At 41.0% G+C, this 57,671-nt stretch carries 50 protein-coding genes and 1 pseudogene (1 of these 51 running past the window's edge); 26 read left to right on the top strand and 25 right to left on the bottom strand.

The window, feature by feature from the left end; translation table 11 throughout:
- The 12 genes and pseudogenes from ICL16_RS16525 to ICL16_RS16470 form a co-directional block, all read right to left on the bottom strand.
- Window positions 1–1,522: the 5' portion of a glycosyltransferase family A protein gene (locus tag ICL16_RS16525; protein ID WP_190829660.1), read on the bottom strand. 155 nt of this gene lie to the left of the window's left edge; the window shows 1,522 of its 1,677 coding nt (coding positions 1–1,522); it begins with the start codon at window positions 1,520–1,522; the stop codon falls past the left edge of the window.
- Between the two features lie 157 nt (window positions 1,523–1,679).
- The gene (locus tag ICL16_RS16520; protein WP_190829658.1) at window positions 1,680–2,042 is read right to left on the bottom strand and encodes a hypothetical protein; all 363 of its coding nucleotides are present in this window, start codon (window positions 2,040–2,042) and stop codon (window positions 1,680–1,682) included.
- Between the two features lie 522 nt (window positions 2,043–2,564).
- Window positions 2,565–3,797 carry a calcium-binding protein gene (locus tag ICL16_RS16515; RefSeq protein WP_190829657.1) on the bottom strand — a complete coding sequence of 411 codons (1,233 nt, stop codon included), beginning with the start codon at window positions 3,795–3,797 and terminating at the stop codon, window positions 2,565–2,567.
- A gap of 73 nt (window positions 3,798–3,870) precedes the next feature.
- Window positions 3,871–4,083, bottom strand: coding sequence for a hypothetical protein (locus ICL16_RS16510; RefSeq protein WP_190829655.1), 213 nt, complete (start codon window positions 4,081–4,083; stop codon window positions 3,871–3,873).
- 286 nt (window positions 4,084–4,369) lie between these two features.
- The gene (locus tag ICL16_RS16505) at window positions 4,370–4,702 is read right to left on the bottom strand and encodes a hypothetical protein (RefSeq protein ID WP_238360804.1); all 333 of its coding nucleotides are present in this window, start codon (window positions 4,700–4,702) and stop codon (window positions 4,370–4,372) included.
- Window positions 4,703–4,937: 235 nt separating this feature from the next.
- Complete coding sequence (locus ICL16_RS16500; protein ID WP_190829653.1) at window positions 4,938–5,720, bottom strand: peptidylprolyl isomerase; 783 nt, start codon at window positions 5,718–5,720, stop codon at window positions 4,938–4,940.
- Window positions 5,721–5,768: 48 nt separating this feature from the next.
- The gene (locus ICL16_RS16495) at window positions 5,769–7,310 is read right to left on the bottom strand and encodes a beta-barrel domain-containing protein (RefSeq protein WP_190829651.1); all 1,542 of its coding nucleotides are present in this window, start codon (window positions 7,308–7,310) and stop codon (window positions 5,769–5,771) included.
- A 63-nt stretch (window positions 7,311–7,373) separates the two neighbouring features.
- The gene (locus ICL16_RS16490; protein WP_190829649.1) at window positions 7,374–10,442 is read right to left on the bottom strand and encodes a peptidase domain-containing ABC transporter; all 3,069 of its coding nucleotides are present in this window, start codon (window positions 10,440–10,442) and stop codon (window positions 7,374–7,376) included.
- Window positions 10,443–11,704: 1,262 nt separating this feature from the next.
- Window positions 11,705–12,436 carry a peptidylprolyl isomerase gene (locus ICL16_RS16485; RefSeq protein ID WP_190829647.1) on the bottom strand — a complete coding sequence of 244 codons (732 nt, stop codon included), beginning with the start codon at window positions 12,434–12,436 and terminating at the stop codon, window positions 11,705–11,707.
- A gap of 698 nt (window positions 12,437–13,134) precedes the next feature.
- Window positions 13,135–13,547: pseudogene (locus ICL16_RS16480) on the bottom strand (HetP family heterocyst commitment protein).
- 1,542 nt (window positions 13,548–15,089) lie between these two features.
- A complete protein-coding gene (locus ICL16_RS16475) occupies window positions 15,090–17,504 on the bottom strand; it encodes a GH116 family glycosyl hydrolase (RefSeq protein WP_190829644.1) in 2,415 nt (804 codons plus the stop codon).
- Between the two features lie 132 nt (window positions 17,505–17,636).
- Window positions 17,637–17,999 carry a CU044_2847 family protein gene (locus ICL16_RS16470; protein WP_238360803.1) on the bottom strand — a complete coding sequence of 121 codons (363 nt, stop codon included), beginning with the start codon at window positions 17,997–17,999 and terminating at the stop codon, window positions 17,637–17,639.
- A 72-nt stretch (window positions 18,000–18,071) separates the two neighbouring features.
- Here ICL16_RS16470 and ICL16_RS16465 point away from each other — a divergent pair, with 72 nt between their 5' ends.
- From ICL16_RS16465 to ICL16_RS16455, 3 genes are all read left to right on the top strand, one after another.
- Window positions 18,072–20,552, top strand: coding sequence for an nSTAND1 domain-containing NTPase (locus ICL16_RS16465; RefSeq protein WP_190829642.1), 2,481 nt, complete (start codon window positions 18,072–18,074; stop codon window positions 20,550–20,552).
- 369 nt (window positions 20,553–20,921) lie between these two features.
- Window positions 20,922–21,155: a hypothetical protein gene (locus ICL16_RS16460; protein ID WP_190829641.1), complete on the top strand. Its 234-nt coding sequence runs from the start codon at window positions 20,922–20,924 to the stop codon at window positions 21,153–21,155.
- Window positions 21,136–21,357, top strand: a complete 222-nt coding sequence (locus tag ICL16_RS16455) for a type II toxin-antitoxin system VapC family toxin (protein ID WP_238360802.1) — start codon at window positions 21,136–21,138, stop codon at window positions 21,355–21,357. The genes ICL16_RS16460 and ICL16_RS16455 overlap by 20 nt, the downstream gene beginning before the upstream one ends.
- Window positions 21,358–21,408: 51 nt before the next feature.
- Here ICL16_RS16455 and ICL16_RS16450 read toward each other — a convergent pair whose 3' ends face one another.
- The 3 genes from ICL16_RS16450 to ICL16_RS16440 all read right to left on the bottom strand — a co-directional run bounded on the left by ICL16_RS16450 (window position 21,409) and on the right by ICL16_RS16440 (window position 25,447).
- The gene (locus ICL16_RS16450; RefSeq protein ID WP_190829637.1) at window positions 21,409–21,951 is read right to left on the bottom strand and encodes a GIY-YIG nuclease family protein; all 543 of its coding nucleotides are present in this window, start codon (window positions 21,949–21,951) and stop codon (window positions 21,409–21,411) included.
- A gap of 139 nt (window positions 21,952–22,090) precedes the next feature.
- Entirely contained in the window at window positions 22,091–24,352 is a 2,262-nt protein-coding gene (locus ICL16_RS16445) for a glycosyltransferase (RefSeq protein WP_190829634.1), read from the bottom strand.
- A gap of 39 nt (window positions 24,353–24,391) precedes the next feature.
- Window positions 24,392–25,447 carry a DMT family transporter gene (locus ICL16_RS16440; RefSeq protein ID WP_190829632.1) on the bottom strand — a complete coding sequence of 352 codons (1,056 nt, stop codon included), beginning with the start codon at window positions 25,445–25,447 and terminating at the stop codon, window positions 24,392–24,394.
- Window positions 25,448–25,735: 288 nt separating this feature from the next.
- Between ICL16_RS16440 and ICL16_RS16435 the strand changes: the two genes are divergently transcribed.
- The 5 genes from ICL16_RS16435 to ICL16_RS16415 all read left to right on the top strand — a co-directional run bounded on the left by ICL16_RS16435 (window position 25,736) and on the right by ICL16_RS16415 (window position 30,290).
- Window positions 25,736–26,200 (top strand): DM13 domain-containing protein, encoded by a 465-nt coding sequence (locus ICL16_RS16435; RefSeq protein WP_190829630.1) that lies wholly within the window; start codon window positions 25,736–25,738, stop codon window positions 26,198–26,200.
- A gap of 121 nt (window positions 26,201–26,321) precedes the next feature.
- On the top strand, window positions 26,322–27,041 hold the full coding sequence (locus tag ICL16_RS16430) for a DUF4079 domain-containing protein (RefSeq protein ID WP_190829628.1): 720 nt from the start codon (window positions 26,322–26,324) through the stop codon (window positions 27,039–27,041).
- Entirely contained in the window at window positions 27,038–28,450 is a 1,413-nt protein-coding gene (locus ICL16_RS16425; RefSeq protein WP_190829803.1) for an ATP-binding protein, read from the top strand. Before ICL16_RS16430 ends, ICL16_RS16425 begins: the two co-directional genes overlap by 4 nt.
- A gap of 134 nt (window positions 28,451–28,584) precedes the next feature.
- The gene (locus ICL16_RS16420) at window positions 28,585–29,940 is read left to right on the top strand and encodes a cytochrome P450 (protein ID WP_190829626.1); all 1,356 of its coding nucleotides are present in this window, start codon (window positions 28,585–28,587) and stop codon (window positions 29,938–29,940) included.
- Between the two features lie 113 nt (window positions 29,941–30,053).
- A complete protein-coding gene (locus ICL16_RS16415; protein WP_190829624.1) occupies window positions 30,054–30,290 on the top strand; it encodes a type II toxin-antitoxin system Phd/YefM family antitoxin in 237 nt (78 codons plus the stop codon).
- A 39-nt stretch (window positions 30,291–30,329) separates the two neighbouring features.
- Here the strand turns inward: ICL16_RS16415 and ICL16_RS16410 are convergent, their stop codons facing one another.
- From ICL16_RS16410 to ICL16_RS16395, 3 genes are all read right to left on the bottom strand, one after another.
- On the bottom strand, window positions 30,330–30,626 hold the full coding sequence (locus ICL16_RS16410; protein ID WP_190829622.1) for a hypothetical protein: 297 nt from the start codon (window positions 30,624–30,626) through the stop codon (window positions 30,330–30,332).
- Between the two features lie 359 nt (window positions 30,627–30,985).
- Window positions 30,986–35,479: an NACHT domain-containing protein gene (locus tag ICL16_RS16400; RefSeq protein ID WP_190829620.1), complete on the bottom strand. Its 4,494-nt coding sequence runs from the start codon at window positions 35,477–35,479 to the stop codon at window positions 30,986–30,988.
- A 206-nt stretch (window positions 35,480–35,685) separates the two neighbouring features.
- Window positions 35,686–36,732: an FG-GAP repeat domain-containing protein gene (locus ICL16_RS16395; protein ID WP_190829618.1), complete on the bottom strand. Its 1,047-nt coding sequence runs from the start codon at window positions 36,730–36,732 to the stop codon at window positions 35,686–35,688.
- Between the two features lie 426 nt (window positions 36,733–37,158).
- Between ICL16_RS16395 and ICL16_RS16390 the strand changes: the two genes are divergently transcribed.
- The 3 genes from ICL16_RS16390 (at window position 37,159) to ICL16_RS16380 (ending at window position 41,058) form a co-directional block, all read left to right on the top strand.
- Window positions 37,159–37,491, top strand: coding sequence for a (2Fe-2S) ferredoxin domain-containing protein (locus tag ICL16_RS16390; protein WP_190829616.1), 333 nt, complete (start codon window positions 37,159–37,161; stop codon window positions 37,489–37,491).
- Window positions 37,492–37,513: 22 nt separating this feature from the next.
- Window positions 37,514–38,764, top strand: a complete 1,251-nt coding sequence (locus tag ICL16_RS16385) for an FAD-dependent hydroxylase (protein ID WP_190829614.1) — start codon at window positions 37,514–37,516, stop codon at window positions 38,762–38,764.
- A gap of 104 nt (window positions 38,765–38,868) precedes the next feature.
- Window positions 38,869–41,058 carry a lytic transglycosylase domain-containing protein gene (locus ICL16_RS16380; RefSeq protein ID WP_190829612.1) on the top strand — a complete coding sequence of 730 codons (2,190 nt, stop codon included), beginning with the start codon at window positions 38,869–38,871 and terminating at the stop codon, window positions 41,056–41,058.
- A 117-nt stretch (window positions 41,059–41,175) separates the two neighbouring features.
- On the opposite strand, the gene ICL16_RS16375 is transcribed toward ICL16_RS16380, so the two are convergent.
- Window positions 41,176–42,408 carry a DUF4336 domain-containing protein gene (locus ICL16_RS16375; protein WP_190829610.1) on the bottom strand — a complete coding sequence of 411 codons (1,233 nt, stop codon included), beginning with the start codon at window positions 42,406–42,408 and terminating at the stop codon, window positions 41,176–41,178.
- A gap of 85 nt (window positions 42,409–42,493) precedes the next feature.
- Here ICL16_RS16375 and ICL16_RS16370 point away from each other — a divergent pair, with 85 nt between their 5' ends.
- Both ICL16_RS16370 and ICL16_RS16365 read left to right on the top strand, forming a co-directional pair.
- Window positions 42,494–42,715, top strand: coding sequence for a hypothetical protein (locus tag ICL16_RS16370; RefSeq protein ID WP_190829607.1), 222 nt, complete (start codon window positions 42,494–42,496; stop codon window positions 42,713–42,715).
- A 73-nt stretch (window positions 42,716–42,788) separates the two neighbouring features.
- Window positions 42,789–43,283 (top strand): DUF6174 domain-containing protein, encoded by a 495-nt coding sequence (locus ICL16_RS16365; RefSeq protein WP_190829605.1) that lies wholly within the window; start codon window positions 42,789–42,791, stop codon window positions 43,281–43,283.
- Here the strand turns inward: ICL16_RS16365 and ICL16_RS16360 are convergent.
- Window positions 43,258–44,154, bottom strand: a complete 897-nt coding sequence (locus ICL16_RS16360; RefSeq protein ID WP_190829603.1) for a class I SAM-dependent methyltransferase — start codon at window positions 44,152–44,154, stop codon at window positions 43,258–43,260. The genes ICL16_RS16365 and ICL16_RS16360 overlap by 26 nt on opposite strands.
- Window positions 44,155–44,404: 250 nt before the next feature.
- Here ICL16_RS16360 and ICL16_RS16355 point away from each other — a divergent pair, with 250 nt between their 5' ends.
- A complete protein-coding gene (locus tag ICL16_RS16355) occupies window positions 44,405–45,295 on the top strand; it encodes an inositol monophosphatase family protein (protein ID WP_190829601.1) in 891 nt (296 codons plus the stop codon).
- Here the strand turns inward: ICL16_RS16355 and ICL16_RS47715 are convergent.
- On the bottom strand, window positions 45,287–45,373 hold the full coding sequence (locus tag ICL16_RS47715; RefSeq protein WP_190829801.1) for a DUF4058 family protein: 87 nt from the start codon (window positions 45,371–45,373) through the stop codon (window positions 45,287–45,289). The genes ICL16_RS16355 and ICL16_RS47715 overlap by 9 nt on opposite strands.
- 157 nt (window positions 45,374–45,530) lie before the next feature.
- Here ICL16_RS47715 and speB point away from each other — a divergent pair, with 157 nt between their 5' ends.
- Window positions 45,531–46,583 carry an agmatinase SpeB gene (speB, locus tag ICL16_RS16345; RefSeq protein ID WP_190829599.1) on the top strand — a complete coding sequence of 351 codons (1,053 nt, stop codon included), beginning with the start codon at window positions 45,531–45,533 and terminating at the stop codon, window positions 46,581–46,583.
- A gap of 70 nt (window positions 46,584–46,653) precedes the next feature.
- Here the strand turns inward: speB and ICL16_RS16340 are convergent, their stop codons facing one another.
- Window positions 46,654–48,075: an NADP-dependent isocitrate dehydrogenase gene (locus ICL16_RS16340; RefSeq protein ID WP_190829597.1), complete on the bottom strand. Its 1,422-nt coding sequence runs from the start codon at window positions 48,073–48,075 to the stop codon at window positions 46,654–46,656.
- Between the two features lie 381 nt (window positions 48,076–48,456).
- Between ICL16_RS16340 and ICL16_RS16335 the strand changes: the two genes are divergently transcribed.
- The 9 genes from ICL16_RS16335 (at window position 48,457) to ICL16_RS47275 (ending at window position 55,064) form a co-directional block, all read left to right on the top strand.
- On the top strand, window positions 48,457–49,170 hold the full coding sequence (locus ICL16_RS16335; protein WP_190829595.1) for a GUN4 domain-containing protein: 714 nt from the start codon (window positions 48,457–48,459) through the stop codon (window positions 49,168–49,170).
- Between the two features lie 6 nt (window positions 49,171–49,176).
- The gene (locus tag ICL16_RS16330) at window positions 49,177–50,289 is read left to right on the top strand and encodes an ABC transporter ATP-binding protein (protein WP_190829593.1); all 1,113 of its coding nucleotides are present in this window, start codon (window positions 49,177–49,179) and stop codon (window positions 50,287–50,289) included.
- Between the two features lie 33 nt (window positions 50,290–50,322).
- Window positions 50,323–50,562 carry a hypothetical protein gene (locus ICL16_RS16325; protein WP_190829591.1) on the top strand — a complete coding sequence of 80 codons (240 nt, stop codon included), beginning with the start codon at window positions 50,323–50,325 and terminating at the stop codon, window positions 50,560–50,562.
- On the top strand, window positions 50,562–50,729 hold the full coding sequence (locus ICL16_RS47280; protein ID WP_337907033.1) for an HNH endonuclease: 168 nt from the start codon (window positions 50,562–50,564) through the stop codon (window positions 50,727–50,729). Before ICL16_RS16325 ends, ICL16_RS47280 begins: the two co-directional genes overlap by 1 nt.
- Before the next feature lie 113 nt (window positions 50,730–50,842).
- A complete protein-coding gene (locus ICL16_RS16315) occupies window positions 50,843–51,127 on the top strand; it encodes a hypothetical protein (RefSeq protein WP_190829589.1) in 285 nt (94 codons plus the stop codon).
- Window positions 51,128–51,148: 21 nt separating this feature from the next.
- Entirely contained in the window at window positions 51,149–52,057 is a 909-nt protein-coding gene (locus tag ICL16_RS16310; RefSeq protein ID WP_190829587.1) for an AAA family ATPase, read from the top strand.
- A 2-nt stretch (window positions 52,058–52,059) separates the two neighbouring features.
- The gene (locus ICL16_RS16305) at window positions 52,060–52,746 is read left to right on the top strand and encodes a hypothetical protein (protein WP_190829585.1); all 687 of its coding nucleotides are present in this window, start codon (window positions 52,060–52,062) and stop codon (window positions 52,744–52,746) included.
- A gap of 33 nt (window positions 52,747–52,779) precedes the next feature.
- Window positions 52,780–53,400, top strand: a complete 621-nt coding sequence (locus ICL16_RS16300) for a hypothetical protein (RefSeq protein ID WP_190829582.1) — start codon at window positions 52,780–52,782, stop codon at window positions 53,398–53,400.
- Window positions 53,401–53,408: 8 nt separating this feature from the next.
- Complete coding sequence (locus ICL16_RS47275; RefSeq protein WP_337907032.1) at window positions 53,409–55,064, top strand: response regulator; 1,656 nt, start codon at window positions 53,409–53,411, stop codon at window positions 55,062–55,064.
- 67 nt (window positions 55,065–55,131) lie between these two features.
- Here ICL16_RS47275 and ICL16_RS16290 read toward each other — a convergent pair whose 3' ends face one another.
- Complete coding sequence (locus ICL16_RS16290; RefSeq protein WP_190829580.1) at window positions 55,132–55,410, bottom strand: DUF5615 family PIN-like protein; 279 nt, start codon at window positions 55,408–55,410, stop codon at window positions 55,132–55,134.
- A gap of 287 nt (window positions 55,411–55,697) precedes the next feature.
- Here ICL16_RS16290 and ICL16_RS16285 point away from each other — a divergent pair, with 287 nt between their 5' ends.
- Together ICL16_RS16285 and ICL16_RS16280 are read left to right on the top strand one after the other, a co-directional pair.
- The gene (locus ICL16_RS16285) at window positions 55,698–56,054 is read left to right on the top strand and encodes a type II toxin-antitoxin system RelE/ParE family toxin (protein ID WP_190829578.1); all 357 of its coding nucleotides are present in this window, start codon (window positions 55,698–55,700) and stop codon (window positions 56,052–56,054) included.
- A gap of 8 nt (window positions 56,055–56,062) precedes the next feature.
- A complete protein-coding gene (locus tag ICL16_RS16280; RefSeq protein ID WP_190829576.1) occupies window positions 56,063–56,413 on the top strand; it encodes a helix-turn-helix domain-containing protein in 351 nt (116 codons plus the stop codon).
- Window positions 56,414–56,576: 163 nt separating this feature from the next.
- Here the strand turns inward: ICL16_RS16280 and ICL16_RS16275 are convergent, their stop codons facing one another.
- The gene (locus ICL16_RS16275) at window positions 56,577–56,936 is read right to left on the bottom strand and encodes a DUF5615 family PIN-like protein (protein WP_190829574.1); all 360 of its coding nucleotides are present in this window, start codon (window positions 56,934–56,936) and stop codon (window positions 56,577–56,579) included.
- Window positions 56,936–57,325, bottom strand: a complete 390-nt coding sequence (locus ICL16_RS16270; RefSeq protein ID WP_238360801.1) for a DUF433 domain-containing protein — start codon at window positions 57,323–57,325, stop codon at window positions 56,936–56,938. The genes ICL16_RS16275 and ICL16_RS16270 overlap by 1 nt, the downstream gene beginning before the upstream one ends.
- Window positions 57,326–57,671 lie beyond the last annotated feature (346 nt).

The raw sequence follows: 57,671 nt of genomic DNA, 5'->3' as shown, positions 1-57,671 counted from the left end.
GGAACGTTTTCACATGTTCCAGATTTATATTAAAGTAATGGCTACGAGCTTTCGATGTAATCTCTGCACAATACTTAGCAGGCAAATAACTTTCAGACATCTCAATCGCACGGCGCAAAGCCATAGCTTGTTTCCAACCAGAAAGCCAATATTCATTAGATAATCCTTGGGAATGCAAGCGGTAACGAGCCAAGATTGCCCCCTCGTACCACCAATCATAAAAAGTGGCAATACGTTTATTCATTTCCCAGTCAGAAATTTCCGGTAACTGTGGGTAATAACCTCCCAGTCGTTCAAAAGTTGCTCGACGAATAACTACCGCAGGCAGCATCACTAAACATACCACTCCAATCTTCACTAACCAATCCTGAGCGATACCCGAATGCTCACCATACCCATATTTTTCGCTGTGCAGAACTTCCCCTATCTCATTGATATATTCAAAACCTGTCATAGCTGCGCCAACAGAATCCGGACACTGCTGTAGACTTTGCTTGAGTTGAGCATAAAAACCAGGCAGGACATAATCATCATCATGAAGTACGTGAATCCACTTACCGCGACTGTTGGCAATACCTGCATTCATATTTTTGATCGGACCAATATTTTCCTGATTGCGGTAGTAGCGCACTATCCCTTTGCCAATACTATTAACTATTTCAAACACAGGTGTTTGACTGGCATTATCCATGACGATAATTTCCATCTCCGCGAATCCTTGCCATTGTGCTAGTACGCTGGTAAGACATTCGAGCAGATACTCTGTACGATTATATACAGTTATCACCACAGTCCAGAAAGGTCGTATCTCACTGTCAGATACAGGTGGAATAGCCGGAAACTGATAAGCTCCGACGGTTACTTCTGATTGAGGAACTGATGGTGTAAGTATCTCCGTTTGAGTAGTTTTCTCATCCACAGCACTGTTGTAGTGAGGATTAATCAGCTTTAACCATTGTCGATAGTAAACAACAGCAGTCTTTAAATCTCCAGCTTTTTCCCTTTGTAAGCCCAATTTGTGATTCAATTGTGCGTAGTATATTTGTTTTTCGTCAAGCTTACCCACTGCATGTAGGGCATTGCCCAAATTTGCCTCGGCTTCGATAAAGTCAGGCTTGATTTCTAGGGCTTTTTGATAGTAGTGAATTGCTTCGTCAAATTCTCCTACTTGTTGCAGAGCATAGCCCAAGTTGTTGTAAATTGGTAGTAATGGTTTCAATTCCAGAGCTTGACGGTAAGCCGTAACTGCTTGAGCATACTGCTGTTGAGCTACATGCAAATTACCTAAACTAAACCAAGTCTTCACATCAGGCTGGGCTTGAATTGCCGCAGTTAGCCACTTCAAGGCAGTTTGAGTTTGTCCTAACTCAGTAGCCAGCATACCTAAATTGTATAAAGCTTCCGGATGGTTTGGTTGGATTTCCAGAACTTGATGATACAGTTGCTGTGCTTGGGCTAAACGATTAGCTTGTTGATGTTGAATTGCGAGTTGGAGGGTTTGGCTTACTTCTTGACTTGGCATGATAGCAGGATTTCGAGAGTATATGTATCAAATGTCATTATTGTACTTATACATTTGTAGGCCATACCAACTCAAATAATATTTGCGACAAATAACCCCACTCGCAGCCCACTTAACCCGCCCCTTTCCAAGGGGAATTGGGGAGGGCATTTGGAGTTTAAACCAAGGGAGTTTCGGATATATTTCCAGCAAAAGAATAAGATCTGACTGATGTTCCCAAAGAGCCAGTATTTCTGCTGGTTAAAGTTATAGACAGAGATTTACCATCGCTACTTGACACTAGATATCCGGATTCGCCTGTGGTTGGATTATTTAGCTTTTCCACTGAGTATTCTACTCCAGAATAGACTTTTTCACGAGTATAGTTTACAGGCGTAAAGGTAAGGGACTTCGGTAGTAACGATATGCTTAAATTCCTCAATGTCAGACTTCTCGACACACTCAATCCACCTTTAACCTCGATATCTTTATCTGTTGCTACTTCACAAAAACTCAGATCTGATATCTTCAATCTACTCATAGTGCACCTCGCTAGTAACAATTGCAAAAAACAGAGGAATACTGTGATTACTCCCTACTCATCACCTGATATTAACTGGACGTTTCGCAGATGTTGTGGAGGAAAATTACTCACTTACTTGTGAGAAATTTTTCTTACTCTTATACTATACCTTTGTTACTAAATAAGAACAGAGATTATTTTTTATTAACAAAAAATTATTAAAATTGAAAAAAATAATTTAAATTAGCTAATAATAGCAAAAACAAAAAGAGCAAACAAATTTTAAAAAAAATTGTTTACTTTTAAAGTATAAAATTAAATATTAACTCATTAAATAAGCTATTACTAATTCTTAATCAAACATAAAAAACCGGATTTATGCATAAACCAGATCATTGGTATAAGGTATGTATTTGCGATGTTCTAGAAAGCTAGTACATCGGGCGCGGAAATAAAACTACCATTCAAAATGGCGCAAAAGCTTAAAATATAAGACTTTTGAATGCGTGAATGCGTGACTTTCGCGCAGCGGTGCTAGCTCTAATCGAACACTATTGATTGAGAGTTAATCTGATTGAATGTCACACCTGCAAGCAGTAATGACCCTTCTTTGCGTCCACCTTCAAAATCGAAGAGAAGACCATCCTTGGTATCTGTTATATTCCCTTGAGAAAACATCTCTTTTAACCATTGATCGGGATTACGATTACCCCAGTACTGAAATACAATCTTATCGATACCAACCTTGAAGTCTTGAATGACATCCAAATCACCATTCAAGTTATCGCTACGTTTGAAAACAAATTGGTCATAACCTTCACCACCAACTAAGATATCACTACCACGTCCACCAATTAGGATATCATTGCCCAAACCACCATAAAGTTTATCATCTCCCTGACCGCCATCAAGGTGATCGTTGCCTTGACCTCCTTCGAGGATATCATTACCGTCTTTTCCATCGAGCCGATCGTCTCCAATAGAGCCATATATTTTGTCAGCACCGTTAGTGCCATTTAGTCTATCGTTGTCAATCGTGCCATAGATAACATCTTGTCCGAGATTGCCGATTAAAGTATCCCCCAAAAAAGTGACGGCACTGGCATTAATTTCTACTAAAGTTATGTTGGTATCACGCTTAAACGTCTCTTGGTAAGTTCCAAAATACTTACCCGTGAGGAAGTCCAAGCCATTGTTACCATCAACATCAGTAGTTTGATCGCGACTGGCAATTTTAACATTGCGACTACCACCAGACTTCAAATCGCCGATTTGCTTAGAGGAGATTAACTTACCGTGAATACCAAAATAATCTAAAACCTTGGCTTTATTTGGATTTGTGGTGTCTAAAACCAGGAAAGCTGTTTTCGACTTAGCCTCGTTATATTCAGTACTGGGATTTTCAATTTCTTTAGCTGTGAGTTCTAAATCTGCGAAAAAATCGAAAGAGAAGGTTTGATGAGCGCCAACAGCAAAATTAGCAATTACTTTAGTTTCACTGTTAGCACTTCCCGCATAAGGACCATCTAAACCAATGCCAGTACTTTCAGTAAAGAGTACAGAGAAAGTTGGCTCATTGTTAAAAATAGCTGTAGCTTCACCAATAGCAGCAGCTACACCACCTCTAACCAATGTCTCCGTTAAGGTAAAAGTCACATTTCCTAGAGCTTGACTATAGTTAGAGAAAATAGCAAATCCTGTAGCATTAGCAAAATTAGGATTGGGGTTAATAATTGTATTAGTTGGTTGTAAAAATAGAGTGTCTGATGACATATTGACTAAATCCACAATCCTTATTCTTTTTACTTTTGATTTGAAATATTAACAGGTATGGGAAAATTAATCTCTACTGATTGTGAGTGGAACTAGATTTTGAAAAACTGCTAGAACTCGATTTCACGGAAGAACTGCTAGAACTACTGTGAGAAGAAACATTTACTGAAACGCTTTGACTAATCTCACGAGTTCCATCGCCATCTATAGCTACACTTTTTGCTTCGGCAATAATCTTGCCATCAGGTGATACTATGCGTTTGATTACTACTTGATAGTCAGCCATGATACTACTTATTTATTAATTTTGTCGGATTACGAAAATAATTTTGATTAGCTTTGACAAATTTTTCCATTGCACTATAGGCACTACTAGATAATAGCTTTGGAAAATTTATGCAATTTATAACTCACCCTGGAACAATATCTATATCGCTGAAAGCTTTTAAGAACTTTCAGCGATATCCGTCTACAATTCAAAAGAATCAGAGGAAGAGTTAGAGTCGGTAAAAGAACCGACATCTAACTTAAATAACCCCAGTTTTTAAACGGGCAATAAAGTCAATTGTTTACTAGCGATTAGCTGCAGCTGTTGAACGAGAAGCAGCGTCAGAAGATTTACCTTCATAAACTTCAGTAAAGGTAATAGTTTCAGCATCTGTGTTTTTACCGTATGCTTGGCTGACTGCCTGAGCATCGGCAAAATTGCCGTCCACATCAACATTAATGTCAACTTTCTTATCGATGTCAACTTTTACTTTGCTGAAGATATATTCCAACTTGTTGTTATAAATAGCAAAACCACCGCCACCAAGAATTTCAGTTCCTTCAACAGCTTCCAAATGGTTAATATCAGAAATAATCATTGGTTTCTCCTGGGAATTAACTTGTTTTTGGTTAGTCATGTAAGCTTGTTTTTTGCTTACATCTTTAATATACAGGATTAAATTTGAAAATCAATAGTTTTTGAAGTAATTTTTGATAACTATTTATGATGGTATTTTCAAATATTGCTTCTTTTATATAATGCTAATTTATAACATTTTTTTGAATAATATAACAGCAGAAAACTTGCCAATTTCCTCCTATAAATTGACAACAAATAAAATACTATTTCAAATTTTTTGTTAATTAAAAAAATTAAGCTTGTTTTACTTTTTCGTTAGTTTTTGTGAAATTATCATCCAAGTCTAGATATGTGATAATTTCCATACACTCAATTTGTTGTTCTAACCATGCATTAAATAAATCTGTAATAATTTTTTGGCGTAATTCATCATCTAATTTAGGTTGAATGATTTCTTCAACCCAAATTAGATGGACTCCTTTTGAAGTCACAATTGGTTTGAGAATCTCAGACTCAGTTGCAGCAAATACAGCTGTCGCAATTTCCGGGCGAAAGTCTTTACGGTGTTTGAGTCCCTGATATCCACGCGAACGACGGAGTTCTGGTTCTTGTATGTATAAACGAGCGATTTCAGGAAAAGTAATTTCACCTTCAACTACGGCGTAAAAGAGTTCTAAAGCTAAGTCTCGATCATCAAAGATGACTTCATAGGTGACGGCAGCAACATAATCTACACGGTGTTCATAGAAAAAGCTTTCGACGTGAGCCGAAAATAAATGATTAGCTAACTTCTTGGTAAGGACTTTGTTGTGGATTGACTCCTCAAATTCATCTAAAGACAGATGATGTTTTTTCAACCATGTCCAAGTGTCTTTAGCTTTGACGAGTTTCTGCGCTAACCGCAAGTCATCTCCTTCTTGCTGTAGTTCTTCGGCAGTCACTGTAATGCCTGCTTCTTGGGCTGCTTCAGTAATAATTTTTTGCGTGGCGATCGCCTCCTGAACACTCTTGATTTGGTACGAAAGTTTCAGACACTGAATTATGTCTGTTTGAGTAATAGTCAGACTTTTAGACATGATGCAATTCCTCCAATGACTAATGTAAAGACGCGAGATCTCGCGTCTCTATTTACCTAAACCGTCTTTTTGCAGTTTCTTAAACGGATCTAAAACAAAATCAATCACGCGCCGTTGACGAATAACTACTTCCGCGTTGGCTGTCTGCCCCGCACTCAATGGAATACGTTTGTCGCCATTTTGGATATATTGTTGCTCCAAGGCAATTTCTAAATCATAAGTTTCGATGTTTCCTTGGGGTGTTTGGCTAACTTTAGTGTCAGGAGAAATTCGAGTAACTTTCCCTTGAACGATGCCATACTCCTGGAAGGGATAGGCATCAAACTTGATTTTGACTGGCATCGCTACCTTCAAAAAGCCACTTTCCTGACTAGGTATTTGAGCCTTGAGGACAAAGCCAGTATTTTTAGGCGCAATTTGGGCAATCCGTTGACCGGGTTGTACTACCGCTGCCTGCTTGGTAATTGGAAACTCATAAATCACTCCATCAATGGGCGATCGCACTACTCTTTGCTGCATCTGAAGTTTGATCGATGTGAGTTGGCTTTGTGTCTGAACGATTTGGGATTGCAAAGCCGTGATTTGTGCTTGTAAGTCTTTAAGTTGTTGCTGATTTTTTAAAATTGCCAGTTGACCTGCTTGCAGTAAAGTTTGATACCCGTTTTCTTCCTGTTGTAGTTGGAGTTTTGCTTGTTTGATATCAGACATCAACTGACTAACTGTAGTCAGATAGCGATTTTGTTCTTCATCTAAACGCAATTTCGCTTGTTTGATATCCGATAGCGCTTTGTTGTAGAGTCTATTGCTTTCTTGTTGTTCTTTTCTAAGTTGATCAATTTGAGTAGCAGAAACAGCACCATCCTTGACAAGGTTCTCAAACCGTTCAACTTGTGTGGAATCTATACTCAAACGACTTTGAGCCGACTTGAGATCATTCTCCGCAGTACTAATTTGCTGCCGCGCTTGATTGACTAACGCCTGTTTTTCTAACTTTTGCAGGTTATGAGTACTTTGTTTTGCATCCAGGTTTTGTTTTGCCTGGTTAACTTGGGACATTTTTTCCAGAGCTTGAGAGCGGTTTTGTTGTTCCTGGGTTGTCAGAGTCAACTGTAGTTGGTTTTTGAGTATATCCATTTGCGCTCGTTGGTTTTGCAATCCAGAGAGCTTTGTTTGACTTGCTTGCAGTTCCGTTTGCAAAATATCAGATTCTAGTTCGAGCAAAACCTGTCCTGCTTGTACGGTGTCGCCTTCTTTAACCTTGACAGCTTTGACGCTCCCACCAGCAGTGGTGTCCAACTTTAGGGTTGCACCTTGAGGTTCAATACGTCCTCTAGCAGTTCCTGTTTCATCTACTTTTGAGATTGTTGCCCAGGGTACGGCGATGACGGCAAAGCCCATCAGTACATAAAGCACACCACGAGTCCAAACTTTAGGTATGGCATCAAGCAGTTCTTCAGTACCGTAATGCCACTCTTGGGAATCACCTGGAGTCTCTATCTGCTCTTCAGTAGATTTCTCTATCTGTGTATAATTCTGATACTCATCAGCATCATCATTGGGAAGTGCTGATGAGGAAGATGCATAGGGCATGGTTTTCCTCCTAAAATGGGGAATAATGGCGGATGTACAGACGTTCTGGCGGAACGTCTATACCTAACCGGCATATGCCAGTTGTTGTTGATTGAGGTAGTAATAATGACCTTTTTTGGCAATCAATTCATCGTGAGTACCACTTTCTACCAATAAACCACGATCTAAAACCAGGATCACGTCAGCGTTACGTACAGTAGAGAGACGGTGGGCAATAATTACACTTGTGCGCCCTTTGAGAATTGTTTTGAGATTGTTTTGAATAATACGTTCTGATTCTGAGTCTAGGTTACTGGTGGCTTCATCAAAAAGCAATAACCGAGGATTTCCAAGTAAAGCACGGGCAATGGCTAGGCGTTGACGTTGCCCACCAGAGAGCATTCCCCCACCTTCACCAATTTGGGATTCATAACCCATTGGCATTTGCCGAATAAATTCATCTGCCCCAGCATATTTGGCGGCGAGAATAATTTCATCTATTGATGCTTCTGGGTGAGCGACACAAATGTTTTCGCGAATAGTGCCACCAAACAGAAAGGTATTTTGATCGACCACACCTACTTGAGAGCGGAGCGATCGCAATGCAACTCCCGATACATCATAACCATCAATTAAAACTCTGCCTTCTGTCGGAGGATATAAACCTAAAATTAATTTACTCAGGGTTGTTTTTCCCGAACCGCTACGCCCGACGATTGCCACCATTTGCTCGGGCTGAATTTCAAAGCTGAGATTTTCCAGCACGTTTGTCTCACTTTCTTTGTGATAGCGGAAAGTGACATTATGAAAGCGAATTCGTCCTTGAAGTTTACCTAGTGACTTGCGGGGTTTATTGTGCAAGTCTTCTTCGGGTTCTGCTTCTAAGACATCATTAATGCGTTCGGTAGAAATCACGATTTCCTGCAATTGATTCCACAGCAGAGCTAGCCGTTGAAAAGGACTCAAAACATTACTCACCAACATGTTGAAGGCAATTAATTGTCCAATGGTAAGTTCTCCTTGAATCACTTGCAATGCGCCAAACCACATTAAGGAAGCATTGACAACGGTTTGGATGACGCTACTGAGGATTTGCAGGCGGATGCCGATAATTTGAGCATTAAAACTTTTTTTGACTAATTTATGTAGCAGTTCTTCCCAACGCCAGCGTACCGTCTGTTCAATTGACAAAGAGCGAACTGTGCGAATTCCCGTGAGGGATTCGATGAGATAGCTGTTTTCTTCAGCTCCGGCATTAAAAATTTCTCTAGAGATGCGGCGTAATATATTTGTACTAGCCAGCGCCAAGATAAAAAATGGTGGCACAGTAATGAGTACAAATAATGCCATCCGCCAGCTATACCAGAACATCATGCCCAGATAGATTACCAAGGTCATCATATCCAGGATGATGGAAAGAGTTTGTCCAGTTAAGAATTGTTGAATTTTCTGGTTTTCTTGGATGCGAGAAACTATATCCCCGACGTAACGCGACTCGAAATAAGACAGGGGCAACCGGAAGGTATGTTTGATAAAACCCACCAGCAAGGAGACACTGACACGGTTGGCTGTGTGAACTAGCAGATATTGCCGCACTCCATTCATGGCAATACTGAACAAACCAAAAACGATCATCCCCACTCCAACGGCGTTTAAGGTAGGAATGCTGCGTTGCACCAGCACTCTGTCTAGCAACAACTGGGTGAATACTGGTGTTATTAGTCCAAATAGCTGCATCAGCACACTTGCGAGTAAGACTTCTATCAGTACCCGGTAGTGAGGTTTGACTAACTCAAAGAATTTCCAGAAGCCGATATCCTCGGCTTTAGCTTCTTTAAGTAAAGCCGTAGGTTGCAGTAATAATGCGTAACCAGTCCATTTATCAAAAAATTCACCTTTTGTCAAGCTACGTTGACCGATCGCCGGATCGCAAATAATTACCCGTGTTTTGGTGATTTCATAGACGACGATGAAGTGCTTGCCTTCCCAGTGAGCGATCGCTGGTAGAGTTTGTTCTGCTAATTTATCGAAAGTGGCTTTAACGGGGCGGGTGGCAAAACCGAGGTTTTCTGCTGCCGTTGCTAAAGCACGTAGAGATGCTCCACTGCGGTTGACGTTAGTCATATCCCGCAAGCGATTGACACTAAAGTGTTTGCCCCAATAGTTACCAATCATGACAAGGCAAGCAACGCCGCAGTCGGTGACGCTTTGTTGGGCATAGAATGGGTAGCTCTTGGTGAGCTTTCCCCACCAATGCCCCACTTTTACCTTGGGGCTGGGAAAGTATGGTTGTGATTTTTTGGGCTTTTGATTGAGTGTGGAATCTCGCTGAGGAAAAGGAATGACATTATGAGATGTCCCTGGTTTAGCTCTGCTGCGTAACTGGTGGCTAGGAGTGGTAGTTGGACGTTCTTGCCCAACTACCGATTTTAATTCCTGCCAATGTAAGATTGCTGTTTGCCAATTTGACTCTTTAAGAATGTAAGCAATTGTTGGTTGCGTCGCTTGCCAACTACCTTGTTTTTTACATTCATATATTTTTCCTGGTGTCAATATCTCCCCAGATTCATTTTCTACTTGACCTCGCTGTAGTACCCAGAGCTTGGCATCTTGTGGTAGGGATATTTCCACACTAGTATCTAGGTTGTGTCGCTCAAATAAAGATAACGCTTTGAGTATGTCTGTAGAATTACGAGTAATTTGTCCAGTTTGATGACATAAACGGAGCAAATCTAAACTAAGTGCGCGTTCACGCAGGCGAGCGCGAATTTTTGGGTATTTATCCATCAAATCGAGGATTACCTCTTGTCTGAGGTAGCAAAGCTTTAAGTTAGTAGATGAGCGTGCAGCGTAATGCCCAAAGCCTTCATCACCAAACAAAGTCGCCTCGCCAAAAGAGGAACCTGCACTCAGAGTCGTAATTAAATTTTCACTACTCTCCTCCAGCAGTCTCACTCTACCTGCAAGAACTAGATAGATTCCTGGTGGTGCATTTGTTGTTTGCCAAAACTGCTTGGCTACGGTAGGTTCGATAATTTCTGCCGCCGCCACGCACGCTTGCACTTCTGTTTGAGCTAGCGTCTCTCCCAACGTCTCAGCTATCAGTTGAGCTAGCTCAAGAAACTCTTGTGCTGGAATGGAATTGTATGACATAATTTTTACCAGTTGCCATCAACTGTAAAATGTGGGCGAACGTGTCTACAACAGCTGTAACCTCCTGTTAACAAAGTCACAGCTGCAAAGCTGAATAGCCTTGAGAAAGCTATTTCAGCACATACACAAGATGGGCAGCTAAACCTGGGATTTCCCCCTAACGTTTCGAGGGTTTAGGGGGTTTCTTCCAGGATCAACTAAACTCTTACTTTTTGGATCCTGCATAATCAGTGATGCACCCACACACAGAAGCACTTCATTTGCCTGTAAGCACCCCGTGTCGCTTTCTTCCGTAACATCAGTAAAACTTGAATTCCTAGTTTGGAGAACAAAGACGGATAATCTCTACTCTCTAAATAATTGTAAAGTACCATAACATTGGATGTATGAAACATGGTAATTGCGCACCCCAATCAGTAAAAAAGCTTTTACTCAAGACTGAACTGAAATGGTAAGTGATTAGATTGATGATCTCAATAATCCGTCTTAGCTTGGGAACACTAGTATAAATTAGAACTTTTTTGAATTTCGCTTTTGATAGAAAAAATGTTTGTATGAATATCACTCACTTTCCAGAAGAGTCATGAATAATCAACTAAACTTAGCCGAAAATTGGGACAAATTTTGTCAAAAGGGTTAAGTACATAAAGTCATGTTAGTATAATTAAACTCAGTGCTATCGCCAACAGAGTTATCACCCTTAGACTGACACAACAGCATTATATACTGCTGAAATCAGGCTAGTAAATGTTTGGTAGCTACAGCAGACCAAACGTTTTATGACAGGTTCCTGATTTAGCCACGATATTATTACAAATTTGAAACAATCTTGTGATAATTTCAAATACACATAATAGTATCTTACGCGGTTACTTCAACAACGTTACTTTTTAAATAGTAAATTTACATACAGTTTGTCAAGCGTTTTTGTGAAAAACCCAAAATTTCACTAAAACTTTATATTAGATTTACTCAAGATTTAAAAAAAAATTTGTTTAGAAAAATAAATAGCTTCTTAATCCAATAAGAATATTCATAAATTGCAAAAATAGTTAACGTAAAGGTAGTTATGGTTAGGCATATAAAATAATTAATGTTTTATTACATCTATCAAAAGTTAGAAATATTATTTAAATAGAAAAAATACTTTTTTTTAATAGTGGTACTTAGAGTAACTAGTATTAAGATTGACAATAAAACACAGAAAGTAACTGACAAGCTACTCAGTAAATCTTAAAGTTGAGTTTTTACTTGTATCTGACTTAAGAAGAATGAAGCAGATGGTCTACCTCCACATTTAACCACTTTTGAAACATATTGTGAAGAATTTCCTGATAATTTTGCTGAGTTAATTCTGCGGGGATTAATTCATCGACAAGAAATAAATGGTAGCCGAGATTCGTTTTGAGTGGACCAATTAGCTGTTTAGGCGGTGTACTAAATATGATCGCCGCTATTTCCGGCTGAATAGCCCCACGATTAACCTTCCCTTCGTAACCACATCTTCGTCTACGCTGGTCATCCATATCATATAAATATGCTGCATGATAAAAACTAATTTCACTTTCTTCAATTTGATAGTAAATTTCTTGAGCTAGTTTTTCATAAGCGACAAGCATTTGATATAGAACAACTTGCTCAAAATCCAGACTATTTTGATGAAAAAACTTTTCTGCTTCTAGTGAAAATAGTCTTTCCGCTAATTTTTGCGCTAGTAAATGATTATATATGCCTACTTCCCAATCTTGAGAAGTGACGAATTGCTCTGATAACCATAAGAGTGTGTCTGAGGCTTTTTCCAAACCCTTTTCACGACGTTGGCGATCGGCTTGAGTTTGAATTTCTTCTTCTGTAACGGTTATTCCTCTTGCTTGAGCGGCTTGATGTATTACTTTTTGACACAAAATTTTGTGATATACATCTTTTAAAGCAATCTCGCTTTTAAGAAATTTAACAATTTCTTCTGGTTCAATAGCTATTTGAAAATCAGACATTACTATTTAAGTTTTTTCGATCATTTTACATAATAGCTAACAAGTTAAGGTAGCATATTTATACAATTTAAGTTAATTCATTGCTACTTTTTATATAGTAGCTTAATTTTCTAGTGAGTAACCAAACTTATTCAATAAGACTAGTTTATTAGACAAAAAAATGGAAGCATTCAATGAAGGCTTCCAATATTGAATAAAAGTTAAAAAGCAGTGATAATCCTAATTGGGAGGACTAGGATTAGGATAGTGATGCATAGAAGCGATTTAGATACAAGTTATACCAGCCAAGGTAATATCACCGTTACATTTCAGTTTCTCATGATGAATTAAGGTTAGTATAAAATTTTTATACTTTAACATCAATAGTAATGAGAAAAAGAACCACCAATAGCAACGGTTTAATTTCAATCTATGCTTCTGTTGTTATATATAATGTATAATAAATCTACTCTAAATGGTTGCCAATTTGGCAGATTTATTTTTGACTATAGGAGACAGGAGACAGGAGCCAGGAGTGAAAGTGTCTTAATATCCTGACTTCTGAATTCTCTACAGACGCAATTAATTGCGTTTCTACGACTTTCTGTACAGACGCGATTAATCGCGTCTCTTGTAACTTTCTAATTAAGCAAATCAATTGTCACCTACTATTTATTGACTTAAGCAAGTTTTTTGGTAAATTCGTAGAATTGTCAGGACTAACTATTCTCTGACTCCAACTCAGACATACCTTGATATTTATGAAGTGTTGCTAACCATTGTTCTGAACAACTACTACGAATTTCTGACCTCAAGATAACTCAGATCTTTAATTTTGCTTAAGCAGCGACAAGGAGGCGTTAGTATTAGACCTTTGGTGAGAAGAGAGCTTGGTAATGTTTAAATTTTCATTTTGCCTCGTGCTGGTTGTGTTAATGTGATTTTCTTTGAGCAACCGGTTGTAAGTGCGGTAGGGAATGTAATGAAGAGGATTGTAACCAGCAAAACGAAGGAGCAAAACACAAGCCCAGGAATATTTTCCAGCAAGAATTGCCTCAACTAATTGATCCAATTGATCGGGATTAATTTTCTTGCCTAAATTATTACTGTTAGCTGCAATATCTTGATTCATAGTGTTAGTGTTCATGATGAAAGTAAACTAGTCTGTCCGTAGGAAAGTGTTGTTGGTGGCTGAATGAGAGCAACTACTAAAACTAATGGCGCATTGTCAGGTGTTATTGAGTTTCGAGATAGATGTTGGACGCAGATACAACCCTAAGATAGGGTGCGAGATGTAAAGATTTTCCCCAGAAAACAACTTCGCCGTGGATGTGACTAACTTCTTCAATCTTGCTTATACACGTCCAGACTATGTGGCTTGAGGTAATTGCATTTAACCTGATGATTCTATTCATGGCTGACCTGTGTTCAGACTCACTTGTTACTCAAGTCTTTGTGCTACTGAATTAGGAGTTATTTAAGTGAAACCGCATACTTTTTAGGATGAGAAAGAAAAGCTGTTCATTCTTAAGCATTAATGACAACATGGGCATTTATACTTTTTGGCTCTTGATGTCATTTACTAATTTTGCCTTTGTTAACTCATAACTAATGAGTAGGTTTCTATGTTTACTATAGCATTTTTTTCCTTTACGTTTTTTTGTCTACTTGTTAGGTATTGGGGGGTGTTACCCCTCATACATCGTCTGATTGAAAATTGTGATTTCTTTAGTATTACTAAGTCATCTTAGCATTAAATACATTGTCGATCCGGATAAAAATTAGCAAGTATCAGTAGCATTTAGATAATCTTCATAAGCCATGTAATTTAATAAATTTTTTTCAAATTACCAATAAGTTACACTTGCATTTACCTGATTATAATCCTCTTCTGGTAAGACTTTTGAGCTATAACAGGTAGTAAATTAGCTTATCTATTGCTTTTATGCTGCATAATAGTTAGCAGTTAACTACCAATAAATAAGTAATTAAATTTACGATTTTTTGGTATGCTATACACACAGATATGACTAAATTAACCCGCAGATCAGAAGATACGTTTGGCGGGAAATTTAACATTAAAAAAGTAGCAAGTGATGTATGTGTCTACTGAAGTAATTAAAGAATAGTTAAAAAGTTGAGTTACATCTGCTTACTCCAAATTTAACATAGACAACATTTGCATCTATCGGAAAATCCACTAGCTGATACAGGTAGTTTTACAGATGCCGTTGCATTTAAGATCAGTGGTAATAAAAACAAGCTTATGATTATCAACACAAGATGAGTACCTTGCTCAATTAGGATACCTTGATTAAAGTCGGCAATGTCAACGGTAGATAGACGGTGAGCAAGGATAAAGGTAGTGTGAGGTGTAATACGACTGTTACCTCTAAAGCTTTGTTCCTTGAGTAAGCGATGTTAATTTTTTTGCTCAAACGCAATTGTCGTAAGAACGGAAAAGAATTATTACTGAGTAAGTTCCGATTTAAAAGCATTCTTAATTAGTTCCTTGATTAAGAGAGAACTTAGGATTCCAAGTAAATAGCCATATGTTCATTAAAATCCATAGAAATCGGAATTATCCAGAGGGATGTAACCCCTCGGAGGGGATAACACCCCATGGTGAGAGTCATCAGGGGTGAGAAATTAAAAAATCAAAAACTATTTTGTTTTAACCTTTTAACTGTAAATAAATTGCCCAAATAGCCATTGCACGTAAATAAGTACTAGCGCGAAAAGTACCTGCTGCAGTGATTGCTTCTGGCGTGCGGAACTGTAAACCATTGTCATAAATTTGTCTGACTACGGACAAAGCAATTTTTAAACCCTCTTCCTTCATACCCATCTGCACACAAAAAGCTGCCAAACCAAAATTAATTCCTGTCCAAACCTCCAATGGATGAGTAGCATGAGGATTTTCTGGTGAGCCATCAGCAAGAACACCATTAGCCGCCCCAAACTCCCCATTGTTAAACCTCACAAAACAAGCATCATACACAGTTTTCAATGCAGAAATAGCACAATCTTGTGGTACAATATCTCCTAACTTCAGCAACCGAGCATAAAACTGCCCACACAACTGGTCAGCCATCACCACATCAGAACCACTCTCACTATCAAGCCGATAATACCGCCCATTCCAAAGCTTCTGTTGATAAACAAGGCGCGATTGTTCTAACCAATTTTGATAAGTAGATTTTTCCAGCAACAAGCCGCCAAGAAAAACCTTGGCGTTCTTGGCGTCTTGGCGGTTAATTAAAACATCACTTATAGCGATCGCCGCCTCCAATGCCGCCAACCACAACCCACCACAATAAGCACTTACCCCCAGCAACCGCCAATCATCAAAAGTTTGATCGGGCGCACCAGAATTTTCCGGAATACCATCTTCATCCTTGTCAAATGTCTTTAGGTAGTTAAGAGTTTCAACAATGCTTTCCCAACACTCTGCCAAAAATTCCACATCAGTTTCCCCTGTAAGGAGAAAGTCTCTGTATAAGAGCAACACAAAATCACAACCTAAATCTTTCCACATGTTACAATCTTGGTAACTTGTGTAGTTTGTCTTTTCCCAAACATGTTCGTTCGGTGCACCCAAGTCGTGGGGAGTTGCACCAGCAACTTTGCGCACAGCAATGGGACTTTCGGCTTTAATTGTGTAATAATACCCTATGACTCGCTGTGTATCGTCACTTTTTGGTATCGCTCTAGCAAAGGCACGAATTACCGACTTCTCCAGTTCGGGAAATAACATTAACAAAGCAAAAGAACCGTAAAGCCGCACGTCTATGCTTTCGTACCAACGGTAATCTAAACACTCTAGAACGGCAAATTGTCCTAGAGCATCGCGCTCAGAAGCTGCTGACCACAGTGTACCACCACTGGTAAGGACGTAAAGCTCATTAAATAACGCCATCTTAAACCAGTCGGGTAAGTCAGAGCGATCTTGAATCGGTTTTTGCCATGCTATGATCTGCTCCTGCCAAGTTTGATATTCTGCTAAAGCAGTTGATGCGATCGCCCAAGCATTCTGACCGTTTCTACCAAAAAAGTCGGTATAGCGGCGGTAATAGTTAATCCCGGCGGCAAATTCTGTGATGGGAAAATCCCAAGCGAGAACAAAGGGAATTTGTAAAGTTTCTCCGGGCTGGAGAGTGAAACGAAGGGCGATCGCTGCACCGACCTGTTCTCCTTCAACTGCTGGCGTTTCATCTGTATAATTAGGCAAAGAACCATGGAGGCTAAAATCCCATACATCAGTACCTGTACCAGTAGGATTCCATCGGGTATGATAGGTTACTTCCACACCAGGATGCTTTCTTGTCGCAATACACCACTCTCCTTCGCCTTCTTGGGGCGGAACGGAGCGTTCAACTCGACTTAACACACAGCCAATATATTCTGTATTTTCAACTAGCTTGTTATAATTATTTTTACTTTCGCCTAAACGCGGTAGGTACTCGTATACAGGACTACCATCATCGCGTACCTGCACTCTAGGAGATTTGACAGCATTAGTAAACCAACCCACCATATTTTGCCAGGTGAGCATAATACCCAAAGTAATAGGTGCATTTGTGGGGTTGTGTGCCGTCCACTCAAACACCGCCACTGGGTAGCTAGTTTCTTGGTAATTATTGGCACATATAGGAGAAAATTGTTCACTAGTTAACTGTGCTTGAAACACTCCTTCGTAAACAAACCAGCTACGGGGGTATAGGGCGTGATAGGTTCCCACTCTTCCACTGGCTGGATACCACTGCCATTCAGCGAGGCTCCCATCATCAGGCGCTTGTGTACATAAGGCGTATGCTTGCGACGATGAGCCATCTGACTCAAATACACTGAATTGACAAGCGGGGATGTTTTTGAAAGTGTGTTCGCCGCCATCTATGTGCCAAAAGTTAAAATCTCCTCGCGAGGAACGTCCGATACAACCTGCGCCAAATCCACCCAAAGGCATTCCATGCCAGGGACCATCATCAATATTACTAGCATAGCGGACGGTGTAGGGTTTGTCCCAACCTAAACCAATGGGACGATTCCAAGTGCAGGAGGGGATTTCTGGGGAGGGCTGATTTGTCATCACCTAATATCACAGCGTGAGAGTCTAATTGGTGAAATATCATCTCACGCAAAGACGCAAAGGCGCAAAAGTGGTAACGGATTTTGTAACGGATATAAGTCCTACAGATAAAATATCCGTTACATCCGTTATCTATCGGTTGCTGCTGCCACCTAAATTTTGATGTTTGTCTGGAAACTTACACTTAACCTCAATCTCAAAGTTACCCTCGGAAGAGCCTTCAACCAATATGGGAATACCAACTTTTCCACCCAGCTTGATACCAAATTTAATTGTTACTTCTTCGGCTTCTGGTAAATTTTTGAACGCTCCTAGAGCTAACCTAGTATAGCCACGTAGCTTGTCGTGAAACTCCTGAATGTTAACTGTGGGAAGAACATCGCGGTATCCAGGTTCCTCTTCTTCTGGCAGATCTGCGGCTGTCTTTGATTCTACATATATTTCGTACTCTTGATCGTCTTGTTTGACGATTAGACGTTGTACCTCTGACATCATTAGCCTCAAGTAATTTACAGATGTTATGTCAGTTAGAATACTATGGAATGCCCTTATGTCTTGTTGCACAGTATGGCTCGATATGCGCTGGTAATTGGCATCGCTAAGTATGACAACTTCAGTCCAAACCTACCAAAGGCTGTCACCGATGCACAGGCGATCTCCCAAGTGCTGTATAAACACGGTCGCTTTGTTGTTGAGCCGTTACCAGCAAAGTTGATCGAGAGTGAGAATCGTTGGGAAGTCACGCAGGACAAAAAGTTAACTGGCAAGAAACTCGGTCAAGCACTAAGGACGTTTTTACTGGATAAGGCAAAAGATAACGACGCACTGATCTATTTTGCCGGACATGGATTTGAAGCACCAACCCTAACTGGTGAACCGAAGGGGTATTTGGCAACTTCAGATTGCAATAAAGATGGACAAAACGCGATCGCCTTTGATGACTTCAACACTTTAATCAGTAAATCCTACCTCAGTAGCTTGGTGGTAGTGCTAGACTGCTGCTATTCTGGCTCTTTGCTAGAAAAAAGCTTTATCAGGTCAAGTTTTCCCGTTTTCCACAGCAAACAGGATTACTGCCTAATTACTGCTTCTCGTGCCTTTGAAAGAGCGCGGGAAGATGCAGAAGGAGGTATTTTTACTCAAGCAGTTCTCAGCGGACTGTCAGAAGATAAGGCTGATGAAGCCGGGGAGGTGAGTGCCAGTGGCTTGTTTGACTTTATTTCGCGCTCCCTTAAGCAGAGCGGGCAAGAACCAATTTACATGGGGGGAGGAAGGGCAATTCCTCTCGTTTGGTATCCGCCAAAGAATCTGGTGGTTGCTACGGTTGTGCATGAGGAGTGTCCCTACCGAGGTTTGGAAGCCTTTGACAAGCTGCACGCGCAGTTCTTTTTCGGTCGTAAGAAGGTAGTTGAGGACATCCTACAAAAACTCGAACAGGCGCAGTTTGTTCCCATAATCGGCGCGTCGGGCAGTGGTAAGTCAAGTGTGGTGCGTGCGGGTTTGATTCCGCAGTTGGAGAATAATGGCTGGCGAGTCTTAGACCCGATTAAACCAGGAATTGAGCCTTTAGCAAAGTTGAGAGGAATATTTGAGCGATTTTTTCTGCGAGCAAGCGAGATTCAGCAGCTTTATGATTTCATCCACAATCACCCAATTGGCTTGCGTTCCCTGATTGAAAGTCTCCCTGCTTCAGAGCGTTTCTTGTTGGTGGTGGATCAATTTGAAGAGGTGTTTACCCTTTGTCTCAAAGAAGAGGAGAGACGCAGATTCATTGATCTGTTAACATCATGCCCCCCGTGCGGGCGGTTGGCAGTTGTCTTGACAATGCGGGCTGATTTTCTCGAACTCTGTTTGCACTATCCCGCGCTCACACAGTTGATTCAGAATCAAGCCGTTTATATGCCGCTATTGGTAGGAGCATATTTGGAACAGGCAATTATTGGACCTGCAAAACTTCAAGGTTATGGCTTTGAAGACGGTTTGCTAGGAGAGATCCTGCAAGATTTGGGATCTGAGCATGAATGTTTACCTTTGTTACAGTTTGCCCTGACAGAACTTTGGGAAAAACGCGATCGCGAAAAGCATCAGCTAAAACTGGAGCAGTATCGCGCTATGGGTAGGGTGATTGGGGCGCTTGATCGTCACACAAAAGCTATTTATGAAAGTTTCTTTACTAAGCAGGAGCAGGAATGGATTAAGCGAATATTTTTAAAGCTAGTGCGAACAGGTGACGGGGTAAAGGATACCAGACAGCGGCAACCCAAAGCCAAACTGTTAGCGATCGCTGGAGGTAACTTACAGGAAAGGCAAGCTGTGGGTGAAGTTTTAGATGTGTTGATTAGAGGACGCTTGTTGGTAACTGGGCAAGAAAATCAGCAAGGCGAAGCCTGGGTTGATTTAGCCCATGAAGCTTTGATGGAAGGTTGGCAGCAGTTTGCCCAGTGGCGACAGGAAAACCGGGAAGTACGAAGACTGATTGACCGAGTGGAAGATGGCTTAAGAGAGTGGCAGAAGAATCCACAGAATGAAAATTTAATGATGGGGGGATTGCTGGCTCAAGTAAGAGAGAAATGGCAAGAATTGGAAGCTGATTTAGATACCATAGTAAAAGATTTTTACCATCGCAGTGATGCTTACGAACAGACACTCATTGCTGCCCTAAGAAAAGTGCAAATTGATTATTACTCGCTCGGAAAGGGGCATACTCACTCAGTAAAAATCGTGCCTCAAAAACTTTATAATAGCCTTTCCCTTTCTACTCGAACCGATAAAAGTCTTCATAGTTGGCTTACGATTAGAAAGAGTATTCAAAGATTCAAAGAAAAACAAAATCAAGCCATAGGTTTGGTTTCTGACCATCTTTTAAATAAAGAACTAGAAAGACTCGAACTCTATCAAGAAGTTTTGGAAGAAGGTAAGGCAAAAGGTAAGCAGGAAACAGTTCATAGGATGCTGAAATATGGTTTTTCTATAGAAAATATTGCTGAAATTCTATGCCTGGATGTCGAGCAAGTGAAGCAAGCAGCCCAAAATTTGCACGACTTATAGACGCAACTAAACAATGGAAAAAGTAGTTAGTGGTAGAGACAATAAAACCGTAGTACTTACTACAATTCTATTTTAGAGTAAGGAATAACAAGGAATAACATGGACAAGGTACGGCAAACGCCATTAAAGGGAAACCCAACTCCCATCATTGTAACTGAGTCAATCACAAGAAAATCCTTAAAACAGTTACCTTTCAATAAGTTTGTTTAAATCTTTCAAGCGGAAAACAAGCTCACTGAGAGGTTATTTGGCTGAATCTCACCTGATGGAAAAGGATAACTTATTTCTGCACAATACCTTGTGTTAGCGCTAATAAAATAGAAGTAACATAACTTATCTAGAACTCTAATTTTACAAAGATAAATCGCCATGACTAGCAATACCTTGAGAGAAGTAATGAAGCAAATCGATACGATGACGCTAGATGAACAATTGGAGTTAATCGCCTATCTTGCCCAGAAAGCGAGACAATCACAACTCACACCATTACTGCAACACAAATGGAGAGAAATTCGGGGATTACTCAAAGAACCTGCTTTGGGTGAAGATGCTCAAACATGGATTTTCCGAACAAGGCGCGAAGATGATGAACACAGAGAATGACAATACTGAATTTATCCAAATCAACAATTACATTACTCAACAAGCAGCCCAGTTGCGATCGCGCTATAATCTGGCATTACTAGACGCTTATCAAGTTGCTGTGGCGCTAACAGGTAACTGTGAAGCATTGTTAACAAATGATATTGCATTTAAGCGTGTCACAGAACTGCGCGTTTTAATAGTAGATGAATTAGAACTGTAGCGACATTACACACTGTTTTCAGTAAATCAACTACAATCAAAATGGTGAGATTCATTTCAAATCAAGTAAACCTTCTTCTTTCAACTTAGGATTAAAGCGAATTTGTGTTTGCAAACCCCGCGCTTCCAGAACAGCTAAAATTTCTGCTTCTACTCGCCGCGCCACATTTTTAACGATTTTGATTTTCCCTATTTCATCATGAGCAGGATTTTTGTAATTCGCTTGCTCTTCAGGTGTCATTACAGCTTTAGCATCAATTGGTTGTGTCCATTTTTCTTTGTCATCTCCATTTCCTGGAGGTACAGTGCCATTCTCAGCAATCCAAGCTTTCTCAATATTTTCTAAAATAGCTCGACTAGGGCGTTCAATAGTTTGAACTTTCACCCAATAACAATGTTGTGGCTGACGTACTAAATGCTGCTTCAGGCTCAGATAAACGTCACGGGAGTAACCTACATATTGTAGCAATTTGTCTTGATTAAAAATTGCGTATACTCCAATTTTACTCTGCAATTGTTCAGGTAATTGACCGTTGTCATCAATGTAAGGAATGGATTCTAAACTTGCTAAGGAAGGAATATCAGTTTCAGTCATATAATTTAAAGTGATTTTATTCTTTGCCAATCCGCCAAGCCTAGAACTTCAGTTCTAGGCTTATAGCTTAAGTCGGTTAAAACCGACGCTTATGGTTGATTTTTACTAAGATTAGTTTACTCTATTGAGAGAACAAATGTTAAATGGCAACTGTTGTGGCTGTGACATCAATGTTACGCCTAAATAAAATTCGTGGTTTGAGGAGAATGCGCAAAATCAGCAATAGACTACGCCACTCTCCTGGTGTGTTGTTGCGCTTCCACTGCCCTGGGCGACAAAATAACATTTCCACCAAACGACGATGTTGACTTAAACTCACTGACTCAAACTTGACATGCACTGTGGGAAACTCATTTTTAAAATCAAGAAGCACAATCTGCCCTTCGAGTTGTAAACTTTCTTCAGCAATTTCTAGTTTTACAGTCATATCTTCTAAATTACGGGCAGGATTTTGAGTCAGAGCAATTTGAGCGCCAACTTCAGAAATGATTGTAGTTACTCCCCAGATACTTTGTTCACCAACATTTAAACGCACTACTCGCCGTAAATCAAACCATTCATACACATCTAACTTGGGTGCATCGAACAAAATTAGCAGGCTAATGCCAATCATGATCAAATTATAGGTACTCCACACCCAACCTAAACCAATACCTTTGATTTGCGGAGCTAGTTCTGTAGAAACTGTGCTAACCCAAGCACCGTTAATGACGCTCATTCCTAGATTTTGCCATAAACCGAAAGCATTAGCTGCAAACAAGATAATTAAAGGTAAAGCTAAGTTCCAGTTAAAGTAAAATCGTTTTCTGATCTTTCCTTTCGGCGTCACTTTAAACCCTTTGGCAAAAGGATTCAGCATCACTTGGATCACAGTCAGCGCTAAAGGAAAACATAGTACTATCGAGTAAATGTCCGATAGCAAAGCTGAGCGCGATTGATGATTCAACCAAGTAAACACTGTTAAGTTTACCAAGTAATAAGGTAAGAAAAAGTATAATAGCTCTGCTGGTGTTGCATGTATGGGAATCACTCCTAAAAATGAATAAGCTAGCGGAATGAGCAAAAAGTAAACACGGGAGATGCTACTAAACCAAGTTAGCAATCCTTCTAAATGAGCTAACCTTTGAATTAAGCTGAGTCCAGGAATTGTTAAAGGATTAGATTTGATAAAAAATGCCTGAAGTGTGCCGCGTGCCCAGCGTAACCGCTGAGTGGCATAGGCGGCAATGCTTTCTGCTGCCAAACCAGCGCTTAATTTTTCATTTAAATAAACCAAGCGGTAGCCTTGAGCAGATATGCGAATTCCGGTAAAGTAATCTTCACTCAAAGACTCCGTGACAAAACCTCCGGCTGCTGCTAATGCACTGCGTCGAACAACAAAAGAAGTACCACAACAAGTCACACTTCCTGCACTATCTCGAATTGGTTGAATTTGCCGATAAAATACTTCTTCGTCTGAGGTGAGAATATTTTCTAAGCCAAGATTTCGGGCAATGGGATCTGCGTTGTAAAAGCTTTGAGGTGTCTGTACTAATGCTACTTGCTCCTGAAGAAAGAAGCCTACTGTACGAGTAAGAAAGTTTTTCGTCGGGATAAAATCAGCATCAAAAACAACAACGAGTTCTCCATTGGTTTTGGTAAGAGCATGATTTAAATTCCCGGCTTTGGCATGACTGTTATCTGCTCTGGTTATATACTCACATCCCAGTTCACAAGCTAATTGTTTCATTTCTGGGCGTCTGGTATCATCAAGGAGATAAATTTTTTTATGGGCATACTCCAGAGCTTGGCAACCTATAAGTGTACGGCGTACAATAAAAACTGGTTCATTGTAAGTTGGAATTAAGATATCAACAGATGGTGTAAAACTGCCATTAGTTACAGCGACTGATTTCCGATCTGCTTGGGAGCGACGATCTTTGACATTCAGCATTAAAAATAGCTGAATAGTGCTACCAAGTAGCATGAGTAGTTCACAAAAAAATAAACCCAGGCTAAATACTCCATTAAGCGGATCGGAAAGATTTAAGGTAGATAGCGATCGCCATACAAAATACCGCAAAGTGAGAATAATTAAAATTCCTACCACTAACTGACGGGACCAAACACGGGGTTTTGGAGAAACTTTCATTACCCCCAACACCATCAAAAATAGTGCTACTGTTGGTGCTAGTAAATATTTATGCGTCACCATTGGTGTTTTTAACCATAGTGGCGGATTTTCTTGCTCAGCATATATCTGAGCGAAAATTACACTAATTGTGTCTTCACCTGCAAACCATCCTACTACGATAATCACAGATAGCAAGACTGTACTTAATAAAATCAGCGTTGCTGTTGGCAATTGAAATCGCCTCCGAAGGTGGCGCTTTAAAGTGCTGCTAAACTGTGTAATCGTCATTGCTAATACACTATTTATTAAAAAATATTGTCTTTTACATTATAAGCCTTGAAAACCACCAGCATTAGTCATTTTCTGCTCAATATTATTTCTAGCTACGCTGGTATTTAAAGAATGTTGCTGACGCTGATTACCAAGATGACTTAAAAATATTCCCAATAAAACTATACTTCCGCCAATATATTGAGCCGCAGTAGGCGCTTCTTTTAAAATGAAATAAGCTGCTAATATCCCTGCTATGGGAGTAAACGAGCTTGCTAACGAAATATCAGATGTAGTAGCTCTCTTTAAACCTGTAAACCAGCATATTTGCCCAAATACGACGATAACCGCACTATAAATTAGCATCCACTGCCATAAAAAAGGAGCAAATACATCGATAAAGTGCTGACTACCATATAGATATAAAACAATGCAAAAAAATACTATTGTTGCTAAACTAATACGAAATACACTAAAGATACCTAAAGGTATTTGCTGAAGACTAGTTTTACTAATAATGGTAGATATAGATAAGGCGATTGCTGCTATACCAACCATAATTTCACCTACGCCTACAGTCATAAAAACGCTTGGACTCATCATGTTTTCCCATAATACTTGTAAAAATACGGTTGTGAAAACACCTAGTAGAGAAATTATCGCGCCGAAAATTGTTAGTATATTAACTCTTTCCTTAATTAGCCAAATAGATAGAGCTAATGTTAAAGGTGTCTCAATCCTACCAATTAAAATAACATTCGTAACCATCGTATGATCAAGGGCGATAAAAATAAGGCTTGGTGCTAACGCTCCAGATAAAATTGCCATGAAACTCAAACTTAGCCAATTCTGCCAAGATATCTGTTTCAGGTTAGCAATATTCCATTGTCGGCGATAAATCAGAATCAGCATCACTAAAGCACAAATATTTCCTACGAACAAAACATTACAAAATGAAATGGGATTTCTACCATCAATTAGATTTTGAGCACCTATTTCGGTAAGTTTACGTGTAATGGCATTAGCCGCACCAAATATGAGGATTGCTAACCATAAATAAGTTTTTCCGGGAATTTTTCTGTTTAAGTTGGATGTGGGAGTAATTACAGTCATTATTTTGGCTTAATAATTGTGAAAACGGTTAAGTAAATTTTAATGATTACAATAATTATTTTATAATTTATTGGCTTCACTAATTTTTTTTACATATTTTTACTGATGGCAAGAGTTTTTATAAATACAATTATTCACTGAACGAGAAACAAGCAAATTAAAATAAGATTAAATATTGGCAGCACATGGCAATTTAAATTTTTAACAACGTCTCAGCTTAGATTAATTTGGTCACTGGTACAAAGTTGTAGATTGTACTCAATAGAGAAATTTGCGGAGCGCAACGCTATGAAGTTCAAGTATTTAGCAGTTCTAAGTATCGCTACCCTGTTAACTGTAGGCTGTGCAACAGAGGTTGTTTCCCAGCAGCCAGTACAAGAGACACAACCTGCAACCAGTGTAACTAAAACCATTGCCATGAGAAGCTCGCAAGCAGGAAGCTTTAGAGGCGCAGAACATCCTACTCAGGGAAAAGCCCGTATTATTACTGAAAATGGTAAACGTTACTTAGAGTTTGACCAGAGTTTCAAATCTAATAATGGTCCAGACTTGTTTGTGATTCTACATCGTTCTGATGCACCACCAACATACGGAGTTAAAAAGCAAGATTACATTAGTATCGCTCGCTTACAGAAAACTAGCGGTACTCAGCGCTATGCCCTTCCTAATAACGTGAATTTGGCAAACTTTAAGTCTGTGGCAATCTGGTGTCGTCGGTTTAACGCTACTTTTGGCTATGCTTCTTGGAGTTAGGAGTCGCAAAGACGCTCCGCCGCGTCTGTAATGAATTCAGGTTCTTGACTTAACACAGAAAGAATTTGATGTTTAATTAGGTTGTTGTCTTTAAAACTAGATTTGTATAAGAAGGTATAGTATGGAACTAGCAGATTTTCTTGCTCTTGTCCATCCGGCGATCGCAGTATTTTTCGTCTTTCCCCTGATTGGGATGGTAGTTAACTTTGCTTGGGCTACACGTCAGCGTCGATTGCAAACCAAAGCTGGAGGCAAGAGTAAGATTCCCCCAGTAGTTGGTACAGAACATAAGCAATTGGGTGACTGGCTAACAGGCGCTGTAGTGGGATTAACATTACTTGGGTTAGCTTACCCTATTGGCAAACATATCATTCAAAATCAACTCTGGAGTAAAGATCTTTTCCAATTTCTTTTCATCTTGTTGATGTTTGCTGTCACCATTGCCTCATTAGTATTTCTTTATCGAGCCAAAAAGCGCCACTGGCGGGGCATTTTTGCAACTTTAACTGGTGCAGGTATAGTGATTCTTGGTTACCAAGATGGAGTATTTCGCCGTGATAATGAGTGGTATTGGTCCCATTACTACTTTGGAATTACAGCCGCTTTGCTGATGATCTTTTCCTTGGCAATTGTGCAAGATATATATAAGGATAAGTCAAATCGTTGGCGCATTATCCACACGGTCTTAAACTGTATTGCCTTGTTATTATTTATTGGGCAAGGGATGACAGGGACACGAGATTTACTAGAAATTCCCCTTAGTTGGCAGGAATCCTATGTTTATCAGTGTGATTTTGTGAATAAAACTTGTCCAACACAAAACCCAAAACCACCAAAGTGAATCAAATTAGCAGTATATTCCGGAAAATTGATCTATTTTCCTTACGTGTACGTTTGACTATTGGTGTTGCTGTGGTTTCCGCTTTAGGTTTAGGTAGTCTTGCTATTTTAACCAGTTGGAGAACGCAGCAACTTCTTATTGATAGTCACAAGCAAAGTATAGAACAAATTGCCGCACGATTACCAAGGGATTTAGAAGTATACAGTGAAATGTCATCACCACAAGTAGCACTGCAAAAGACAATTATTAATTTGACAACTAGCGACACGTTACTATGGGTGAAAAATCCCAACCAAAAAATTATTGCCAAATCTACCAATCTCATACCATCTGACTCTACAGTGGCGCAATTACTTGCCCTTACAGAAATGCCAATTAATTCGCAAGTTTACAAAGTGAATCAACGTTACTTTGTTGTGCGTGGTGGTTCTTTACAAGTGCAGGGTAAGGCGTTGGGAAAGCTATTTGTGGTGCAGGATATTACCCGCGATCAAACTATGTTTTTGGCATTAATGCAAAGTTTGAGTGTTGCTAGTATTGTGGTAATTATTCTCATGGCAGTGGCGATCGCATTATATATCCAGCGTTCTCTCCAACCTCTGCGTCAGTTAAGTCAAATGACAGAACTAATTTCGGCTGAAGATTTAGGGGAAGCGCGGCTGTACTTAAGTAATGCACCTAGCGAAGTTAAAGAATTAGCTCAAACTTTAAATATGATGTTAACTCGCCTCTCCCAATCTTGGGAGAAAGAGCGACAGTTTGTCAGCAATGTTTCCCACGAATTACGCACACCACTGACAATCATACAAGGTTATTTACAAAGCGTTTTGCGTCGGCAACAACACTTAACACAAGTGCAGCGAGAAGCATTGGAAACTGCTGCATTAGAAGCAGAACGGACTATTCACATTTTGCAGGATTTGCTGGATTTAGTCCGGGCAGATAGTGGATATTTGCACTTTAATATTGAATCTTGTATGTTGAATGACTTGGTTGCCGAAGTTGCAGAAATGGCAAGGCAGTATAGCGATCGTACTATTACAATTGAATCATCACAACCAATAGAAGTAAAAGCAGATTACAACCGCACCAAACAAATATTACTCAATTTGATTGACAATGCTATTAAATATTCTGACCCCAATACACCGATAATTTTGAAATTAGAACAGCGGGAAGAGCAGGGAATTATTCAAGTTTGTGACAGAGGTTATGGCATACCGTTACAACATCAATCACGAATTTTTGAGCGATTTTACCGTGTAGATGAAGCACGTAACCGTTCTACTGGAGGTAGTGGTTTAGGTTTATCAATTGTGAAAACTTTCGTGGAAGCAATGGGGGGTAGCGTAACAGTACGTTCCCGAATCGGAGAGGGAAGTGTATTTATAGTCACCTTGCCTGCATAGCTGCTTGATTCATCTCCTCAATAGAAACTGGTTTTCGCTTTGATCAATACTTTGGGTTAAGATACGAATTGCTGATACTCTTTTTGGGCGGGTGCATAGTTTTCAAACACTCTCGTGTGGAAAAGTTAAGTCCTATGATTTCAAAAACCCACCTTCCGGATGGTTCGCAAGCTCCTCAATGGCTGCAAAAAATCCAGTACGTAAGGAACTCGATCGCTTATATGGAAGCTGCGGCACAACGCTACGGGGACATTTTTAACGCTCCTGTGATTGGAAACCATGCGGTTGTTTTATTTATTAGTAATCCCCAAGCGCTACAGCGCATTTTTACGAATGACACAAAGCAATTTATTACTCCACCCAACCAACTGATTCAGCCGATAGTTGGGGATTATTCCATTTTTACGTTGTCAGGTTCTCGTCATCGTCGGGAGCGTCGGTTGTTAATGCCGCCGTTTCATGGAGAACATATGCGAACTTATGGACAATTGATTTGTGAATTAGTGGACAAAGCAATGAGTGCACTGTCAATTGGCACTCAGTTTTCTGCCCGTCACGTGGCACAAGAAATTTCTTTAGCAGTCATTTTGAAGGTTGTTTTTGGGATTGAAAAAGAAGAACGGTTCAACCGTCTCAAGCAGCTGATTGTCAAGCTAACAGATTCACTTCAATCTCCTTTTATTGGCGGGTTGCTATTCTACCCGTCTTTACAAAAGGATTGGGGAGCGCGAAGTCCTTGGGGGTACTTGCGACATCTGCAACGACAAATCGGCGAACTCATATACGCTGAAATTCGCGCTCGCCACAACCAGAATCATGTGCTTGGTTCAGACATCTTGAGTTTACTGATGTCAGCCCAGGATGAAACAGGTAAACCGATGACTGATGCTGAATTGCATGATGAATTAATCACACTCCTAATCGCAGGTTATGAAACAACTGCAACTGCGATCGCTTGGGCGCTGTATTGGATTCATCGTCATCCACAGATTGGCGAAAAGCTGCTTGTGGAACTGAATCACATGGGATCACCCGATCCAACAAAGATTGTGCAGTTACCTTATCTCACAGCTGTTTGTAATGAAACTCTACGCCTTTACCCCGTGGCTACTCTCACCGTTCCGAGAGAAGTTAAAGATCCTGTAGAACTCATGGGGTATCAATTAGAACCTGGAACAAGACTGTACGGTTGTATTTATCTAACTCATCAGCGCCCAGACATCTATCCAGAACCTAAATTGTTTAAGCCAGAGCGCTTTTTAGAACGGCAATTCTCCCCTTACGAATTCTTACCCTTCGGTGGTGGTGCGCGTCGTTGTATTGGAGAAGCATTAGCCCTATTTGAGATGAAATTAGTTTTAGCGACAATGCTTTCTCATTATCGATTAGAGATGGCAGATCAATCTCTTGAATATCCTCAACGCCGAGGGGTTATTTTTACTCCGGCTAGAGGAGTACAGATGGTTCTGAAAGAAAAATTAAGAGCATAGCGCGTGATTGAATTGGTCAGTGCGATCGCGTTTGCCTCTTCCTGTTCACCAATGATAGTTTCAACTTCATCCGGATACATGTAGGATAAAGATAAGTTTTAAAAATTGATAAAATGCTAAGAATTAGTGTTGAAGAAGCAGCTCGTAACCTAAAATCCCTCTTGGAGCAAGTAGCCAAGGGAGAACAGGTAATTCTAGTTGAGCAAGAAAAGGCAGTAGCTCGCCTAGTTCCACTACAACAAAAAGAGCAGTGGTTAGCTAGTAGCAAGGAATTCCGAGATTCTCTTCAAGTTAAAGGTGAACCTTTAAGTACAACTGTGATTAATGCACGCCAACAGGAGCGCTATTGATTTATATAGCAAAAGCGTGTAACTTTCAACAACAATGTTTCATTTACCAGAGTTTCTCGCTAAATCGCCTTTAATTTCCCGAAAAGCAGCTTCTTCTAGTTCAAGGCGCTCTTGAATTACACGAGTAAGCCATGACTCAACATTTGTTTCTCGATGTAAGCCAGCAAAAAAAACTGCTTTTGCTGCAAGCTCTCCAGAAATGGAAACAGAAGTCTGCTTTTGATTAACATGTATAGGAGATTCCCATGCTGAGTCATCATCCACCTGTGCTTCTACTATTTCATCAATTGCTTGTTCAGAAAGCATTTGTTGATTAATTTCATTATTTGGATTCATATTTGCCAACCAGTGATAATACGAACTACATTATTCTGTTTAAGCTGAAAAATAATTTTGAGTCGGCGTCCACTGTAAGATTTACCAATTAGTTGATAGCGGTCTGTATAGGATTTATTCCGTCGTATTTCGTAATTAGAAAAGAAACATTCGACAGCTTCATTGTATGTGACACCGTGTGCTGCTAGCTTGTCTTTTTCAAAGTCATATTCAAATTCATAAGGACTGAAATTTTTTCAATCTACCACTATCTTAAATATAGAGTGATGAACAACTGACATATTTTATCATAAGTTAACTTAGTTTATAAAATGTTTTGAGTTAATGGTGACATCCCTACTACTTAGTACCTTACTTTCCTATTCCCTATTATCCAATGCCCCTAAAGCTTTCAACGTGGCTTTCTCGGTTACGCTTAAACCTTTAACACCCGTGATATTCATGCCTGCATATAGTTTGTTGCTTAAGGTTTTGAGACACTCCCCTGTTTTCAAATCCCAAAGCTTAATTGTTTCATCCGAGCTTCCACTAGCTATGATTGTACCATCAGGACTAAAGACTACTGAGCGTACTGAGTAGGTATGCCCGTGTATAGTTTTCAAACACTCTCCTGTGGAGGTATCCCATTGTTTTACAGTTTGGTCGTAACTGCAACTGACTAAGGTTGTACCAGTGGGACTAAAAACTACTGAATGTATTTCACTGGTATGTCCCTGTAAGGTTTTCAAGCACTTTCCCGTGCTGATATCCCATAGCTTTATACTCCTGTCATAACTGCCACTAGCTAGCATTTTCCCATCAGGACTGATTGCTACTGAATGTATTCTACGAGTGTGTCCCTGCAAAGTTGTGAGACACTTTCCTGTATTCATATCCCATAGCTTTATACTCCTGTCATAACTGCCACTAGCAAGAGTTTTCTTATCAGGACTGATTGCGACTGATCCTATCCAGTCAGTATGCTCTTGCAAAGTTTTCAGACATTCTCCTGTGCGGATATCCCAAAGCTTAATGGTTTTGTCACCACTGCCACTGGCTAAGGTTCTATTATCAGAACTAATTGCCACTGAATTTACCCCTCCATTATGTCCTTGCAGGGTTTTCAGACATTCTCCTGTATGGGCATCCCATAACTTTACTGTACGGTCATAACTGCTACTGATTATAGTTGTACCATCAGGACTGATTGCTACTGAGTTTACCCTACTACTATGACCATATAAGGTTTTGAAGCATTTTCCTGTACCTATATCCCATAGCTTCACTGTTTGGTCTTCACTGCTACTAGCTAGGATTGTACCATCACAACTGATCGCTACTGACCGTACTGTACTAATACAACCTTGCAAAATATTCACACACTCTCCCGTAAGAACGTCCCAATGTCTTACTGTTTGGTCATCACCGCCACTGATTAAGGTTGTACCATTAGGACTAAAAGCAACAGACCTTACCCCATCGGTATGTCCCTGAAAAGTTTTCAAGCATTCTCCAGTGTGGATATTCCATAGCTTTATTGTTAGGTCACAACTGCAACTAGCTAAGATTGTACCGTTAGGACTAAAAGCAATAGACCTTACCCAATCGGTGTGTCCTTGCAAGGTCTTGAGGTATTGTCCTGTGTTACTTTCCCATAGCTTCACCGTATGGTCATGACTGCAACTGCCTAAAATTGTACCGTCAGGACTGATTGCCACTGATGCTAGTGTTTTAACATCTCGCTCCTGTAAGGTTTTAACGCATTTTCCTGTACGCATATCCCATAACCGAATGGTTTGGTTTCTACTACTGCAACTGACTAAAATTGTACCGTCAGGACTGATTGCCACCGAATTTACCCCTTTGGTATGTCCCTGCAAGGTTTTGAGGCATTGTCCTGTGTTACTATCCCATAGCTTTACTGTGTAGTCAGTACTACCACTGGCTAAAGTTTTACCATCAGGACTAATTGCTACTGAATTTACTCTACTAGTATGCCCGTGCAAAGTTTTTAGACATTTTCCTGTACGTATATCCCATATCTTTACTGTGTAGTCATAACTAGCGCTCGCTATGGTTTTACCATCAGGACTGAAGACTACTGAACGTACCCAGTCGCTGTGTCCTTGAAGTCTCAAAATTTGTGTATTATCGGCAACTTGCCACAAACTTATCTCACAATTAGCATCACCAGTAGCAAATAGTTTGCCATCTGGACTAAATGCAACTGAAAAAACCGCACCCAATACTTGAGGAAAAACACAATCAGTGAGATTTGCTTCAGCAAAATTGACATCCCGTAAACTGGCATTAGTGAAATTAGCGCTCCTAATTACTGTACAGGAGAGATTTATACCTTCCAGTACTTCCCTATCAGCCTTCACTAGTAGCGTTGCTGCATTGCCCCCAACATAACCTACTTCACGTTCTGTTTTGCCACGTGTTGCTTCCAAAATATTCAGCAGTGGGTAGGAACACGATAATATCTTGCCCCTACATGGGGTTGGTGTAAGCATCGGCAACAACAAATCCATAACTGCCTTCGTCAACGGTGCTTGTCCAAAACTATTGCGAAGTTGTTCTAAAGATTCACTGACAAATCCCTTTAAAGGAGGAATTGGCAAAATATTTTCTGTGTCATCTATCTTACGGCTGAAATATGATGACCAAGTGTAATTTTGAGGAGCAGCACTTGTGTCTAGATAGGATTGTGCTTGCGCCAATTCGGTGAAATCATCAGCTAACACCCCTAACTCAGCCGCAAACTTGTATGCGACAAAGAACTCTAACAAGGAACGATGGGCTGGAGTGTAGTCTCCATCGGCATTGCGGATGAGCATTGTTTGTCCCATCATGTCATAATGCCAGTGGTCTAAGTCCTTTTCCTCTTGGACAAGAGAACCAAACAAGCGACGAATTCTGTCAGGGAAAAGGCGATAATTGATGCTCATCTCATCAGTAGAAAGCATCTCCCAGGAAAGTTCACATAAAAAGTAGAGCTTATCTGCCAAGGAAGTAAAAGTACGTTCGGCTTTGATGTCTCTTTCCATCTTGCGCCGCACCGCATACAGGTATACTCGCGACATATCTACTGGCTTCCCTGCTTCAATATCTGGCAATGCTTCTAAAATTAACTCAGTCATGACTGGACGACGTGCTAAATCCAACAGTTGAGGATTGCTCATCACTTGTTCAACTGTTGTTGCTTCAGCTTGGAAGGACAACACTTGACGGATTTGTTCGTCGTTAAATTTCTCAAGTTCCAACACTTCAAACTGAGGTGTTTCTCCAGTCAAACTTGCTGTAGAGGCTTGTAATTCGGCATTGAGCAAAGCACGTCCTTCTTTCGCTTCTGGAAAATGCTCGGTACGACAAGTAAGGATGACTTTAGCACCAGGAACTACTACTTTCGCCAGTTCCCAAAAGTTGTTAATCATCTGCTGGCGATCGCATTTGGCAGCCATTTCATCAAAGCCATCGAAAATCAGCAGCAGTTTACCCATGCTGTTAAGTTGGTCAAAAACTTCGCTGTTCAAACGGATATTATGTTGAGTAAAAAAGAAACCTGCCAAAACGTTCTCAACATTCAGTGCTTTAGCATAGTCGCGCAGGGTGATTACCAGAGGAAGACGAGGACGTTCAACACCACGTTTTTGGGCATCTCGATAGCGTTGCAGTGCAATCCAAGCATAGTGAAAGGCAAACCAAGTTTTGCCAGTACCAAACTCTCCTAAAATAGATATATGTTCCTTCGCTGGGTCATCTAGCCAAAGGTCGAGATATCCGTCAATCCAGCCGTCGCGTTCATCGTAACGACTGACTCCTATCCGGCGCTGGGTAGTTGAATCAAACTCTTCTTTAGTGCAGGCTAGCGGCACATACTTTTTGTCAATTTCCCGGCGTTTGACTTCAGCTTCTAACCATTCGAGATAACCGCTAAAGTCAGCATCCTGATCTATCAGTTCGTCAAAAGTATAACAGTCAAGGTGGCGATTTTCCTCTTTATCAACTTCATCACGCGCTGCCCGTGAGATGCGCCGTGCTGTTACTAGCCAGCCTTCATCAGTTCTTTGCTTTTCTACCGATTGGCGTAAAGCCATCACATCGCTCAATCCTGCCTCACCTTCAATCCCACGGACAAGAATTCGGTCAAATCGATTACGTCTTACTGGGATGTTGATAATCCATTCAAAATAGTTGTCTTTCCAAACTTCATATTTTTCAAAGCGGTAGTCTAATGTTTCAAACCAACCCCGCATTTGTTGGGCAAGAGCTATTGCCCGACATTTGTTTTCACGTTGTAGAGACGCGAAATTTCGCGTCTCTACATTTGCTGGTAGTGCCAACCGCGCCATCTCTGTTCTCATTCCTTCCAAGGTAGGCAGCCTATTTAATTGTTCTTGAATATTTGCTATCCTTTTGTGTAAAGAGCCGATCTGCTGGTTCATCAACACATCAGCAGGTGTGCGGCTGCGCTTGGCAACCTCTATAAATACAGTAGCAAAAGCTGCGACTTCTCGCCTGATGTCAATTCCTAAGCTTCTAATGTCATCACCCAAAGCGTAAGCAGCAAGAAAAGCATCAACCTCAGAAAGGAGAATTGAAGGATTGTTGTGATCAAGTGCTTTGCGAAAAGCTTGTTTAATTTCTTCGTGTCGGAAAAGTTCTAGGAAGAGCTTGGGTTTACCCACACCGTATTCTACCAAGGCGTAAGCATAAACACCGCTGAAATCAGATGGAGGATGCTCAGGGGCAAGGTTAAATTGCTTTAATAGTTTAATTACAATCTCATTACGCTGTAGCTTTTCTTTAATTATTGGGTTGGCGATGCCAGTAATTGCGCTGATTAAAGAGTCCAGATTAATCGGTATCACAGACGCTTTTATAAATAAAAGGGAAATTTATCTTGCTTATTCTTATATTAGCAAGTGCCAAGGCTATTTCATTCCATACGCGATCGTCATGTAAGTAAGTAGGTAAAATTAAATATAAAATAAACTCTACGTTCGTAGTAAGCGCTTAAGCGCTCAGAGTTTAGCTGATAAGGGCTGAAGCCCTTACTACAAACTTTCATTTATTGCTAAATAATAGCAGACCAAGAATTGTCAAGAGTAGGTAGAAAAGTCCCTGTGGCATTTGTGCCATCCATAGTCCAAGTAGCATTCACACCTGAGACAGTATTGCGCCAGAAGATGTCGCTCTTGCCATCAGCGTTGAAATCGCCAACGCCCCAAGTCCAAGATGTTTCAAGCTCTGCCGATGTGTCAAGCCGTGGCAGAAAAGCTCCAGTCGCATTTGTGCCATCCATAATCCAAGTGGCGTTTACACCCGAGACAGTATTGCGCCAGAAGATATCGCTCTTACCATCGCCGTTGAAATCGACAACGCTCCAAGCCCAAGATGTCTCAAGAGCAGCTGGTGTATCAAGCCGTGGCAGAAAAGTTCCGGTAGCATTTGTGCCATCCATAGTCCAAGAGGCGTTCACACCTGTAACAGTATTGCGCCAGAAAACGTCACTCTTACCATCGCCGTTGAAATCGACAATGGTTGGAACCCAAGCTTTGTCAAGCTGCGGCATCACAGTCTGCTCGGTAATTGTCGTGCCATCCATCAGCCAAATGCCGTTTTCACCCGTGTTCACATTGCGCCACAACACGTCGTCTTTGCCATCGCCGTTGAAATCGCCAATGCTAGCTGTCCAAGAGGAGTCAAGCTTGCGCAAATTATTCTCTTGTGCAACTCTTGTGCCATCCATCAGCCAAATGGGTGAAATCGGCACTATGTTATTGCGCCAGAAAACGTCGGTTTTGCCATCACCGTTAAAATCGCCATAGCCGACATCTTTAGATGAGTTCAATGTAAACTTAGAATCTTGAGTGGCAATTGTTGGACCATTCATTAGCCAAATGGATGTTCTGGGTGATTCGTCATACCACAAAATGTCAGTTTTGCGATCGCCGTTGAAATCACCAAAAATTAAATTCCCAGATAAGTCATACTGCTGCACAGAATTGCGCGCAGTAACTGTCGTGCCATCCATCTGCCAAATCGTGTTCTCACCTGTGTTTTTATTGCGCCACAAGATGTCAGTTTTGCCATCACCGTTAAAATCTGTGTAAGTCACCATAATTAATCGTATAAATAATCACAAAAAACTAGAAATTGGGCATTGACACAAAGACGGTCATATGCAGTTTGGCGTTTGATGCTTTCCCTCACCAAAAATAACTGCCAGTACCTCAACAAAAACCCGGTACTTGAGTGGACAAAATACTTTGGTAAAAATAAGTACTGACTATGAAGATAAATTTATGACTTATCAACCACGAGGACAATGCACAATTTTTTGCAGAAATTGAATATTTTTTCTGATTGATAAAAGTAGAGACGTTCCGATAGAACTTCTGTACAAGCGTTCCGATAGAACTTCTGTACAAGCATTGCAATGGAACGTCTGTACAAGAGTCAGGCGGTTTTTCTATTTTGAACCGGATCGTAATGAGCTATAACTTATACAGAAAAACAAATACAGCAACAAACCTGACATAAAACTATGAATTCAGCTAAATATCGCGTGTTTGTCTGCACAAAGCAACGAGATCCCAACGCTCCAGAAGGTTGCTGCCATAACCGTGGCGCGGAAGAAATCTATCAAGCTCTCCAAGAGGAGATTAAACAGCAACAGCTAGAAAATCAGGTGGAAATTCGTCGTTCCGGTTGTTTAGATCATTGTGAAGCCGGAGTTGTAGCTTTGGTAAGCCAACCCAAACCTCATGAGGTGTCGTGGTTGCCAACCAAAGTTCAGAAAAAGTTAGTTTCTAATAAATTAACCACCCCCCATCTCTACTTGCCCTCCACAGCAAAATTAGGTAAAAATATAAGTTAAGATGCTGTAATTTCTCTTAACAATGGCACAAGCGCAGCTTTCTCCAATTTCTCTTCCCCAAACACCTACTTACCAACTGGAATATGACTTAGTGATAGTTGGTGGTGGGATTATTGGCTTAACTTTAGCCAGTGCGTTGAAAGATTCCGATTTGAAGGTGCTGCTGATTGAGGCAAAAGTAGAATCAGCAGCAGTAGCTAAGGGACAAGCTTATGCAGTGCATATGCTTTCGGCGTTGATTTACCAAGGAATCGGTATTTGGGACAAAATATTGCCGCACATCGCTACATATCGCCGTGTTCGCCTTTCTGATGCTGATTATCCTAATGTAGTAGAATTTGATACATCTGATTTGAGTACACAAGATTTGGGTTATGTAGCAGAACATCAAGCACTGTTACAGCCTTTGCAGGAGTTTGTGAAAGAATGTCCTAATGTTACTTATCTATGTCCGGCTGAAGTAGTAAATGTACAGTACCAGCAGGATGAGGTAACGGTAGATATTAAAGTAGCTCAGGAAACACGGACGATCAAGAGTACTTTATTGGTAGCTGCAGATGGAGCTAGATCACGTATTCGTCAAGCGGCTGGAATTAAAACTCATGGATGGAAATATTGGCAATCTTGTATTGTAGCATTTGTTAAACCAGAAAAATCACATAACGACACTGCATACGAAAGATTTTGGTCTAGCGGTCCGTTTGCAATTTTACCTTTACCTGGAAACCGTTGCCGAATTGTGTGGACTGCTCCTCATGAGGAAGCAAAAGCTCTGTGTGCCTTGGATGATGAGCAATTTATGTCCGAATTACAAGCGCGTTATGGGAATCAGATGGGTAAGTTGGAATTACTGGGCGATCGCTTTATCTTTTCAGTACAACTGATGCAGAGCGATCGCTATACCCTCCATCGACTAGCTTTAGTTGGTGATGCAGCGCACAACTGCCATCCAGTAGGCGGGCAAGGTTTGAATCTGGGGATTCGGGATGTAGCTGCTCTAGCGCAGGTAATACAAGAAGCCCACTCTAAAGGCGAAGATATTGGCAATATTCGCATTCTCAAACGCTATGAACGCTGGCGTCAAATAGAGAACTTGACAATTTTAGGTTTTACTGATATTTTAGATAGAATGTTTTCTAACAAATTGTTACCATTAGTCATCATTCGTCGCATCGGTTTATGGATTTTGGCAAGAGTCCCCGTATTCAAAATACTGGCTCTGAAACTGATGATTGGTCTTTTAGGAAGAACTCCCAAGCTAGCCCAGCGTTAAGTAGGGGAGCAAAGTTATATAGGAAAATCAAAACAGAAAAATGAGTTAATAGCCAAGAGTAGTGCTAAAGTGGCAAGAAACTCATGTGATTTCAGCGGATATCCATGCTGAAGAACCTACAAAAAAAGTACACTTTTCTTATCGCGGGTGCAGGACTATGTGCCTTTCTAGCTGGGGCAATGTTTTCAGCACCTCAGATTGGAAAATCCATAGGGCAATTGTTCAAACAAGGTAACAATGAGCCTGAGCAGGTGACAGAGACGAGTAAAGCTAAATCAGTTGTGCTCCCCCTAGTGCTACAGTCAAAGCAAGAACGGGCGGCAAAACTGGCAGCGTTAGCCAAAGATTCTCAACCGCAGGATGAAAAACGCGCTCGTTATCTATTGGGGAGTGACTTAATTGATCAAAAACAAGGAAAAAATGCACTATCGCTACTACAGGGATTGGATCAAGAATATTCACTATTAGCACCCTACGTTTTGTTGAAACAAGCGCAGGCACAGGATATCCTGGGAGAAGAAGGTAAAGCTTCTGATTTGCGGCAAAAAGTGATCAAAACTTATCCTAAAGAACCAGCAATAGCTAAATCCCTCTATTTGATTGGTACACCAGAATATCAGGATAAAGCAATAGCCGAATTTCCATCCCATCCCCTCACTTGGGAAATTATCCGCAAGCGACTGCAAGAAAACTCCAATCAGCCACAATTGCAGTTAATATTGGCAAAACATGCCTACGATCAACCAGGAATAGTTCCAGTATTGGATCAACTAGTAAACAGCCCAACCTTGAAACCTGCAGAATGGGAAATTATTGGTACAGCTTACTGGGAAAACAATGAATTTGGCAAAGCGTCCGAAGCTTACAGTAAAGCACCTAAAACAGCACGTAACCTCTATCGTGTTGCTAGGGGGTTTCAGATAGGTGGTAAACAATCAGAGGCGAGCGCCATATATAAACAACTTGTTAGTGAATTCCCAGAAGCAACAGAGACGGGTACTGGCTTATTACGTCTTGCAGAAATGGTAAAAATACGTAAAGACGCCTTACCATATCTTAACCAAGTAATTAACAAATTTCCCAACAAAGCACCTCAAGCACTGCTAGAAAAAGTCAAAATTCTTCAGACTCAAGATAAAAAGTTAGCAAACGAAGCACAGCAATTGCTGCTGACAAAGTACGGAAATTCTTTAGAAGCAGCAGAGTATCGCTGGAAAATTGCCCTAGACAAAGCTAAAGCTAAAGATTACAGAGGGGCATGGCAATGGGCGCAACCAATTGCGACAAATGTCCCCAATAGTATTTTGGCTCCCAGAGCAGGTTTTTGGGTGGGTAAATGGGCAAATAAACTAGGGAAAAAGGAAGAAGCGAAAAAGGCTTATGAGTATGTACTCAGCCAATATCCTTACTCCTATTATGCATGGCGCTCAGCAGCAGTTCTAGGACTGAATGTTGGTAACTTTAATAGTGTGCGCCAAATGAACCCCCAAGTAGTTCCGCTCCAGCGTCCATTACCACCAGCTGGTTCTAACACTTTTAAAGAATTGTATCTGCTCGGTCAAGATCGTGATGCTTGGTTGCAATGGCAAACTGAATTTCAGAACAAAATGCAGCCAACAGTAGCAGAACAATTTACCGAAGGTTTAATGCGGCTGGTGAAGGGAGAAAACTTAAACGGGATTGACAAAATTTCTAAATTGGAAGACAGGGAAACACCAGAGGAACAAGCTCAGTACAATGCGTTAAGCAAGCAGTTAATTTACTGGCAAGCTCGCTATCCCTTTCCTTATCTGGAGGAAATTAAAAAATGGTCCGGTGAGCGTCAGCTTAATCCCTTACTAGTTACTGCTTTAATTCGTCAAGAATCTAGATTTGAGTCCAAAGTTAAATCTATTGCCGGTGCTACTGGATTGATGCAAGTAATGCCAGACACAGCCAAATGGATTGCACCACAAATCAAGTTAGATCCCAAAAAAATTAACTTAGAAAACCCCAACGATAACATCAAGTTGGGTACTTGGTATTTGGATCATACCCATGAGCAATATGGGAATAACTCACTGCTGGCGATCGCCAGTTATAATGCAGGTCCTGGTAATGTTTCCAAGTGGCTGCAAACTCTACCTAAAGATGATCCAGATGAGTTTGTGGAAGCAATTCCTTTTGACGAAACTAAAAATTACGTGCGACAAGTATTTGGCAACTACTGGAATTATCTCAGGCTTTACAATCCGGAAATTTCCCAGTTAGTATCACAATACTCAGCAGCACACCCTCAATTACCAGCGCAGTAGAAGTGAGGGAGTGAGGGAGAAAGGGAGTTTGTGAGTGAGGGAGTTTGTGAGAGAAGATTCAAATTCTCCCCTGCCCCCCTACTCCCCTACTCCTGTGCTCCCCTGATCCTCTACTCCTCACACATTTTCCTTGGCTGGTGTAGCGATGCCACGTCTCACCAAACCTGCCTCAAGTTCCCTAATAAATTTAAAGTCTTCTTCCAGCAGAAATCCGCTTGAGCTTTCAGATATATCAACTGCCCCGTGTTTGTGTTCAAGGAAAGTAAATGCCTGCCTAAATTGACGTGGACCCGCTTCAATGGGAGAATCAAAGTGACAGGAAATAATTTGCCGAAAGTCCCAAGTGGCAACTTTGTCTGCCCAGTCAAGTACTTGTTTGGGTGCTTGGGGAAGAATGAGGGTTTGCAAAATCGGTGCGACAAAAGGACGCCCATGACTTCTGAGGGCATCGAATGAATACTTCCAGTTGTCTTTCCAGCGAAAGGGAAAGACACCGAAGTAAGCTTTTGGTGAATGATCCGGTGCTTTGAGCGCATCGCGAAACATCTGCCCCATTCCCACCATTTCCATTGCACTGGGACGAAAGTAAATGGCAAACAATGAGATGCGTTGCCATCCCTTACGACGGTTTGCTTGATTGTCCTCAATCGCCTCGAAGGCATTGTCTCTGGCGTGAAACAGTAAGGGGTACGGATCTAATTGGGCGATCGCCGGAGGATCTTCTGGCGCAGATAGTATAGAATCGGTGACGAGTAGGGTGTGCGATCGCTTATGGAGAAATGCCACTTCCGCAAAAGATCCCCTGCCAAGATTAATGTCTAGCACTGCGTAGTCAAAATCATCCGCGAAGGGAGCAAGGCTTGAGTCTTCTGGCAGCACCTGGGTTCGTTTTCGGGGAAAGCCAAGCCAACTCAACGGCAAGTTGAACGGGAAACTCCATTGGTTGGGAGCAACAAAAACCTGTGCGTTTGGAAAGCGTCTGGCAAAAGGACCAACAAAGACTTTGTGTTCCAAACCAGAACTAGTAGGTAGTATAATGTATTTAACATCACCGTGAACAGCCACTAATTCGTTAATGCTACGGATACACTCTGTCGTCGGAGCAACAGGTGCATATACGAAAAGACCACCAGTTGAAAGCTTGACAACCGTCATCCGAATTGGTGTAATGGTGTAAAGGATACCTTGAAGCTGATCAAATGTCCAGATAGTATCCTTTACTACTTCCCTACATAACGTGCGCCGTTTACCGTAAGGATAAAGTGGTAAAGAAGGCCAAAAATGCCATGACCAATCTCTTGGATCGGATAATTGCGGCTCTAACCCAGAATTATTTACTTGTGCGTTCATTCTTTTCTAGTTCAAAACTCTTTGTTAAAGTTGTACGTTCATGCTTACAATCATAAGTAAAAGAGATTTAATCAGCAGCACATAGATGAAAATCTGTACTATAAAAGCAACGCCAGAATGGCTTTCTACAGAATCGGTGCAGTATATCGCTGAATGTCTGGAGGCTTGTGAAGATGCGAGTATGCTGGCAGATTTACGTGCTATTTTCCCAAGGGAGGCTTTAACACAAGGAAGCCGATTTGTCAATATGAAACAGCGGGAGATGTTGAAAATCTGGTTGGATGATTTGAATCAGCAAGCGGCTTGATAGAAGGTGTGGCGGTGCAAACGCCAAAAAAAATTGTAATAATAGTAACAAATTCATGTAAACATAAACTTATATGCGCTTGCTTACTGTTATTGGAATGGGATTAGCGGTATCTCTGGGTTTAAACGCACCAGTCATGTCTCAACCCTCTGTGCAGCCAGCACAATCACCTGCCATTGCTCAGTCAAACTTAGGGCAATTAAAAATTAACCGTCGATTGTGGAATCAGCAAAGAATCTCTAACTATCGCTACATACTTACCAACAGTTGCTTCTGTATCCCCGATGCTAGAGGGCCAGTAGTCATCGAAGTACGTAACGGCATAACAACTTCTATCACGAATGCCGCCACTGGTCAACCAGTTAACCCAGATTTTTTCCAAAAATACGATACAATTCCTAAACTCTTTAATTTAACTAAGAAAGCAATTGTGGGAGGGGCATTTAGCGTTAATGTACAATACGACTCTACACTTGGCTACCCAACCCAAATTAACATTGATTACAACAGTCAAATTGCTGACGAGGAAATATATCTCTCAATTAAGGATCTACAGGAGATTCCATAGTTAAACTATCAAGAGTCAGCGCAAATACTGACGCTGTTGCAAGCATTTTCCTGACTACTTCCTTGTCAATGCCCAAGATTTCCAAGCAGCTTAACTGGTCTATTACGTTCAACATACTATACTCTACCACGCGGAAGCCTTGTTCATAGGCGAACTGCCGCGCGGCTTCTTGTGTTGCAAAATTATTATCTACTAAAGATCTGCCTGTTAGGTTTTTAGCTGTTTGTAATAATAGCTTCTGTAAATGTGGGTCATCTTGTAGCGATCGCGTTAAACTAGCTGTATCAATAAAGTCAGGGGTAATCCAAACACCGCCATAAGACTGAAGCATCTCGCGAACATTGGCACATACAAGTTGTTTTTCTGCCATACTGAGATGTGTCAGTAACCCCTCGCACAAAATCATCACTTGCTGTCCCGATTTTAGTGCAACAGCACTCTTCAAAAACTGACTGGGACGACTAGTAGCATCAATTTCGAGAAAGTGCAGATTAGGACGTTCCCCAACAAGTTGCTGAACTATTTGCTGTTTGCAACTAATCATCGCAGGCAAGTCACTTTCAATAAATGTGATATTTGGATTACCAGACATCAGCATACCACGCGGCAACAAACCGGATGCCAGTTCTAAAATCTGTGGTATTTGATATTGAGCCGTGAGTTGGTTGATAGCTTTATAGCGTGCTTCCACCCGTACTGTCAGCAAAACACTTTTGTCTTGATTTTGTGGTTCAGGTAGCTCTATTAATCCTTGTTCTACTAATTGTGCTAACTCTTGAGCATAAGGAATATCTGTAAACTGTCTAGCTTTGCTCACCATAAAAGCAGTGAGAATTATTTTGTCAAATTCAGTAGTTTGCCGTTTATTCATATTTAAATTGCAGGCGGATAAACACGGGGAATGAAAAAGCCATGAAATATCAATTTGCTAAATCATATAGTTTTTCGATGAGCAATTATATAGCTTTTAGGTTATAAATTGCTTCTGCATTTTATAACTTTAACTTAACTATTTACACAAAACTGATATGATTGATGCGTCTGTCCTTCCAGCAGACAATTGGGCGATCGCTCATATTTTGTGAACATCTAAACAAATTTTGTGGAGCAGTGTGCAGCGAATGACAACACCAACACCTCGTTTAATTCTGGAAACTTTACTTCCACATCTAAAAGTGGCAGCAGCCTATGCCCATCAAATTCAATCTCGTCTTACCGCACTTCCCGACAAACAAAGCGGAGATAACTTTTTTGCTGCGGCGCTAACTGATGCAGATTTATCGATTCAAAGTTTGGTGGAAGTAGTACTGCTGGGGACTTTTCCTGAGATTCGCTTTTATGGAGAAGAACACGAACAATCTCGCAATACTAAATATTTTCGTTCTATCGAACTTGGTTCACAAGACGATTACTTAGTTACACTTGATCCGATCGACGGTACAAGGTTTTATCTTGATGGACATTCTAATTATCAAATTATTCTAAGTGTTCTCAATGCAGATGATTTTGAAGCAGTACTTGCTATCTCCCCAGCGCAAAACATTTATTATTATGCATTAAGAAATGAAGGTGCTTTTAGCGGTACACTTGATATGAAATTAGAAGATTGCACCCCTTTACAAATAAAACCAGACACAAAAACTGTGTTGTTGGGATGGGGAATGAGTGAACTAGCACCAGCATTAAAAGAGCAATATAAAGTAATTGATGTCGCGACTGATTACTCAAGCGAGATTCAAATTCCTAATCTAAATGGTATTCTTAGTGGAGATTTGGCTGGAGCAGTGATAAAAGCGGCTAACTTCATTGACGGTGCGGCGCTCGCTTTTATCGCAAAAGAAGCTGGTTTGATTGTGACAACTCTGGATGGCTCAAACCTACCACCACTGAATACTTGTCAAGACTATAAACTACCTGGATTGATAGTAGCTACCGAGAGTGTACATCAACACCTACTCGGGGAGCATCCCACTTTTTATGAAGCGCGAGCAAAGATTAATCCATTAAGATAAGCGCAACGGTGAGCAAGAACTTGACCATAATTCTGGGTTTTCCAGATCAGGATTCATGCCAGGTAAAGGAGAGGGCATGGTACAACTTTATATAGGAAACAGTTTTATGTCTATAGTACAAAAGCTGTTTTATCAATGACCATAGTTCGGATAATTCTGACCACAAGCATCAGCTTCGCTACAATATGCAGGTGTCTATCAAGCAGCGTGTTGTCTACCCAGGTAAATCCAGACTATGAATAATCAACTTCAAGACTACGATCCCAGTGGCGTAGCTCAAATCAACGGTAACCTCCTAGCTTTGCCATTCAATTACGAGTCGGCAAACTTAATTGTCTTCGGCGTACCTTGGGAAGTCACTGTTTCCTATGGTGCAGGTACTGCCAAGGGACCACAGCGCATTCTAGATGCTTCGACTCAGTTGGATTTATTCGATTTCGATCATCCTGACGGATGGAAACAGGGAATTTTTATGGAGAAAATTCCCCTGGATATTTTAGAGAAAAACGAATATTATCGTGGCTTAGCGGCAAAAATTATTGAGCGACTAGAGCAAGGTAAACCGCTAACAGATTCACCAGATTTAACACAATTACTTACAGAAATTAATCAAGCATGTCTTCAGGTGAATCAATGGTTGTTTGAGCAGTGTAAGGAAGCAATTGATAATGGCAAACGAGTTGCTGTGATTGGTGGCGATCACAGTTCACCTTTAGGTTATTATCAAGCTTTGGCAACTCGTTACAGTAACTATGGCATTTTGCACATTGATGCACACGCAGATTTACGTGATGCTTACGAGGGATTTGAGTTTTCTCATGCGTCCATCATGTTTAATGCAATGAAACTACCACAAATTACTAAGTTGGTGCAAGTGGGTTTGCGTGATATTTCTCATGATGAAGTGCAAATGATTAACCAATCTAATGGTCGAATTGTAGCTTATTACGACCCAGCAATTAAACAAAAGTTATACTCGGGAACAACTTGGATTGATTTGTGCCGAGAAATTGTTAGTCATTTACCTGAGTATGTTTATATTAGCTTTGATATCGATGGGCTAGATCCAAAATACTGTGCGAGTACAGGTACTCCGGTTCCAGGTGGATTGGAATTGGAGCAAGCTTATATGCTGTTCCGTGAATTGATTAATAGCGATCGCCAAATTATTGGCTTTGATTTGTGTGAAGTTGGTGATGCTGAGTGGGATGGCAATGTTGGTGCTAGAATAGTTTACAAGCTGGCGAATTTGATGGATTTATCTCAGCAACGTTCATATGGTAAATAGACATCTACCGAATTTAATTGTGCGCAATCCTTGTAGAGACGTTTCATGAAACGTCTCTACAATATTCCATTTAACTGAAATGTTGGATAATCGCAGAGGCGAATTCAGAACACTTCAATGGTTCTACAGGTGGTTCCATCAACCGCGCTAAATCGTAGGTAACTTGACGGTTTTTGATCGCTTCCCCTAAACCCTTCTTAATTAAATCTGCTGCTTCAAGCCAACCAAGAAACTCTAGCATCATCACACCAGACAAAATTACCGAACCAGGATTAATTCTGTCTAACCCTGCATGTTTGGGTGCAGTACCGTGGGTAGCTTCAAAGATAGCACATTGATCGCCAATATTTGCTCCTGGTCCCATTCCCAATCCGCCGACAATTGCAGCTGCAGCATCAGATAAGTAATCCCCATTCAAGTTCATTGTCGCCAAGATAGAATACTCATCTGGGCGAGTTTGAATTTGTTGGAAAATGCTATCGGCGATGCGATCGTTCACCATCACCAAATCTTTCCACTTACCATTGCCATGACTGTCCCAAATTGAGTTAAGAACTGTTTCAACCTCCTTGACAATTTGAGCTTTTTTATCACTAGTCAATGCGTCAAATCCTGGATCAATCTGACGAGCGTTTTCTTCTAAACTGATATTCGGGTTATTCTCCTTGTTCGTCAAAATCCAAGATTCTCGTTCAGTAACGCAGTCGGCACGAAACTCAGAAGTTGCCAATTCGTAACCCCAATCCCGGAAAGCGCCTTCGGTGTACTTCATAATGTTGCCTTTATGTACCAAAGTCACCATTTGCTTATTTTTAAGGAGTTGCAAAGCGTGTTTGATTGCACGCCGCACCAGGCGTTGAGAACCGGTTTTACTGATGGGTTTGATGCCAATACCAGAATCTAGAGGTATTTGCTTTTTACCATGTTCTGGTGTAGCGGGGATCAGTTCTTTATTCAGGATGGAAATTAAACGTTCCCCTATTTCGCTACCTTGACGCCACTCAATTCCCAAATAAATATCTTCTGTATTTTCGCGGTAAACAATTACATCTAGTTTTTCTGGGTTTTTGTGAGGTGAGGGCGTACCAGCGTAGTAGCGGCAAGGACGCACGCAAGCATACAAGTCAAAAATTTGTCGCAGTGCTACATTAAGAGAACGAATTCCACCCCCGACAGGAGTGGTTAGAGGTCCTTTAATCGCAACACCATACTCTTTTATTGCCGTTAAAGTGTCTTGTGGTAAATACTGATATGTGCCGTATAAATCACAAGCTTCATCGCCAGCGTAAACTTTGAACCAGCTAATTTTCCGCTTTCCATTGTATGCTGTTGCTACGGCGGCATCAAGCACTTTTTGAGCGGCAGGCCAAATATCTATCCCTGTACCATCGCCACGAATAAAGGGGATAATCGGATTTTCCGGAACAATTGGTTCACCATTTTTGAAGGTGATTTTTGCTCCTGTTGTCGGTGGGGTAATTTTTTCGTACATTAAACACTCCTGATGGCTATGCCGCAGTAAATCTAAGCTTGAGACTTTCTACTCTAAGCTGATTCTTCTCTGAATGGATAGGCTAACAGATTTTGCCTTATATTATGACAACTGATCGAGTTATGAAGCGCAGAGTCTTATTTTCCCCTAGTGCAAAGCATAAGAGCGCGGTTTGCTGGAAATGGTCTTTGTTTTAGCCCCTGCACGCTCATTTTATGTACTCTTTGAATATACACTAGGATGCAAAAATATGAAACCATAGGTATGTAAGGAGTAGGTTTTGTGGGCAATTTGCTGTAAACTACTCTTCGCTATCAGTGATTGATCTTATATAACACTTGATAGCTAGTTGTTTCACCAATGTGTTCCACGAGTAACGGCATGACAGACCCGATGATTGTATCAAGCAATGTAACTGACATCGACTCTCTCCGCCTCCAGTTCGTCGCTGGGTCTGAAAAAGTACAGGAGCAGATTATACCACAGTTGGCAGTTCTTGGCAATGGCGGATTAGATATTTTGATGGAATTTTTACTGCAACGGCGTGAAGATCCAGCGACTTGGGTGGATGGCAAAGCTTACCAAGTCCTTTACAATTCTGATTCGCCAGCAGCTAAAGAATTTCTTCAAACTTATTTCCCCGATGGAATAGTACCGCTAAAATCAGAATGTGGCATTGACTACAGTCCTTTGCAACAGCTACTAGCAGCTGGTGACTTTCAAGCAAGCGATCGCATAACTTTGCAAAAAATGTGTGAACTAGCAGGACCAACTGCTGTACAAAGAAAATGGTTGTATTTTACCGAAGTGGAAAATTTCCCATCTGTAGACTTACAAACGATAAATGCCCTGTGGATAGTTCACTCGGAAGGGAAATTTGGCTTTTCAGTACAGCGAGACATCTGGTTAAGTTTGGGGAAAAACTGGGAAAATCTTTGGGAGAAAATTGGCTGGAAAAAAGGCAATAGCTGGACGCGATATCCTAACGAATTTACCTGGAATTTGGACGCCCCTAAAGGACACTTACCTCTTTCTAATCAACTGCGTGGGGTGCGAGTAATTGCTTCGATACTAGCTCACCCTGCATGGAGATAATGGCTAATGGCAAACGTTCGTCTAGAAAATATTCAGCGCCGATTTAACAATGTCACGGCGATAGAAGACATTTCTTTTGCTGTACCAGATGGAGAGTTTTGGGTTTTGGTCGGACCATCTGGTTGTGGTAAGTCTACTATTCTACGTACAATCGCTGGGTTGGAAACAGCTACTTCTGGCAATCTGTTCATTGGCGATCGCTTGGTTAATCATATCCCAGCACGGCAAAGGGATGTGGCGATGGTTTTCCAAAACTACGCTTTGTATCCCCACATGACGGTAGCTCAAAACATTGCTTTTGGCTTGCAAATGCGCAAAGTTGAGCAGAAGATAGTTCAAGAAAGGGTGGTGACGGTGGCGCGAGCGCTTTCTTTGGAACATTTACTGGAGAGGAAACCGAAACAACTTTCCGGTGGGCAGCAGCAACGGGTGGCTTTGGGGAGGGCGATTGCGCGTCAACCACAAGTGTTTTTACTTGATGAACCTTTGTCTAATTTGGATGCGCAATTGCGTGATGATACGCGGGCTGAGTTGAAGCAGTTACATCAAGAATTGGGTATTACGACTGTTTATGTCACTCACGATCAGGTTGAGGCGATGACTTTGGCTGATAAGATTGTGGTGCTTAATCAGGGGCGAATTCAACAAGTTGGTGAGCCACAGGTGATTTATGCTGAGCCTGCTAATCGGATGGTGGCAACTTTTTTGGGTAATCCACCGATGAATATTTTCTCGGCAAGGTTTACTGGTGATGGTTTTGATGTGGGTGGGCAGTTGTTGGTTTGTCCGGATGGTGTGCGTTCGGTTTTGCATCCGGTGGTTGGGCAGGGGTTTGATTTGGGGATTCGTCCTGAGTTTGTTTATGTGAATGAACCGCAGAGGCACAGAGGGCGCAGAGAAGAAGAGGTTGGGGAGTTGGTGGTTGAGGTGAAGGTGGTGGAACCTTTGGGTAGGGAGACTTTGATTCGTGGGAGTTTGCCGGGTTCGTCGGTGTTGTTGAATGTGTTTTCTGGGGCTGGTGTGTATCCTCATCCAGGCGAGCAGCTTTCTTTGGTGTTGGATATGGATCAGTTGTTTGTGTTTGATTGTGCTACTGGGGATAGATTGTTTCCGGTTTAGCCTAAGGGGGGTGTTACTATGGGGAGAAGTGCTTTGGAACCTATTTCTGAACTAACTGATGAGCAAGTTTTGGCTCTTACGGAACTGCAAATGGAACCAGATCAAGATGAGCGTTTGAGTAACTTGTTAAATCAGCAACAGTCAGGTATTTTTACTTCTGAAGATTACCAAGAATTGCAAGACTTGATGCAGATCTATAAAGAAGGACTATTGCGGAAAGCCACGGCATTAAACGAAGCAGTAAAACGTGGATTGATGGAGCCGCTAAGTTAGTGAGTTCTAGTTACATTTGCGAGGAAGTTCGCTTAAGAATTAGAACACAAGCTAAAAATCAATGTGGCTACTGTCGCAGTCTCCAGAAGTACGTGTTGGGGATTCTAGAAATTGAGCATATCATCCCAAAAGCGTTAGGTGGGACTGACGATATTTCAGTTTTGTAAAAATATTAGCAGAAAAAAACCGGGAAGTATTGACTTGAGTTTGTAGATTAGTGTATTCATCCACTAGGGTGAAGACGTAGCCAATTATCTCCAGTAAGTCTAAAGGATATGGTGTGACAAATCAGACTTTTGCTAATGGTTATGCTTTACTCATCGGCGTTGGTGCTGATTTGCCTGTCACGGTAAAAGATGCAACTGCCGTGCAAGATGTACTGCTAGATCCAAGTCGAGCTGCCTATCCACTAGAACAGGTTAAACTGCTAACCGAAAGCTCTGCAACACGGCAAGAGATTCTCAATGCTTTTGACCAGTTAATTGAACAGGTAAATCAAAATGAAGAAGCAAGGCTAGCACGTCTTGGTGATGAGTTAGATGAAATTGAAGAGTTACTGCAGTAGTTAAGGTAAAAAAAATTACGGATGTCCTCAGTTCGGCACTTACAGTATAGACGGGAAGAACTTCAGGAACAGTACAATCTGCTTAGAGAAAAGATACGGCGGTTGCGGGTTGACTCTGCCATTCAAGCAGGTACTTTGGTGGCTTATCAACTAGAGAAGGAGATTGAGCGATTTGAGGTAGAGCGCGATCGCCTACAGCAAGAGATTACGAGTATCGAGAGGTCTTTAGAGAGCGAACGAATACACAGTGAACTGTTTCGCCTGAACTATGTAGAGCAGGTGCGGCTATTCCGAGAATTTATAGAACAAAAGCGAGTAGGAGCTTTCCTAGTACATGGCTTGCCAGAACACGGTCAAATCTTTCTGCTCAAGCGTTTGTTACACGCAATTCCTGACAGTACCGTTGTGCTAATTGATGAAATTGATAAGGCTGACATTGACTTTCCCAATGACCTGCTGTTAGAACTTGATGAGAAACGCTTTGAAGTGGCAGAGGTAAAACAAAGCAGTCCCATTAAAAGAATCCAAGCAAAAGCTACGCCAATCGTCATCATTACCAGTAATGATGAGAAAGACTTGCCAGATGCTTTCCTGCGCCGATGTTTGTTTCACTACGTTAAATTTCCGGAGCGTCAGCAGTTGATAGAGATTGTTAAAGCTCACTTCCCAACTTCGCCTTTGGAATTGGTGGACGCAATTATTGAGCGCTTTTTGGCACTGCGCGAAGAAATGCGACGGGATAAGGGCGAAGCAGGCAAGAAAGTCAGTACCAGTGAACTGATGGACTGGGTACGGATTCTCCGCCATCATGACGATGACGAAATTCTTACCAAGTTAAAAACCGAACTCCTGTACCCAGGAGTTTTACTCAAGAGTTGGGATGATTACCGCCGCTATGCAGAGCAGACGCGATCGCAATCGAGAGCATGAACATGGCAGAAATCCACGAAGAACTACCACTGCTTGACCTTTTCACTCAGCTTAGAGAAGCAGGTTTACCTCTGGGAATTGATGAGTATCGCTTGGTTCTTAGAGCTTTGCAGCAGGGATTTGGTACAACCGATCAAGAAGCTTTGGCTGACTTGTGCCGGACTTTGTGGGTCAAATCGAAGGATGACGAACACTTGTTTAACTATCACTTTGAGCAGGTAATTAAAACTACTCGTCCTCTAACCACTTTTACTGCTTTGGAGAAAAGAGAACCAGAAGCCTTTTCTCCTTCCTACTCAGGTGAGCGAGCAGGATTTGAAGTTAATCAACCACTTGAACCACTTAAAAATACGCCTGCTTCCGTAGCTATATCATCGGAACTGATGGAGCTAGAAGATGAGATGCAAGTTGCTAAAGCAGTACAAATTGCTACCCAACAGCATGAGGATATTGCTGTTAATCGTTTCACGCAATCTGATGAGTATTTTCCAGTGACTCGGCGGCAGATGAAACTGGCTCAATCCTATGGCAATCATAGCGATGGTTTGGGACAACGGCTGATGAGATTGCCCGTTTTGTGCCGATGTTTGAGGTTAGTCGTCAGGGTTTGGATGGGGCAATTGATGTGTTGCGGGGACGAGGAAGCATTGCACAATTATAGTAGATGGCAGCGAATCAGTGATGGATGAAACTACAATGTTCGCAAGTGAGGAAAAAAGCAGATGGCATACAGTGATTTTACTCTTGCTAAAGCTAAAAATGCATTTGGCTTAACTTTGGATGAAACTCACAATTTGTTTGGCAACGTAGCAGGAGTGCAGCCCTCTGACTTACTAAAGCAGGTGCTGGATGAAAATCTCTCTTTGGCAACTGCCATTAATAGCGAAAAAGCCCGTTCTGAGTTTATCATTGCTCCTATTCTGTCTGAGGTGAGGCGACAGTTGGATTATCGGATTAGCTTGTTTTCAGGCACAGATTTCAATGTTGACTCTGCACAAGGACTTTCCGGTTTTTGTGATTTCATTCTCAGCGCATCTAGTGAGCAATATTTTATCAGCGCTCCCGTAGTAACAGTAATTGAAGCGAAAAACGAGAATATCATTGCAGGGCTGGGGCAATGCACTGCCACAATGGTAGCTGCTCAGATATTTAACCAAAGGGCAGGAAATGATATTGAAGTCATTTATGGAGCGGTAACAACTGGAACCGCTTGGAGATTTTTGACTTTAGAACAGAGTACTGTCTGTATCGACTCTATTGAATATTATATCAAAGAAGTCGGTAAAATTCTAGGAATTTTACTACAGCCCTTCCAGCGTTCGTTGTCTAAAACCCTAGTTTAGAGAAGCACATGAAGCCAGAAGTCGCCACTCATCGTATTGAAGCTTTTGGTCAACGCTTTGGGCAAGCGCACCTCTACTTAGCTTATCATGCTGCTTTTCCTTTAGCGCTCACGCCAGATTTGCTTTATCGGCTGTGGGCGAATTTCCAGCTTGATATAAACGGTGAAGTCCTGAATATTCCCTGGATGGCTGTAGCAGATTTGCTGCTTTCTAGCCTTTGTGATGAGGTGGGGCATGAACTTTACGAAATGGATAAGGCGGTGCGAAATGCTCTGCTTAGTGAGTTGAAGGCGAATCCTCGCTTTGGCAAAAAGCGGATTCATGAACTGTCAGATTTTTTACTTGCTTATGTAAGGCAACAACTTGAAAGCCACGATCCGGATATTCGTGATTTTGCTCAGGCTCAGAGGTGGACAGTGCTAGCGTATACAGGACCAAGTGAGGCAGCGCATGAACTAGCACTAGCCCTTTCAAAGTTAAAACTGGAGGATAAAGCAGAGTGGATTCGCATGGCATCCCTGATAGAAACTTTTGCAGAGCCTCTGCAAGAATTTCAGCCGCTACTCATTTACGCTCGTGGCATGGCGAATTTCATTCGTGGAAACCAGCAAAGCGCAACAGACCAGATTACAAGTTTACTAGCAAACCAAAAGACTCGATTACAGATTGCCGGAGTAAATTTGTCAATTCCTGAGCAGATAGCGAGTTCAGATGAAGAAGTTAGCCCTATGAATCAATTTTCTACTAACCAGCCATCTTCGGAATTCTCCACAACTGCTCGCATCCTGATTGTGGATGATCGTTATGAAAACTGCCTTGCTCTTCAGGCGATTATGGAACGAGAGGGTTACCAAGTTGAAATCGCACAAAGTGGTAGTTCTGCACTATCTGTAATTGAAGCTTTTGCTCCAGAGATAATATTGCTTGAGTTGATAATGTCAGGAATGGATGGCTACGAAGTAACTAGGCTCATCCGGCAAAACACCGCATTGCCATTTATCCCAATTCTCCTAATTACTGCCCATGACTCACCTAACGTCGCTCGAGGATTTGACTTGGGTGCTAATGATTTTATCCGTAAACCTGTAACAGTAGATGAATTGCTGGCAAGAGTGAGAGCGCTTCTAAGACTTAAACGAACCATAGACGAACATGATGCAAAAGCTAAAAACAGCAATGTTCTGGCTCGTGAGGGATTGCAAATCACTGCAAACCAAGAGTTCCAAACGGAATCTACCTCAGATCAACCTAAAGCGAAACTGGAAGTTTTCAATCTTATTGAAAGAACTCTACTTGATACTTGGGAAACAACAGGTTTTGGTTCACTAACTATCAATAGTGAAGGGTTAAAGAAAGACCAATTCAGCGTTATTGTTCAAGGAAACCCCACTAATCGCTTTTTCATAGACTCTAAGCAGGTAGAACAATGGAAGTTACAAGAGATATCACAAACTTCTTTGAATTCTATTGATACAGTTTTTAGTCAAATTAAAGATATACTGTTTAATATCTGGACGACAACCGGCTATGGTTCACTAACTATCGACAGTAAAAAGATCAAACAAGACGAAATTAGAGTTATTATCCAAGGAACACCCTCTTACCGCTTTATTATTAACTCCAAACAGTTGCAAAAATGGAAATTAGGAAAAACCTATAACTAATTCTTTAATAACTTGCTGGCGAAATTTTTAACAACTTTACTTGAAACGACTTAAATCAATTCAACATCTAAAGTAGTATGTAATCAATGTTATTAGTTTGTAGTAAAGGCTTTAGCCTTGAAAACCCTTGCCTGAGCGCTTCAGCGCTCACTACGAACTTGAGATTTCTCGTTCCTAAGATAAAACCTTGTTCCTCGCACCAACATAAAATCTCAGGATCTAGAGTTCCCTTTAGTGGCGCATCTAAATCACCTACCATCCAAACAATTAAATCTGGTTGACAAAGTAGTAACTGCTCGTGAAAAGTAAGCGGCAAATTTTCGTCCAGCAAATATCGGATGGACATTAGTTACTCACTGACTTTGCTTGCTACTGTTCCTTATTTCCTACCTACGCTTGCGCCTGCTCACCTTGTAACAGTCGCAGTCTTCAAAAGTACATGTTGGGGATTCTGCAGATTGAGCATATTACCCCAAAAGCGTTAAACAAACAAGCCTAAAACCCTTGTAAAGAGTAGGTTTTGGAAGTGTGTTCACCCTTGGGTTGACAGCGTTAGCGCAGGTGTTAACACAAGGGTACTAAGGTACAGTTCTGATATACCCTTGAAAACATATGTTTTTGAGTACATAATTAATGAACTGGGTTGTCAAATTTCATGCGGACTTTGAACCAGAATTTGATGCTCTGCCTGAAGAAGTACAAGATAAGTTATATGCTCGTATAACTTTATTGGAAACTTTCGGTTCTGAGCTAGGGCGACCACACGTTGACACACTTAATGGTTCACAGTACACCAACATGAAGGAATTACGGTTGAAAGCAGCAGATGGTGTTTGGATGGTTGCCTTTGCATTCGACCCAAAACGATGTGCGATATTGCTAGTAGCTGGTGATAAATCTGGTAAGAGTGAAAGCCATTTTTACAAACAACTCATTAAAAAAGCTGACACCCGGTTTGAGATGCATTTAGCTCAACTGAAGGAAAACTGAGGATAACTATGGGTACAACTTTGAGGGAAAAACTAAAACAATTACCACCAGAGCGTCGTAAAAAAATTGAAGAAGAATCTGCCTTCCTCATAGCAGAGGAAATGACTCGGCAGCAACTTAGGCAAGCGCTCAAACTCACTCAAGAGCAGATAGCAGAACTTCTTCAAATTGATCAAGGAAATGTTTCTCGACTTGAGCAACGTACTGATTTAATGCTTTCAACTTTGCGGAAGTACATCGCCGCAATGGGTGGTGAGTTGCGGCTTGTTGTCGAGTTTCCTAATCAACCACCTATTACTCTGGTAGGCATTTCGGAAATTGAGGAACCGGAAGAAATATCGCTCACTACAAGAGATTAAATTAGCAGAACTGACTAAACTTTATGAAAAACGCTCTAAAATTATTGTTTTAGAAGATGTCAAAGATGAACTTGAGGAATTGAATAGAAAAATTTGTACTTTAGAGAGGGAAGTTTTGACTGAATATAGCAACCAGCACCGAACAGTGACTCACGCTCAAAGTCTACAGGGGTATGTAATCGATGCGATCGCGATAATCATCATCTTTTGAGACTGCGGCAATTAAAACCAAATCATTAATCACCTGACCGATTGTTGCCTTTCTACGTAGTACCAAAATCCCAGGTATATGGCGATTTGCTGCTAAATGTGCTGCCAAATGTACAGGCATTGAACGGCGATTTCTCGTTACTAAGATAAAATCTTTTTCCTCGCACCAACATAAAATTTCCGGATCTAGAGTTCCCTTTGGTGGCGCATCTGGATCACCAACCATCCAAACAATTAAATCTGGTTGACAACGTAGCAATTGCTCCTGAAAAGTAGGCGGCAAATTTTCGTCCAGTAAGTATTGGATAGACATTAGTTACTAACTGACGTTGCTTGCTGCTGTTCCTTTAACTGGCGTAATCGGATGACTACAGGTGAAGGATTTTTATCGTAATCTTCTTCAGCTTTAATTGTGTAATCTAGCCAAGACGCCATGTACTTTCCTACCGCTTCTCGATTATGTAAATAGTACAGAATTGTCGCATAAACTTGCTCCAGCGTAACTGTGTAAAACTCCTTGGCAATTTCTTCTGGAGCTTTAGCACCATAAATGTATTCATCCAGAATATGCTCAATGCCAATCCGCGTTCCCTGAATCCGGATGTCATCAGCAGCGAGAAATTCAAAGTAGTCTTCTAGTCGCATCTGTACACCTACTAAGTTGATTCTATTATGGCAAATTACCGTAGAAAAAGATGTCATATAGGGTGCTGGTAGCGTTGATTAAAAACTCAGCTATGTGCGTAGTGTTTCCCCACATGCCATAAACAATCTATTCTCTCGTTATCAGATGCCTATACCTGAGGAGTGGGAGGCAGCAGCCCGCCTGAATTCATTCCTATGCTGAGCATGGGAACGAGATCATGCTGAGCATGGGAACGAGACTGTGCATGAGAACGAGAGCGTGCGGATGATCCGTGTTTTTACTACTGCTAGTAAGAGCAATTAGTGACGAGAATATAAGAAGTCAAGGGTCTTCAGAATTAATGGTGATGAATTTTTTTAATATAAAACAGGACTGACTAGTTTAAACAAGCTAAAATTTATC

The organism is Iningainema tapete BLCC-T55 (genome assembly GCF_014698965.1).
Taxonomy (GTDB): Bacteria; Cyanobacteriota; Cyanobacteriia; order Cyanobacteriales; family Nostocaceae; genus Iningainema; species Iningainema tapete.
Note: the sequence above shows the minus strand (reverse complement) of the source record. Positions and strands in the feature narration are given on the sequence as shown.

Excerpts from the sequence above, each read along its gene's own strand:
- ICL16_RS16520 (WP_190829658.1), bottom strand. The coding sequence starts at position 2,042 with ATGAGTAGATTGAAGATATCAGATCTGAGTTTTTGTGAAGTAGCAACA.
- ICL16_RS16515 (WP_190829657.1), bottom strand. The coding sequence starts at position 3,797 with ATGTCATCAGACACTCTATTTTTACAACCAACTAATACAATTATTAAC.
- ICL16_RS16510 (WP_190829655.1), bottom strand. The coding sequence starts at position 4,083 with ATGGCTGACTATCAAGTAGTAATCAAACGCATAGTATCACCTGATGGC.
- ICL16_RS16505 (WP_238360804.1), bottom strand. The coding sequence starts at position 4,702 with ATGACTAACCAAAAACAAGTTAATTCCCAGGAGAAACCAATGATTATT.
- ICL16_RS16500 (WP_190829653.1), bottom strand. The coding sequence starts at position 5,720 with ATGTCTAAAAGTCTGACTATTACTCAAACAGACATAATTCAGTGTCTG.
- ICL16_RS16495 (WP_190829651.1), bottom strand. The coding sequence starts at position 7,310 with ATGCCCTATGCATCTTCCTCATCAGCACTTCCCAATGATGATGCTGAT.
- ICL16_RS16490 (WP_190829649.1), bottom strand. The coding sequence starts at position 10,442 with ATGTCATACAATTCCATTCCAGCACAAGAGTTTCTTGAGCTAGCTCAA.
- ICL16_RS16485 (WP_190829647.1), bottom strand. The coding sequence starts at position 12,436 with ATGTCTGATTTTCAAATAGCTATTGAACCAGAAGAAATTGTTAAATTT.
- ICL16_RS16475 (WP_190829644.1), bottom strand. The coding sequence starts at position 17,504 with ATGACAAATCAGCCCTCCCCAGAAATCCCCTCCTGCACTTGGAATCGT.
- ICL16_RS16470 (WP_238360803.1), bottom strand. The coding sequence starts at position 17,999 with ATGATGTCAGAGGTACAACGTCTAATCGTCAAACAAGACGATCAAGAG.
- ICL16_RS16465 (WP_190829642.1), top strand. The coding sequence starts at position 18,072 with ATGGCTCGATATGCGCTGGTAATTGGCATCGCTAAGTATGACAACTTC.
- ICL16_RS16460 (WP_190829641.1), top strand. The coding sequence starts at position 20,922 with ATGACTAGCAATACCTTGAGAGAAGTAATGAAGCAAATCGATACGATG.
- ICL16_RS16455 (WP_238360802.1), top strand. The coding sequence starts at position 21,136 with ATGATGAACACAGAGAATGACAATACTGAATTTATCCAAATCAACAAT.
- ICL16_RS16450 (WP_190829637.1), bottom strand. The coding sequence starts at position 21,951 with ATGACTGAAACTGATATTCCTTCCTTAGCAAGTTTAGAATCCATTCCT.
- ICL16_RS16445 (WP_190829634.1), bottom strand. The coding sequence starts at position 24,352 with ATGACGATTACACAGTTTAGCAGCACTTTAAAGCGCCACCTTCGGAGG.
- ICL16_RS16440 (WP_190829632.1), bottom strand. The coding sequence starts at position 25,447 with ATGACTGTAATTACTCCCACATCCAACTTAAACAGAAAAATTCCCGGA.
- ICL16_RS16435 (WP_190829630.1), top strand. The coding sequence starts at position 25,736 with ATGAAGTTCAAGTATTTAGCAGTTCTAAGTATCGCTACCCTGTTAACT.
- ICL16_RS16430 (WP_190829628.1), top strand. The coding sequence starts at position 26,322 with ATGGAACTAGCAGATTTTCTTGCTCTTGTCCATCCGGCGATCGCAGTA.
- ICL16_RS16420 (WP_190829626.1), top strand. The coding sequence starts at position 28,585 with ATGATTTCAAAAACCCACCTTCCGGATGGTTCGCAAGCTCCTCAATGG.
- ICL16_RS16415 (WP_190829624.1), top strand. The coding sequence starts at position 30,054 with ATGCTAAGAATTAGTGTTGAAGAAGCAGCTCGTAACCTAAAATCCCTC.
- ICL16_RS16410 (WP_190829622.1), bottom strand. The coding sequence starts at position 30,626 with ATGAATCCAAATAATGAAATTAATCAACAAATGCTTTCTGAACAAGCA.
- ICL16_RS16395 (WP_190829618.1), bottom strand. The coding sequence starts at position 36,732 with ATGGTGACTTACACAGATTTTAACGGTGATGGCAAAACTGACATCTTG.
- ICL16_RS16390 (WP_190829616.1), top strand. The coding sequence starts at position 37,159 with ATGAATTCAGCTAAATATCGCGTGTTTGTCTGCACAAAGCAACGAGAT.
- ICL16_RS16385 (WP_190829614.1), top strand. The coding sequence starts at position 37,514 with ATGGCACAAGCGCAGCTTTCTCCAATTTCTCTTCCCCAAACACCTACT.
- ICL16_RS16380 (WP_190829612.1), top strand. The coding sequence starts at position 38,869 with ATGCTGAAGAACCTACAAAAAAAGTACACTTTTCTTATCGCGGGTGCA.
- ICL16_RS16375 (WP_190829610.1), bottom strand. The coding sequence starts at position 42,408 with ATGAACGCACAAGTAAATAATTCTGGGTTAGAGCCGCAATTATCCGAT.
- ICL16_RS16370 (WP_190829607.1), top strand. The coding sequence starts at position 42,494 with ATGAAAATCTGTACTATAAAAGCAACGCCAGAATGGCTTTCTACAGAA.
- ICL16_RS16365 (WP_190829605.1), top strand. The coding sequence starts at position 42,789 with ATGCGCTTGCTTACTGTTATTGGAATGGGATTAGCGGTATCTCTGGGT.
- ICL16_RS16360 (WP_190829603.1), bottom strand. The coding sequence starts at position 44,154 with ATGAATAAACGGCAAACTACTGAATTTGACAAAATAATTCTCACTGCT.
- ICL16_RS16355 (WP_190829601.1), top strand. The coding sequence starts at position 44,405 with ATGACAACACCAACACCTCGTTTAATTCTGGAAACTTTACTTCCACAT.
- ICL16_RS47715 (WP_190829801.1), bottom strand. The coding sequence starts at position 45,373 with ATGCCCTCTCCTTTACCTGGCATGAATCCTGATCTGGAAAACCCAGAA.
- speB (WP_190829599.1), top strand. The coding sequence starts at position 45,531 with ATGAATAATCAACTTCAAGACTACGATCCCAGTGGCGTAGCTCAAATC.
- ICL16_RS16340 (WP_190829597.1), bottom strand. The coding sequence starts at position 48,075 with ATGTACGAAAAAATTACCCCACCGACAACAGGAGCAAAAATCACCTTC.
- ICL16_RS16335 (WP_190829595.1), top strand. The coding sequence starts at position 48,457 with ATGACAGACCCGATGATTGTATCAAGCAATGTAACTGACATCGACTCT.
- ICL16_RS16330 (WP_190829593.1), top strand. The coding sequence starts at position 49,177 with ATGGCAAACGTTCGTCTAGAAAATATTCAGCGCCGATTTAACAATGTC.
- ICL16_RS16310 (WP_190829587.1), top strand. The coding sequence starts at position 51,149 with ATGTCCTCAGTTCGGCACTTACAGTATAGACGGGAAGAACTTCAGGAA.
- ICL16_RS16305 (WP_190829585.1), top strand. The coding sequence starts at position 52,060 with ATGGCAGAAATCCACGAAGAACTACCACTGCTTGACCTTTTCACTCAG.
- ICL16_RS16300 (WP_190829582.1), top strand. The coding sequence starts at position 52,780 with ATGGCATACAGTGATTTTACTCTTGCTAAAGCTAAAAATGCATTTGGC.
- ICL16_RS47275 (WP_337907032.1), top strand. The coding sequence starts at position 53,409 with ATGAAGCCAGAAGTCGCCACTCATCGTATTGAAGCTTTTGGTCAACGC.
- ICL16_RS16290 (WP_190829580.1), bottom strand. The coding sequence starts at position 55,410 with ATGTCCATCCGATATTTGCTGGACGAAAATTTGCCGCTTACTTTTCAC.
- ICL16_RS16285 (WP_190829578.1), top strand. The coding sequence starts at position 55,698 with ATGAACTGGGTTGTCAAATTTCATGCGGACTTTGAACCAGAATTTGAT.
- ICL16_RS16280 (WP_190829576.1), top strand. The coding sequence starts at position 56,063 with ATGGGTACAACTTTGAGGGAAAAACTAAAACAATTACCACCAGAGCGT.
- ICL16_RS16275 (WP_190829574.1), bottom strand. The coding sequence starts at position 56,936 with ATGTCTATCCAATACTTACTGGACGAAAATTTGCCGCCTACTTTTCAG.
- ICL16_RS16270 (WP_238360801.1), bottom strand. The coding sequence starts at position 57,325 with ATGACATCTTTTTCTACGGTAATTTGCCATAATAGAATCAACTTAGTA.